Source organism: Halorientalis regularis, assembly GCF_023698535.1.
In the GTDB taxonomy this organism is placed as follows: Archaea; Halobacteriota; Halobacteria; order Halobacteriales; family Haloarculaceae; genus Halorientalis; species Halorientalis regularis.
Map to the genome: position 1 here is coordinate 165,834 of NZ_JALJCL010000003.1, position 54,231 is coordinate 220,064.

At 66.1% G+C, this 54,231-nt stretch carries 61 protein-coding genes (2 of these 61 running past the window's edge); 34 read left to right on the forward strand and 27 right to left on the reverse strand.

Annotated elements, in window-relative coordinates; genetic code table 11:
• From MU521_RS04880 to MU521_RS04895, 4 genes are all read left to right on the forward strand, one after another.
• On the forward strand, window positions 1–152 hold the 3' portion of the coding sequence (locus MU521_RS04880) for an SDR family NAD(P)-dependent oxidoreductase (RefSeq protein ID WP_092687968.1). It extends 622 nt beyond the left edge of the window; only the last 152 of its 774 coding nucleotides appear in the window; the start codon falls outside the window, past its left edge; it ends in the stop codon at window positions 150–152.
• Between the two features lie 56 nt (window positions 153–208).
• On the forward strand, window positions 209–478 hold the full coding sequence (locus MU521_RS04885; protein WP_092687965.1) for a type II toxin-antitoxin system HicB family antitoxin: 270 nt from the start codon (window positions 209–211) through the stop codon (window positions 476–478).
• Entirely contained in the window at window positions 478–729 is a 252-nt protein-coding gene (locus MU521_RS04890) for a type II toxin-antitoxin system HicA family toxin (RefSeq protein ID WP_092687962.1), read from the forward strand. Before MU521_RS04885 ends, MU521_RS04890 begins: the two co-directional genes overlap by 1 nt.
• 274 nt (window positions 730–1,003) lie before the next feature.
• Complete coding sequence (locus MU521_RS04895) at window positions 1,004–1,459, forward strand: DUF5814 domain-containing protein (RefSeq protein WP_092687955.1); 456 nt, start codon at window positions 1,004–1,006, stop codon at window positions 1,457–1,459.
• On the opposite strand, the gene MU521_RS04900 is transcribed toward MU521_RS04895, so the two are convergent.
• From MU521_RS04900 to MU521_RS04915, 4 genes are read right to left on the reverse strand one after another with little or no spacing between them, the layout of a single operon-like run.
• The gene (locus MU521_RS04900; protein WP_092687952.1) at window positions 1,460–1,666 is read right to left on the reverse strand and encodes a DUF8149 family protein; all 207 of its coding nucleotides are present in this window, start codon (window positions 1,664–1,666) and stop codon (window positions 1,460–1,462) included.
• A gap of 43 nt (window positions 1,667–1,709) precedes the next feature.
• Window positions 1,710–2,510, reverse strand: a complete 801-nt coding sequence (locus MU521_RS04905) for a PAS domain-containing protein (RefSeq protein ID WP_092687949.1) — start codon at window positions 2,508–2,510, stop codon at window positions 1,710–1,712.
• Complete coding sequence (locus MU521_RS04910) at window positions 2,507–2,647, reverse strand: hypothetical protein (RefSeq protein ID WP_175452764.1); 141 nt, start codon at window positions 2,645–2,647, stop codon at window positions 2,507–2,509. Before MU521_RS04910 ends, MU521_RS04905 begins: the two co-directional genes overlap by 4 nt.
• A gap of 4 nt (window positions 2,648–2,651) precedes the next feature.
• Window positions 2,652–2,906 (reverse strand): HalOD1 output domain-containing protein, encoded by a 255-nt coding sequence (locus MU521_RS04915; protein WP_092688396.1) that lies wholly within the window; start codon window positions 2,904–2,906, stop codon window positions 2,652–2,654.
• A 267-nt stretch (window positions 2,907–3,173) separates the two neighbouring features.
• On the opposite strand from MU521_RS04915, the gene MU521_RS04920 reads away from it, so the two are divergent.
• On the forward strand, window positions 3,174–7,139 hold the full coding sequence (locus tag MU521_RS04920) for a PAS domain-containing protein (RefSeq protein WP_175452763.1): 3,966 nt from the start codon (window positions 3,174–3,176) through the stop codon (window positions 7,137–7,139).
• Window positions 7,140–7,155: 16 nt separating this feature from the next.
• Here the strand turns inward: MU521_RS04920 and MU521_RS04925 are convergent, their stop codons facing one another.
• The 3 genes from MU521_RS04925 to MU521_RS04935 form a co-directional block, all read right to left on the reverse strand.
• A complete protein-coding gene (locus MU521_RS04925) occupies window positions 7,156–7,599 on the reverse strand; it encodes a DUF8146 domain-containing protein (protein ID WP_092687942.1) in 444 nt (147 codons plus the stop codon).
• Window positions 7,600–7,707: 108 nt separating this feature from the next.
• Window positions 7,708–8,325: an RPA family protein gene (locus MU521_RS04930; protein ID WP_092687939.1), complete on the reverse strand. Its 618-nt coding sequence runs from the start codon at window positions 8,323–8,325 to the stop codon at window positions 7,708–7,710.
• A 1-nt stretch (window position 8,326) separates the two neighbouring features.
• Entirely contained in the window at window positions 8,327–9,259 is a 933-nt protein-coding gene (locus MU521_RS04935) for a replication factor A (protein WP_092687936.1), read from the reverse strand.
• 197 nt (window positions 9,260–9,456) lie between these two features.
• Here MU521_RS04935 and MU521_RS04940 point away from each other — a divergent pair, with 197 nt between their 5' ends.
• The 6 genes from MU521_RS04940 (at window position 9,457) to MU521_RS04965 (ending at window position 13,773) form a co-directional block, all read left to right on the forward strand.
• A complete protein-coding gene (locus MU521_RS04940) occupies window positions 9,457–9,849 on the forward strand; it encodes an ArsR/SmtB family transcription factor (protein WP_092687933.1) in 393 nt (130 codons plus the stop codon).
• Entirely contained in the window at window positions 9,846–10,295 is a 450-nt protein-coding gene (locus MU521_RS04945; RefSeq protein WP_092687930.1) for an arsenate-mycothiol transferase ArsC, read from the forward strand. The genes MU521_RS04940 and MU521_RS04945 overlap by 4 nt, the downstream gene beginning before the upstream one ends.
• Window positions 10,288–11,451 (forward strand): ACR3 family arsenite efflux transporter, encoded by a 1,164-nt coding sequence (arsB, locus tag MU521_RS04950; protein ID WP_092687926.1) that lies wholly within the window; start codon window positions 10,288–10,290, stop codon window positions 11,449–11,451. Before MU521_RS04945 ends, arsB begins: the two co-directional genes overlap by 8 nt.
• 145 nt (window positions 11,452–11,596) lie before the next feature.
• Window positions 11,597–12,355 (forward strand): CPBP family intramembrane glutamic endopeptidase, encoded by a 759-nt coding sequence (locus MU521_RS04955; RefSeq protein ID WP_092687923.1) that lies wholly within the window; start codon window positions 11,597–11,599, stop codon window positions 12,353–12,355.
• A gap of 46 nt (window positions 12,356–12,401) precedes the next feature.
• Window positions 12,402–12,683 carry a DUF7091 family protein gene (locus tag MU521_RS04960; protein WP_092687920.1) on the forward strand — a complete coding sequence of 94 codons (282 nt, stop codon included), beginning with the start codon at window positions 12,402–12,404 and terminating at the stop codon, window positions 12,681–12,683.
• Between the two features lie 31 nt (window positions 12,684–12,714).
• Complete coding sequence (locus MU521_RS04965) at window positions 12,715–13,773, forward strand: mannose-1-phosphate guanylyltransferase (RefSeq protein WP_092687917.1); 1,059 nt, start codon at window positions 12,715–12,717, stop codon at window positions 13,771–13,773.
• On the opposite strand, the gene MU521_RS04970 is transcribed toward MU521_RS04965, so the two are convergent.
• The 4 genes from MU521_RS04970 to MU521_RS04985 form a co-directional block, all read right to left on the reverse strand.
• Window positions 13,770–14,555, reverse strand: coding sequence for an SDR family oxidoreductase (locus tag MU521_RS04970; protein WP_092687914.1), 786 nt, complete (start codon window positions 14,553–14,555; stop codon window positions 13,770–13,772). The two genes, MU521_RS04965 and MU521_RS04970, sit on opposite strands and share 4 nt — an antisense overlap.
• A 32-nt stretch (window positions 14,556–14,587) precedes the next feature.
• The gene (locus tag MU521_RS04975; protein WP_092687910.1) at window positions 14,588–15,061 is read right to left on the reverse strand and encodes a Tfx family DNA-binding protein; all 474 of its coding nucleotides are present in this window, start codon (window positions 15,059–15,061) and stop codon (window positions 14,588–14,590) included.
• A gap of 145 nt (window positions 15,062–15,206) precedes the next feature.
• On the reverse strand, window positions 15,207–15,701 hold the full coding sequence (locus MU521_RS04980) for a TRAM domain-containing protein (protein WP_092687907.1): 495 nt from the start codon (window positions 15,699–15,701) through the stop codon (window positions 15,207–15,209).
• A 200-nt stretch (window positions 15,702–15,901) separates the two neighbouring features.
• Window positions 15,902–16,747, reverse strand: coding sequence for an alpha/beta fold hydrolase (locus MU521_RS04985; protein WP_092687904.1), 846 nt, complete (start codon window positions 16,745–16,747; stop codon window positions 15,902–15,904).
• Between the two features lie 113 nt (window positions 16,748–16,860).
• Here MU521_RS04985 and MU521_RS04990 point away from each other — a divergent pair, with 113 nt between their 5' ends.
• Window positions 16,861–17,031: a DUF5786 family protein gene (locus MU521_RS04990; protein WP_092687901.1), complete on the forward strand. Its 171-nt coding sequence runs from the start codon at window positions 16,861–16,863 to the stop codon at window positions 17,029–17,031.
• A gap of 55 nt (window positions 17,032–17,086) precedes the next feature.
• Here the strand turns inward: MU521_RS04990 and MU521_RS04995 are convergent, their stop codons facing one another.
• A complete protein-coding gene (locus tag MU521_RS04995) occupies window positions 17,087–19,030 on the reverse strand; it encodes a methyl-accepting chemotaxis protein (RefSeq protein WP_092687898.1) in 1,944 nt (647 codons plus the stop codon).
• Window positions 19,031–19,150: 120 nt separating this feature from the next.
• Window positions 19,151–20,143: a radical SAM protein gene (locus MU521_RS05000; protein WP_092687895.1), complete on the reverse strand. Its 993-nt coding sequence runs from the start codon at window positions 20,141–20,143 to the stop codon at window positions 19,151–19,153.
• 103 nt (window positions 20,144–20,246) lie between these two features.
• On the opposite strand from MU521_RS05000, the gene MU521_RS05005 reads away from it, so the two are divergent.
• The 3 genes from MU521_RS05005 to MU521_RS05015 all read left to right on the forward strand — a co-directional run bounded on the left by MU521_RS05005 (window position 20,247) and on the right by MU521_RS05015 (window position 22,319).
• Window positions 20,247–20,801, forward strand: coding sequence for a phosphate-starvation-inducible PsiE family protein (locus MU521_RS05005; protein ID WP_092687892.1), 555 nt, complete (start codon window positions 20,247–20,249; stop codon window positions 20,799–20,801).
• Window positions 20,802–20,904: 103 nt separating this feature from the next.
• Window positions 20,905–21,987, forward strand: a complete 1,083-nt coding sequence (locus MU521_RS05010; protein WP_092687889.1) for a DUF373 family protein — start codon at window positions 20,905–20,907, stop codon at window positions 21,985–21,987.
• 83 nt (window positions 21,988–22,070) lie between these two features.
• Window positions 22,071–22,319: a type II toxin-antitoxin system HicB family antitoxin gene (locus MU521_RS05015; protein WP_092687886.1), complete on the forward strand. Its 249-nt coding sequence runs from the start codon at window positions 22,071–22,073 to the stop codon at window positions 22,317–22,319.
• Window positions 22,320–22,480: 161 nt separating this feature from the next.
• Here the strand turns inward: MU521_RS05015 and MU521_RS05020 are convergent, their stop codons facing one another.
• The 5 genes from MU521_RS05020 to MU521_RS05040 all read right to left on the reverse strand — a co-directional run bounded on the left by MU521_RS05020 (window position 22,481) and on the right by MU521_RS05040 (window position 27,926).
• The gene (locus tag MU521_RS05020; protein WP_092687883.1) at window positions 22,481–23,323 is read right to left on the reverse strand and encodes a polyprenyl synthetase family protein; all 843 of its coding nucleotides are present in this window, start codon (window positions 23,321–23,323) and stop codon (window positions 22,481–22,483) included.
• Window positions 23,324–23,420: 97 nt separating this feature from the next.
• The gene (locus MU521_RS05025) at window positions 23,421–24,482 is read right to left on the reverse strand and encodes a zinc-dependent alcohol dehydrogenase family protein (RefSeq protein ID WP_092687880.1); all 1,062 of its coding nucleotides are present in this window, start codon (window positions 24,480–24,482) and stop codon (window positions 23,421–23,423) included.
• A gap of 310 nt (window positions 24,483–24,792) precedes the next feature.
• The gene (locus MU521_RS05030; protein ID WP_092687877.1) at window positions 24,793–25,764 is read right to left on the reverse strand and encodes an electron transfer flavoprotein subunit alpha/FixB family protein; all 972 of its coding nucleotides are present in this window, start codon (window positions 25,762–25,764) and stop codon (window positions 24,793–24,795) included.
• Between the two features lie 58 nt (window positions 25,765–25,822).
• A complete protein-coding gene (locus MU521_RS05035) occupies window positions 25,823–26,617 on the reverse strand; it encodes an electron transfer flavoprotein subunit beta/FixA family protein (RefSeq protein ID WP_092687874.1) in 795 nt (264 codons plus the stop codon).
• A gap of 109 nt (window positions 26,618–26,726) precedes the next feature.
• Entirely contained in the window at window positions 26,727–27,926 is a 1,200-nt protein-coding gene (locus MU521_RS05040) for a helix-turn-helix transcriptional regulator (RefSeq protein ID WP_092687872.1), read from the reverse strand.
• A 191-nt stretch (window positions 27,927–28,117) separates the two neighbouring features.
• On the opposite strand from MU521_RS05040, the gene MU521_RS05045 reads away from it, so the two are divergent.
• Complete coding sequence (locus MU521_RS05045) at window positions 28,118–29,380, forward strand: DUF7096 domain-containing protein (RefSeq protein WP_092687869.1); 1,263 nt, start codon at window positions 28,118–28,120, stop codon at window positions 29,378–29,380.
• A gap of 27 nt (window positions 29,381–29,407) precedes the next feature.
• Window positions 29,408–29,872 carry a type IV pilin domain-containing protein gene (locus MU521_RS05050; protein WP_092687866.1) on the forward strand — a complete coding sequence of 155 codons (465 nt, stop codon included), beginning with the start codon at window positions 29,408–29,410 and terminating at the stop codon, window positions 29,870–29,872.
• 134 nt (window positions 29,873–30,006) lie between these two features.
• Here MU521_RS05050 and MU521_RS05055 read toward each other — a convergent pair whose 3' ends face one another.
• Complete coding sequence (locus MU521_RS05055; RefSeq protein WP_092687863.1) at window positions 30,007–30,630, reverse strand: methyltransferase domain-containing protein; 624 nt, start codon at window positions 30,628–30,630, stop codon at window positions 30,007–30,009.
• Window positions 30,631–30,801: 171 nt separating this feature from the next.
• Here MU521_RS05055 and ahaH point away from each other — a divergent pair, with 171 nt between their 5' ends.
• The 8 genes from ahaH (at window position 30,802) to MU521_RS05095 (ending at window position 39,110) form a co-directional block, all read left to right on the forward strand.
• Window positions 30,802–31,134, forward strand: coding sequence for an ATP synthase archaeal subunit H (gene ahaH, locus MU521_RS05060; RefSeq protein WP_092687860.1), 333 nt, complete (start codon window positions 30,802–30,804; stop codon window positions 31,132–31,134).
• The gene (locus MU521_RS05065) at window positions 31,121–33,472 is read left to right on the forward strand and encodes a V-type ATP synthase subunit I (RefSeq protein ID WP_092687857.1); all 2,352 of its coding nucleotides are present in this window, start codon (window positions 31,121–31,123) and stop codon (window positions 33,470–33,472) included. The genes ahaH and MU521_RS05065 overlap by 14 nt, the downstream gene beginning before the upstream one ends.
• A 183-nt stretch (window positions 33,473–33,655) precedes the next feature.
• The gene (locus tag MU521_RS05070) at window positions 33,656–33,937 is read left to right on the forward strand and encodes a F0F1 ATP synthase subunit C (RefSeq protein WP_092687854.1); all 282 of its coding nucleotides are present in this window, start codon (window positions 33,656–33,658) and stop codon (window positions 33,935–33,937) included.
• Between the two features lie 22 nt (window positions 33,938–33,959).
• Window positions 33,960–34,544, forward strand: a complete 585-nt coding sequence (locus MU521_RS05075; protein ID WP_092687851.1) for a V-type ATP synthase subunit E — start codon at window positions 33,960–33,962, stop codon at window positions 34,542–34,544.
• Window positions 34,541–35,602 (forward strand): V-type ATP synthase subunit C, encoded by a 1,062-nt coding sequence (locus MU521_RS05080; protein WP_092687848.1) that lies wholly within the window; start codon window positions 34,541–34,543, stop codon window positions 35,600–35,602. Before MU521_RS05075 ends, MU521_RS05080 begins: the two co-directional genes overlap by 4 nt.
• Window positions 35,599–35,925 carry a V-type ATP synthase subunit F gene (locus MU521_RS05085; protein ID WP_092687845.1) on the forward strand — a complete coding sequence of 109 codons (327 nt, stop codon included), beginning with the start codon at window positions 35,599–35,601 and terminating at the stop codon, window positions 35,923–35,925. Before MU521_RS05080 ends, MU521_RS05085 begins: the two co-directional genes overlap by 4 nt.
• A gap of 6 nt (window positions 35,926–35,931) precedes the next feature.
• Complete coding sequence (locus MU521_RS05090; protein WP_092687842.1) at window positions 35,932–37,692, forward strand: ATP synthase subunit A; 1,761 nt, start codon at window positions 35,932–35,934, stop codon at window positions 37,690–37,692.
• Window positions 37,692–39,110: an ATP synthase subunit B gene (locus MU521_RS05095; protein ID WP_092687839.1), complete on the forward strand. Its 1,419-nt coding sequence runs from the start codon at window positions 37,692–37,694 to the stop codon at window positions 39,108–39,110. Before MU521_RS05090 ends, MU521_RS05095 begins: the two co-directional genes overlap by 1 nt.
• A 38-nt stretch (window positions 39,111–39,148) precedes the next feature.
• Here MU521_RS05095 and MU521_RS05100 read toward each other — a convergent pair whose 3' ends face one another.
• Window positions 39,149–39,454, reverse strand: a complete 306-nt coding sequence (locus MU521_RS05100) for a hypothetical protein (RefSeq protein WP_092687836.1) — start codon at window positions 39,452–39,454, stop codon at window positions 39,149–39,151.
• A gap of 147 nt (window positions 39,455–39,601) precedes the next feature.
• On the opposite strand from MU521_RS05100, the gene MU521_RS05105 reads away from it, so the two are divergent.
• Together MU521_RS05105 and MU521_RS05110 are read left to right on the forward strand one after the other, a co-directional pair.
• On the forward strand, window positions 39,602–40,297 hold the full coding sequence (locus tag MU521_RS05105; protein ID WP_092687833.1) for a V-type ATP synthase subunit D: 696 nt from the start codon (window positions 39,602–39,604) through the stop codon (window positions 40,295–40,297).
• 65 nt (window positions 40,298–40,362) lie between these two features.
• Window positions 40,363–40,755, forward strand: coding sequence for a DUF6276 family protein (locus MU521_RS05110; RefSeq protein ID WP_092687829.1), 393 nt, complete (start codon window positions 40,363–40,365; stop codon window positions 40,753–40,755).
• Between the two features lie 42 nt (window positions 40,756–40,797).
• On the opposite strand, the gene MU521_RS05115 is transcribed toward MU521_RS05110, so the two are convergent.
• Together MU521_RS05115 and prf1 are read right to left on the reverse strand one after the other, a co-directional pair.
• Complete coding sequence (locus MU521_RS05115) at window positions 40,798–42,516, reverse strand: ATP-binding protein (protein ID WP_092687826.1); 1,719 nt, start codon at window positions 42,514–42,516, stop codon at window positions 40,798–40,800.
• A gap of 192 nt (window positions 42,517–42,708) precedes the next feature.
• Window positions 42,709–43,962, reverse strand: coding sequence for a peptide chain release factor aRF-1 (gene prf1, locus MU521_RS05120; protein WP_092687823.1), 1,254 nt, complete (start codon window positions 43,960–43,962; stop codon window positions 42,709–42,711).
• 268 nt (window positions 43,963–44,230) lie between these two features.
• Between prf1 and MU521_RS05125 the strand changes: the two genes are divergently transcribed.
• Both MU521_RS05125 and MU521_RS21420 read left to right on the forward strand, forming a co-directional pair.
• Complete coding sequence (locus MU521_RS05125; RefSeq protein WP_092687820.1) at window positions 44,231–45,073, forward strand: MinD/ParA family ATP-binding protein; 843 nt, start codon at window positions 44,231–44,233, stop codon at window positions 45,071–45,073.
• 87 nt (window positions 45,074–45,160) lie between these two features.
• Window positions 45,161–45,283, forward strand: coding sequence for a hypothetical protein (locus MU521_RS21420; protein WP_281186987.1), 123 nt, complete (start codon window positions 45,161–45,163; stop codon window positions 45,281–45,283).
• Here MU521_RS21420 and argS read toward each other — a convergent pair whose 3' ends face one another.
• The 4 genes from argS to MU521_RS05145 all read right to left on the reverse strand — a co-directional run bounded on the left by argS (window position 45,284) and on the right by MU521_RS05145 (window position 49,326).
• Window positions 45,284–47,041, reverse strand: a complete 1,758-nt coding sequence (gene argS, locus MU521_RS05130; RefSeq protein WP_092687817.1) for an arginine--tRNA ligase — start codon at window positions 47,039–47,041, stop codon at window positions 45,284–45,286.
• Between the two features lie 105 nt (window positions 47,042–47,146).
• Window positions 47,147–48,055 (reverse strand): hypothetical protein, encoded by a 909-nt coding sequence (locus MU521_RS05135; protein ID WP_092687813.1) that lies wholly within the window; start codon window positions 48,053–48,055, stop codon window positions 47,147–47,149.
• Window positions 48,056–48,184: 129 nt separating this feature from the next.
• Window positions 48,185–48,736 (reverse strand): HTH domain-containing protein, encoded by a 552-nt coding sequence (locus tag MU521_RS05140; protein ID WP_139171049.1) that lies wholly within the window; start codon window positions 48,734–48,736, stop codon window positions 48,185–48,187.
• Between the two features lie 47 nt (window positions 48,737–48,783).
• Window positions 48,784–49,326, reverse strand: a complete 543-nt coding sequence (locus MU521_RS05145) for an HTH domain-containing protein (protein WP_092687807.1) — start codon at window positions 49,324–49,326, stop codon at window positions 48,784–48,786.
• Window positions 49,327–49,513: 187 nt separating this feature from the next.
• Between MU521_RS05145 and twy1 the strand changes: the two genes are divergently transcribed.
• The 4 genes from twy1 to ribB all read left to right on the forward strand — a co-directional run bounded on the left by twy1 (window position 49,514) and on the right by ribB (window position 52,706).
• Complete coding sequence (gene twy1, locus MU521_RS05150) at window positions 49,514–50,479, forward strand: 4-demethylwyosine synthase TYW1 (protein WP_175452762.1); 966 nt, start codon at window positions 49,514–49,516, stop codon at window positions 50,477–50,479.
• Between the two features lie 120 nt (window positions 50,480–50,599).
• On the forward strand, window positions 50,600–51,199 hold the full coding sequence (locus MU521_RS05155) for a DJ-1/PfpI family protein (protein ID WP_092687801.1): 600 nt from the start codon (window positions 50,600–50,602) through the stop codon (window positions 51,197–51,199).
• 144 nt (window positions 51,200–51,343) lie between these two features.
• Window positions 51,344–52,045: a DUF120 domain-containing protein gene (locus tag MU521_RS05160; protein ID WP_092687798.1), complete on the forward strand. Its 702-nt coding sequence runs from the start codon at window positions 51,344–51,346 to the stop codon at window positions 52,043–52,045.
• Window positions 52,029–52,706, forward strand: coding sequence for a 3,4-dihydroxy-2-butanone-4-phosphate synthase (gene ribB / locus MU521_RS05165; protein ID WP_092687795.1), 678 nt, complete (start codon window positions 52,029–52,031; stop codon window positions 52,704–52,706). Before MU521_RS05160 ends, ribB begins: the two co-directional genes overlap by 17 nt.
• A 484-nt stretch (window positions 52,707–53,190) precedes the next feature.
• Here ribB and MU521_RS05170 read toward each other — a convergent pair whose 3' ends face one another.
• Window positions 53,191–53,478 (reverse strand): amphi-Trp domain-containing protein, encoded by a 288-nt coding sequence (locus MU521_RS05170; RefSeq protein WP_092687789.1) that lies wholly within the window; start codon window positions 53,476–53,478, stop codon window positions 53,191–53,193.
• Between the two features lie 173 nt (window positions 53,479–53,651).
• Between MU521_RS05170 and MU521_RS05175 the strand changes: the two genes are divergently transcribed.
• Window positions 53,652–54,231 carry the 5' portion of an ATP-grasp domain-containing protein gene (locus tag MU521_RS05175; RefSeq protein ID WP_245681135.1) on the forward strand. The gene runs 152 nt beyond the window's last position, so the window shows 580 of its 732 coding nt (coding positions 1–580); its start codon is at window positions 53,652–53,654; its stop codon lies beyond the right edge, outside the window.

A 54,231-nucleotide genomic window follows, 5' to 3' on the forward strand; every position in this document is an offset into this window, starting at 1 on the left:
ACCTTCACGAGCGGATGGAAGCGGAGACGATCATGGGGCGGCTGGGCGAGCCCGAGGACATCAAGGGCGTCGCGCTCTTTCTGGCCAGCGAGGCCTCCGCGTACTGTACGGGGAGCGTGCTGACCGTCGACGGCGGCTGGACGACGACCTGAGAGACCGACACGACCCGGACAAACCCCTTTCGCGGATTCCGGACCTACCACTGTGTATGGCGAGTTCGACCCGGGACGGGGACGCTCACGAGGGAGCGATCCGACTCTGGCGCGAGGACGACGGGTGGATCGCGAAGGACGTGGAAACCGGCGTCACGACGCAGGGGCCATCTCGGGAGGCGGCACTGGAGCGCCTGGACGACGCGGTCGCACTGCACGAGGGAGAACGCGGACGCGAGCCGACCGACGAGGAACTCCGCGAGCTTGGGATCGACCCAGCCGGCAACACCACCGGAGAGCAGGAACCACCGGACGTTCTCGATTGATGGGACGGCGGACCGTCTCCGGCATGGAGGTAGCCACGGTGCTCGTCAAGGTCGGCGTGTTCGAGTGGCGACGGACCACTGGCGACCACGCACAACCGTCCTACGAACATCCGACGAACGAGGACGACCAGCGGCGGGTGACGGTCCCCCTTCACGACGAGCGCCGAACCGGCACACTCCGGGAAATCGCCGAGAGTGCCGGTGTCTGGGGCTTCGAGGCGTGCTGTGACTGGATCGACGAGAACGCGTGACGGTAACCGTACTGACCGTCGGCGGCGGCTGGACGACGGCGTACTTAGGCGTCGAGCGATTCACCACAGGCTGGACACGACGACTGCCGACCGTCGAGGTCGGTCGGCTGTCCGGTCCACCCACACACTGGACACTGGATCGGAGCGTCGGGCATGCGCTTGGTCCCGACGACGCCGCGCGGAAAAGCCTGGTGTCGAGCGGCCGTGACGGTCCACACCGTGGCCCCCAGTTCCGAGACACTTTTGCGCATCAACCGTCTACGAACACCCACGCGTGGCCATCACGGACAAGATCTACGTGAAGAACCACCGGCAGATCGCCTCCCAGCTAGAGACCTCCATCCCGAAGGGGGCGTTCTCCGGGGCGACACTGGACATCCTCTACCAGGGCGACGGGCTGGCCAAGCTCGACGACGCCACCCGCGACCGGGTGCTGGAGTTCGCCGAGGACTTCCTGGACTGTGACTGTGAGGCCAATCCCCACTGTGGCCACCCCGAAGAGAAGTTCGTCGACTACCTGCTGGAGTTGCGCGCCCAGGGGCTGGGCCCCGACGCCATCGTCGACGTGATGGGCGACGACTACATGCTCTACGCCTATCCGGGCGACATCCTCTCCTTTCTCGACGACTCGGTGCGGACGCTGGAGGCAGTCGAAGCGCTGGCCGACGTGGACGAGAACGGAGCGATGGCCGACCGGGCGCGACGGCTCCGGCAGGACCTGGTGCGGTAGCTACTCCTCGTCGAGGAGTCCGAGATCGTCGACCACCAGGTCGGCGAGGTGGTCGGCGATCTCGGGGTCGACCTGTGCGATCTCCTCGCCGTCGTGGAGCTGGTCGTTGTGGCGCTCGATGGCCTCGTCAACGTCGTCCAGCGCCACTCGGGTCGTGGTCCCGCAGTCGTCACAGAAAACCGGAACGGACGGCTCGTCGTCTGACATCGGTACGTAGTACTCGCCAAGCCGAGGGTATAACGGGGTCGGTTCAGGCCTGTTCCGCGTCGCCGTCGTGGACGATCACCAGGCTCTCGTCTTCGAGGCGGACGATGCGGGCCTGCAGGGCGACCGTATCGCCGTCTTTCCGGCGGGCGACACACTCGCCGGTCCAGCGCCAGTCGTCGGCGACGGTCGGGAGGACCGACGAGGCGATCCGGTCGGCCTCGGCGTCGGTGTAGCAGTCCTGCCACGGCCGCCCCTCGATCTCGTCGGGTTCGTAGCCCAGCCGCGTCGCGTAGACGGTGTTGGCGAACTCGATAGTCCCGTCCGGATCGACGATAGCGATGCCTTCCTGTGCAGCCTGGGCCGCTGCCAGCCCCCGCTGGGCCGTGGTCGTGGCAGCCTGGTGAGCCACGAGTCGCCGGACGCGCTGGCCGAGCAGTTCCAGTGACCGGAGGCCGTTCTTCTCGAGATAGTCGGTCCAGAGCCCGTCGAACGTGGTCGCGGGAACGTCACGAAGCGATTTGACGGTAAAGAGGATGAACGGGAGCGTCTCGTCCCGGTCTCGAACGGCCGCGAGCAGGTCGTCACCGTCCGGCGTCGAGCCGTCGAGGTTGCTGACGACGCAGTCGACGCCGTCGAGCTGTTCGAGCGCCGCCTCGACCGAGCCGACCGTGACGACGTGAATCCCCTCCTCGGTCCCGAATGTCGCCTCGACCAGCGAGGCGAACTCCGCGTTGTCGTCGGCGTAGAGGACCCTGATCGGCGCGGACGAAGCGGGGAGATCCGGGGCCGGAAGCTGGTCCGGTGCCGGCCCCGTCGCCGTCGCTTCGTGCCAGTGCCTGCTCATGGTTCGACGGGGCAGGTGCGGTCCGATTGGATCCAGGCGTGTTCGTTCTCGCTGTCCGAGATCATGGCGACCGTGACCGATCCGAGTTCGTACTCCTCGTAGGTGTCGCCCATCCGCTGTCGGAAGTCGTCGTACATGGTATCAGGCCTCGTAGACCGCGCTCCCGACCTCGATACGGCCGTCGCCTCGAACGGTCACCGTCGTTCCGTCGTACGTGAACGTGACTTCGAGGGCAGCCGTGTCGCTCTCGCAGAGTCGGTCCAGTGCTTCGAGGTCGATCTCCCAGTATAGCGGCACGTCGAGGTCGGTCGGATCGACATCGCGTGCGTCCGCTATCGACTCGATCACTCGCGTGCTGATCCGTTCGACCGCCGCCTGTCGTGAGTGCGCTCCCATACACACCCGAAGGACTGTCGTCGCCATCCCTTGCGCCGACATATGCCGAACCATCGACCCGATCCGGACGCTATGTGTATAGCCCCGACGGGCCGATCGCCGTGCCGTCGGCCGGTCCACCGGGGAGTGCCGATCGTGGCCGGTTCGGCAGGCTCGGTCGCCACCTGCACGAGGCTCGCGCTCTCGGTTGCCACTTTTGAGCTACTTCGTGTCGACTCAGTTCAACAATCGTGTAGATTTTTCAACCTGCTGTGCATAGCAAGGGGAATGCGCGTTCGCGTCCCCCGTCGCTCGGTCGGTCGGGACCGGTCGGGCCGAGGATGGCACTGGCCCCTGGCGGTCACGCTCGTGGCTGTCGGAAGTGTGCTGCTGGCGGGCACCGGCGGCGCGTTGCTCCGGGCGCTCGCCGGGATAGCCGGTGGTGACGGCGTCGTCCCGGTTCTCGTCGTCGGGCTCGCAGTCGATCGCGACGCCGGCGGTGTCATCGACCGCCTGATCGAACAGGTGCGACGGCTCGAGGACGGCGACTACGACATCGACGTGCCGACAGACCGGGACGACCGCGTCGGTCAACTCGCGACTGAACTCGACGAACTGGCGGCGACGCTGGCGGCCGCCGACGATACGAACGGATCCACCGAGGGCGAGACACCAGCGCCACCGCGGGGCGAGAGTCGATTCGAGGCCGTCTTCGAGGACCCGAGGATGCTCGTCGGGCTGTTGGACCCCGACGGGACACACCGGCGGAGCAACGAGACGGCGATGTCCTACATCGACGCGGATCAGGAGGCAGTCGCTGGCGTTCCCTTCTGGGAGACGCCGTGGTGGGCCGGCCACGAGGACGCACAGGCGATGATCCGGGAGAAAGTCGAACGGGCAGCGACCGGCGAGTACGTCAGTTACGAGGCGGATCTCACCGACGCGGCCGGCGAGCGGTTCAGCAGAGAGGGGACGATTCGTCCCGTCACCGAGGACGGTGCGGTGGTGTCACTGGTCGTCTCGGCCCGGGACGTGACCGAGCGCAAAGAGCGCGAGCGAGAGCTCGAACGGTACCGTGGGCTGGTGAACGCGATGCGTGACTCCGCCTCCATCTACGACGCGGACGGCCGGTTCGAGGTCGTCAACCAGGCGCTCGCGAACTTCTATCGAACGACGCCCGAGGACCTCGAAGGCACGCAGAGCCACCTCGTCGAACACGTCCGGGAGTCGGGCGACGGCGAGACCGACCCCTACCGGGAACTGGTCGACGGCCACCGGGACGAGATTCGCGGGGAGTACGAGTCGACGTATCCCGAGGCCAGCCACGCGGTCGTCGAGTACCGGATGACGCGCCTGACCGTCGACGGCGAGTTCGGTGGCATCGTCGGAGTCGCACGCGACGTAACCCAGCGCAGAGAGCAAGAACGCCGGCTCAGAGCGATCGTCGAGAACACGAGCAACCCCATCTACATCAAAGACCGCGAGGGGAACTACCAGTTCGCCAACGAGGCCAGCGCGGCGTTCTTCGGGCTCGACCGGGACGAACTCGTGGGCAAGACCGACCGCGATCTGTTCGACGAGGAGAGCGCGGCCTCGATCCGCGAGGACGACCGCGAGATCCTCGAAACCGGCGAGTCCATCGTCATCGATCGGACCCGGCGTATCGACGGCGAGAAGGCCGTCTTTCTCGAAAACAAGTACCCGTTCCGCGACGAGAACGGCGAAATCGTCGGTATCATCGGCATCAGCCGGGACGTCACCGAGCGCACGGAGAAGGAGCGGGAGCTCGAACGCTACAGAGAGTTCACGGACGACATCCTCGACGCCATCGACGACGTGTTCTACGCGCTCGACCGGGACGGCAACCTGACGCGGTGGAACGAGAGCCTCCCGGCCGTGACCGGCTACGACGACGCGGCGATCGCCTCGATGCACGCCACCGACTTCTTCACCGAGGCGGATCGGCCCGACATCGAGGCGGCCATCGACGAGGTGCGTGAAACCGGCCGGGCTCGCGAGGAGGTGGATTTCCTGACCAAGGACGGCGAGTCGATCCCCCACGAGTTCGTGGCGACACGGGTCCAGACCCCGGACGGCGACCCGGCCATCGCCGGCATCGGCCGGAACGTCACCGAGCGCAAGGAACGGGAAGAGCAACTCCGGGAACGCGAGCGTGTACTCTCGACGCTGATCGACAACATCCCCGGCATGGTCTATCGCTGTGCGAACGAACCGGACTGGCCCTTCGAGTTCGTCAGCGAAGGGTGTCGCGACGTGACCGGCTACGACCCCGAGACTATCGAGGACGGCGACCTAATCTGGGGCGAAGAGGTCGTCGACGACGACACCGACGAGATCTGGACGACGGTGCAGGACGCCGTCGAGAACCGCGAGCCCTTCCAGCTCACCTACCGGATCGAGGACGCCGACGGCGAGCGACGTTGGCTCTGGGAACAGGGCCGCGGGGTGTTCGACGACGACGGTGACCTCCGGGTGCTGGAGGGCGTCATCATGGACGTCACCGACCGGAAGGAGCGGGAACTGGCCCTGCAGTCGCTCCACGACGCGGCCCGCGATCTTATAGGAACCGAAACCGAGAACGACGTGGCCGACCTGGTCCTCGACGTGGCGACCGAAGTCGTCGATACTCCCGGGGTCGGCATCTACCTGCTCGACAGCGAGACGAATACACTCGAACCGACCGCGTTCACCGACACCTTCGCCGACCTCTACGACGGACCGCCAGCGGTCACCGTCGGCGACGCCGACTCGCTGGTGTGGAACACCTTCGTCACCGAAACCCGGACCATCGTCGAAGACGGCGAGGCGACCGACGGCACCGGGCTGTTCGACGACGGCGTCCGGAACGGCGTCCTCGTGCCCATCGGCGACCACGGCGTCTTCGTCGCCCTCTCGTGTGACGGGCGACTCGACGCCACCACCCGTCAACTCGTCGAGACGCTCGTGGCGACGACCGAGGCCGCGCTGGACCGACTCGAAAGCGAGGCGGCGCTCCGGGAACGCGACGCGGAACTCAAAGCCCAGAACGAGCGGCTCCGCCGACAGGTCAAGATCACCGAGATCATCCGCTCGGTCGACCAGTCGCTGATCGGCGCGAACGCCCGCGAAGAGATCGAACGCGCCGTCTGTGAGCGACTGGTCACCGACGACACCATCAGCTTCGCCTGGATCGGGGCGCTCGACCCCGACGAGGAGTCCGTCACCGCCCGCCAGTGGGCCGGCGAGGGTGAGAGCTACCTCGACGCCATCGCCGCCGACGGCACCGCGGCCACCCCGGAACCGGCCTGGCAGGCCGCCCGGACCGACTCCCCCGTCATCGTCGAGAACGTCGTCGACGACCTCCAGCGGAAAGGGTGGCGCAAGCCCGCACTGGCGAACGACTTCCACTCGGCCGTGGCCGTCCCCCTCGTCTTCGACGAATACTCCTACGGCGTCCTCGCCGTCTACGCCACCGAACCCGGCGCGTTCGGCGACCTCGAACGGTCCGTGTTCGCCGAACTCGGCGAGTCCGTCGCCAACTCGATCACGGCCGCCAAGACCCGCCAGGCGCTCCACGCCGAGACCCTGCTGGAACTCGAACTCCGGTTCGAGGACGCCGACGACCTGCTGGCCCGCATCGCCCGCGAGGCCGACAGCCGCGTCGAGTACGAGGGACTGGCCACCGGCTCCGACGACGACGACCGTATCTTCTTCGTCGCGCACGATGCCGACCCCGACGCCGTCCGGGACGTGCTGGACGGCCTCGTCTCCGTGAGCGATAGCCGGCTGATCAGCGACGCCGACGGCGCCCTGTTCGAGGTGACGACTACCGCCCCGCTCGTCGCCGCGAAACTCGTCAGCCACGGCGGCCGTCCCCAGTCCATCACCGCCGACCACACCGGCATGGACGTGGTCGTCGACCTCTCGACCGGCACCGACGTGCGCGAGTTCGTCGAGATGCTCCAGGAGGACCACCCCAGCGTCGAACTCGTCGCCCGACGCCAGGTCGAGCGCAGTACTCACACCAGACGGGAACTCGTCACGACGCTGTTCGAGACCCTCACCGACCGCCAGCGCGAAGTGCTGGAGACCGCCTACCTCGCGGGCTTTTTCGAACAGCCCCGCGAGACGACCGGCGAGGAACTCGCCGCGATGCTGGGCGTCTCACAGCCCACCGTCAACCGCCACCTCAGACTCGCCCAGCAACGGCTCATGGAACAGCTGTTCGCGACCGACTCGGAAGACAGTCGATAGGTTCGAGACGGCCGGATCAGATCGACTCGTCGAAGCTACTGCCGATCCGATAGGACGGTTCGTCGTCCTCGTCCTCGTCGCCGTCCAGGTCTTCGAGCTGGATGACCTCCTCGCCCTCCTCGTGGGCGTCGAGTTCCTGCCGGAGCTTCGTCACGTAGCGTTTGTGTTCCTCCAGCTGTTCGCGGAGGTGTTCGGCTTCCAGTTCAAGCCGCTCGTGTTCGCGCACGAAGCTCTTTGGCACCTCGACCTTCGGTGGGAAGCTCGTCCCGCTCGTCTCGGTACTGTCGGTCAACTCGTGTTCCGGGACGACCTCGACCTGGCCGTCGTGGGCAACGAGCAGGTCCACGTAGTCGCGGAAGACGGCCGAGAGCGAGAGATCCCGCTCCTCGGCGATCTCGCGGAGCGTCTCGAATTTCTCCTGGCTCACGCGAAAGGAGATCGTCTTGTTCTTGTTGCCCATCGTACGCCCAACTCGTCACTACTCCTACTTGAAGGTTTGTCAGACGCTCGCACGTTCGTCGCGGCGGGTGAAAGAAAGTCGAGCGCGTGACGGCGACCCGACGGCCCGTCAGGGCGAGGCTTCGACCTGCTCGTCGTCCGCTTCGAGGCTTTCCAGAGCCTCGGTGACGGCCCGGCGGTAGTTCTCGACCGGCAGGTCGTACTCCTCGCGAGCCATCCGGACGTACTCGTCGACGGCCGCGCCGTCTTCCTCGTCGGCCGCGTCGAAGCGCTGGATGCGGTCGATGGTCCGCTCGGCGGTCTCGACGACCCAGCGGTCGCGGGTGGCCTCGCCGACCGTCGTGATCGACTCCGGCCGGACCGAGACGTTCACCTCGCCGTCGTCGGTCTCGTAGGTCCGGGGCTTGCCCACGATGGACACGTAGGCCGGCGGCTCCAGCTCCCGGAGCATCGAGGCGGCGTCGGGCTGGTACTGTCCGGCGTACATGAAGAACGTGTCGCCGTTCGGGTCGACGACCCGTCCCTGCCAGTACTCGCTGTCCTCGCCCACGTCTTCGGTCTCGGTGAGCGTCCCGACGAGGAAAATCCGGTTGACCCGCTCGCCCGTCGGGAGCAACAGGTAGACCGGCGCGCGTTCGTCGTCCGATTCCTTGAACGTGTAGCTCGCGTCGTTGAACTCGCGGGCGAACACGCGCCGCGCGACCTCTCGGGATGGGACTGCTGCCATGTTAGATCGACCTCGCTTTGATGAGCGTCTCTTCGGCATCCACCGGCCCGTCCAGTTCCTCGACCTCGTCGGCCAGGACGTACCGGCTGAAGGTCGGCCCCGTCACGCGGTAGTACCGACCCAGCGTCTCCTTGCGCATCTTGTCGGCCACGACCGTCGTGTCCAGCGCGTCCATGGCCATCTCCTTTGCCTCTTCGAGCGTGATCCCCGTGAAGTCCTCCGTGGCCTCCTTGTCGAAGATCACCTCGTGCACGTCCTCGCCGTCGTCGAGGACCCCCTTGATCCGGAGGTCGAACTCGCCGTCGGCCTCGCCGTGTTCGGAACACCGGCCGTTCTGGAGGACGCGCGTACAGTCCTCCTCGGGACAGCGCTTGATGAGTCCGGAGCCACTCTGGATGTCCACCAGCGCGCCCTCGACGGTCGTGTCGTCGTCGCCCACCTCGATGTCCTCGTCGGCCGCCTCGATGACCGTCGTCCGGTTGAGCTTGACCGAGAATCGCCCCTGGTACTCGTCGGTCACGACGTTTCGCAGGTGGTAGACCTCGCCGTCTTCCAGTTCAGGCAGGTCCGATTTCGACCACTTCGTGAACTTGATCGTGCCCGTCTCGTCGCCGAGCAGGCCGACCTGCGCGACCGCGTCGCTGTTTGGCTCCCACAACTCGACGACCTTCGCGGTCAGGTCGACCCACTCCTCGGCCGCGTCCACGTCGCTGACCTGGACCTGCTCGTTGCCGCCACCGCCCGACAGTTCCTCGCGGTCCATGCCCGCCTCGTCGAGGTACGTGCTGGTGACGCTCCGGCGCGCCTCGTCGAGTGGCACCTTGTACTCCTCGACGAGCGTCTCCAGTCGCTCGTGGACGTCGTCGACCGAAATCTCTAGCTGATCGGAAAACTGCTCGTGTATCTCTTCCGCCTGGGTACGCAAATCTGTCATTGCTCTCACTGCCTCCGCGTCGTTTTCAATGGGAGGCAAGTGAGCGTTGGTCGGCTTCGGTCATAAAGGCTCGCCCCGGCCGGAGTGAAAGTGAAACCAGCAGACTGCGGCGGGACAGACTGGACTCTCTGCGGCGGTCACAGCCGCCGACACGGGTTCCGAAACCCATATATGAACAGTTGCTCAGATATGCAGGTATGAGCGAGACCGAGCGGATCGAGCGGCTCATCACCGAGGAGTCGGGGGAGTGCTGTGCCGCCGACGTGGAAGAGCGACTGGACACGCTCCGGGAGTATCGGTCGTGGGCCGACGACGACTACGCGACCGACCTGAACGCGCTGAAGACGCTGGGCAACGACACGCGCTACGAGATCGTGCGGTTGCTGACGGCGGCCGGGCGGGAACTGTGTGTCTGTGAGGTCGAACCCGTCATCGACGTGAGCGACAGCGCGATCAGCCACGCGCTCTCGGACCTCCGGGACGCGGGCCTCGTGACCCGGCGGAAGGACGGTACCTGGCGGTACTACGAGGCGACCGAGCGGGCCGAGGCACTGCTCGCCGCGCTGGACGACACGCGGGGTGGCCAATGACGGTTCGCGTCGCGTTCGTCTGCGTCCAGAACGCCGGCCGCTCCCAGCTGTCGGCGGCCTTCGCCGAGCGGGAACGCGAGGAGCGCGGACTCGAAGACGACGTGACGATCCTGACCGGCGGCACCCACCCCGCCGACGCGGTCCACGAGGAAGTCGTGGCGGTCATGGCCGAGGTCGGGTTCGACCTCTCGGGCCGAGAGCCCCGCGAGATCGGCACCGGGGAACTGAACGCCTGTGATTACGTCGCGACGATGGGCTGTTCGACGCTGGAACTGGATGCGGACGGGCCGGACGTCCGCGACTGGGCACTCGACGATCCGGACGGACAGGACCCCGAGGAAGTGCGAGCGATCCGCGACGAGATCGAGGGTCGCGTGGGCGACCTCTTCGACGAGATCGAGCGAGCGGTCGAGGAGGAACGCACGGCGGAGGTGACGGATGAGTAACGCCGCTCACGACCACGGCCCGGACTGTGAGTGTGAGAGCTGTGGCGACCCGCGGTCGATGGACTTCCTCGACAAGTACCTCACCGTCTGGATCTTCGGCGCGATGGCCGTCGGCGTCGGCCTCGGGTTCGTCGCGCCCAAAGTAACGAGTCCGATCCAGGAGTTCCACCTCGTGGAGATCGGACTCGTCGCGATGATGTACCCGCCGCTGGCCAAGGCCGACTACTCGCAGTTGCGCGCGGTGTTCAGCAACTGGCGCGTGCTGAGTCTGAGCCTCGTCCAGAACTGGCTCATCGGGCCGACGCTGATGTTCGGGCTCGCGGTCGTGTTCTTCAGCGGCCTCGTCCCCGGCCTGCCCGCGCGGCCGGAGTACTTCCTCGGGCTGGTGTTCATCGGGATGGCCCGCTGTATCGCGATGGTACTGGTCTGGAACGAACTGGCCGAGGGCTCGACCGAGTACGTCACCGGTCTCGTCGCGTTCAACAGCCTCTTCCAGATCCTCACGTACGGCGTCTACGTCTGGTTTTTCGGCCTCGTCCTGCCCCCACTGTTGGGCATGGACGCGCTCGTCGCCGGCATCCAGACCTTCGACGTGACACCGATGCAGGTGTTCGAGGCTATCGTCATCTTCCTCGGCATCCCGTTCGCCGGCGGCTTCCTCACCCGCTACGTCGGGACCCGGTGGAAGAGCGAGCGGTGGTACGACGAGCAGTTCGTTCCGAAGATCGATCCCCTGACGCTGGTCGCGCTCCTCTTTACCGTGATCGTGATGTTCGCGACCCAGGGCGAGAACATCGTCGCCGCGCCCGGTGACGTGTTGCTCATCGCCGTGCCGCTGACGATCTACTTCGTCGTGATGTTCCTCGTCAGCTTCGGCATGGGGAAAGGGATCGGCGCGGACTACTCGACGACGACGGCCATCGGCTTCACGGCCGCCTCGAACAACTTCGAGCTCGCCATCGCCGTCGCGGTCGCGGTGTTCGGCGTCGGCTCCGGCGTCGCCTTCACGACCGTCGTCGGGCCGCTGATCGAAGTCCCCGTCCTGCTCGCGCTGGTCAACGTCGCGCTGTACTTCCAGCGGCGGTTCGACTGGAGCGGGACCGCGCCCGATGGTCGTGACCCGTCGCCCGCCGAAGTAACCACCGAGGACGATTGACGAGGGACGCGAGCGGAGCGAACGTCCCGAACGGGTGAGCGGGGAGGAACGACCCGCGAGCCGGGCGGTTCGCTCCCCCGAGCAGAACCGTCGGGCGGGCGATGAGAACTCGCCGGTATTTTGGTCGGCCACACGAACACTCGGTATGGACGTATCGACGGCGCTACCCTGGCGACGCGTCGGGTTGCTCGCGGCGGGACTTGGCCTCACCATCGGCGGCATCATCCTCGGCGTGGGCGTGCTGTTCGCCCTCATGGCCGTTCTCATCCTGGGTCTCGGACTCGACCTGTCGAGTCAGAGCCTCCTGATCTTGAACCTGATCGCCGTCCAGGGCGTGGGCTTCCCCGTCGTCGGCTACGCGTACCTCCGATATCGAGGCCGACACGTGTGGGAATTCGTCCCGACCGCGATCCCGAGTCTCCGCCAGATCGGCGTGATCGTCGGCGGCTGGCTCGGAGCGCTCGTTCTCGTCAGCATCGCCGGCGTCGTGATCCAGCTCACCGGGACGACGGCCGCGGAGAACCAGGCCGGGCAGGTCGTCGCCGAGAACCCCGAATTCGTCCCGTTCCTGCTCCCCTTCGTCTTCCTCCTCAACGGCCCCGGCGAGGAGTTCCTCTTTCGGGGTGTCATCCAGGGCCGGTTCCGCGAGGAGTTCGGCCCTGCGGCCGCCATCGTCCTCGCCACGCTGATGTTCGCACCGATCCACGTCTTCTCCTTCGTCGGTGCCACTGCACAGGCGGCGCTCGTGACGATCAGCATCCTCACCGTCCCGAGTCTGGTCTTCGGCGCGGTCTACGAGATCACGGACAACTTCACCGTCCCGGCGCTGGTTCACGGCCTCTACAACGCGACGCTGTTCGGCAGTATCTATCTGGCCGACACCGTGGCACTGGCAGGCATATGACCGGATCGAGCGCCGTCTCTTAGTAGCCGGCCCTCCAACTGCGGGTATGGACGACGACGGGCGACTCCGACGGTTCGTCGAGAACCTCCGGTCGGCCGGCGACCAGTTCGCCGAGGCGAAGCGCGCCTACAGCGACGCCAAACGGGCCGCGCTGGCCGACCTCCCGCAGGACGACCGGGGCCGCGCGAAGCTCGTCTGTCGCCGCTACGCCGAGCGACGCGCCGTCGCGCTCGACGATGCCGGTCGCCCCGCCTGTTTCGACCCCGACCACCGCGACTGTCAGGGCTGTGTCGAGGACGTGCGCGAGGGCGTCGTCGAGACCTGGTAGGCTTTTTGCCCCGAGCGGCCGTCGGGTCGGTATGGACCGTCCGCTCGTCGCCGTCGTCCTCGCCGGCGGCACCGGCACCCGGCTCTACCCCGCCAGCCGGAGCCACCGGCCAAAGCAACTCCAGTCGTTCGACGGCAAGCAGTCACTACTCTCGGCCACCGTCGACCGCGCCGGCTTCGCCGACGACGTGTACGTCCTCACCCGCCCGGAGTTCGCCGAGTCCGTCCGCGAACACGCGCCACAGGCCGCCGTCCTCACCGAACCCGCACCGAAAGACACCGGTCCTGCCATGGTGTACGCGGCCCATCGCATCCGCGACCAACTGAGCGAGGCCGTCATGGTCACCCTGCCCAGCGACCACCGCATCGACGGCGACTTCGCCGGCACCGCCCGCGCGGCCGCGCAGGTCGCCGACAGCACCGGCGGCCTCGTCACCGTCGGCGTGGAACCGACCCGCGCCGCGACGGGGTACGGATACATCCAGCCCGGAGAACGGCGGGAGGTCGACCATCGGGAGCCCTCCGAACGGGCGAGCGGGGAGCAACGACCCGCGACCCGCGACGGCTACCACACCGTCGCCTCCTTCACTGAAAAGCCCGACCGCGACACCGCCGACCGATACGTCGAGCAGGGGTACTACTGGAACGCCGGCATCTTCGCGTGGACGCCCAACGCCTTCCTCGGCGAGGCCCGGCAGTCCTCGCTGGGCCCGCTCGTCGAGGCCATGGACGACGGCGACCCCGACCGCGGCTTCGCGGCCGTCGACCCCGTCAGCGTCGACTACGCCGTCCTCGAACGCACCGACAAGGCCTACGTCGTCCCCGCGAGTTTCGAGTGGGACGACCTGGGCTCGTGGGACGCCGTCGAACGCCTCTTCGAGGCCGACGAGGCGGGCAACGTGGTGCTGGGCGACGCCCTGCTCGAGGACGCCACGAACGCTGTCGTCGCCACCGACGGCCACGTCAGTGCCGTCGGCGTCTCGGATCTGGTGATCGCCAGCTACGGCGACCGGACGCTGGTGATCCCGAAGGATCGCGCGCAGGAGGTCCGCGACATCGTCGCGCAGTTGCGCGATGAAGACCGATATTAACTCCGCAGACTCCCGCCGTCGACCGGCACCGCCGCGCCGGTGACGTAACTCGCCGCCTCGCTGGAGAGCCAGGCGACGGTCTCGCCCAGTTCCTCGGGATCGCCAATCCGTTCCAGCGGGATGCCGTCCGACCAGTCGTCCAGCCCCTCGTCGTAGCTCTCGTACTCGCCGCGGTCGATGTTCTGCTCGATCAGGTCCTCGATGCGGCTGGTCTCGTGTGCCCCCGGCAGGACCGCGTTGACCCGCACGTCGGGCGCGAACTCCCGCGCCTGGGTCTTCATCAGCCCGATGACCGCCCGGCGGACCGAATTCGAGAGGACCAGCCCGTCGATGACCTCCTGCACCGACCGGGAGGTGATGTTGACGACGGTCCCCGCGTCGCTCTCTTGCAGGTGTGGATAGGCTTCCCGGGTCGTCCGCACGACGCTCATCACCAGCAGGTCGTAGGCCGAGTAGAAGTCCGCGTCGTCCATGTCGAGGAAGGGTCCGCTCGGCGGGCCGCCCGCGCTCGTGACGACGTGATCCAGCCCGCCGAAGGCATCGACGGTCTCGTCGACGAACCGCTCGATGTCGTCGGCGTCGGTGATGTCGGCTTCGACGGCCAGCACGCCGCCGTCACCGAGTTCCTGCAGGGATCGCTCGGCCTCGTCGAGGCGCTCCGCCGACCGGCCACAGATCGCAACGTCCGCGCCCTCGCGGGCGAACGCCTCGGCGCTGGCCAGACCGAGGCCGCTGCTGGCTGCCGTACACAGTACCGCGTTCCCGTCGAGTTCGAGATCCATGTCCGGGCCGACGGCGGCCGCCACCTAAAGGCTCACTCCTCGGGCCGCTGGCGCACCCGCACCGCGCCGTCGCTGGTGACGCCGACGAACAGCCGCCGATCGACGTTGCGCCCGACCACCGCGTCGCCCGCCTCGTCGCTGATCCGCTTCATGAGTTCCGGGGCCGTGTGGTTCACCTTGACCCCGACCTCGTCACACTCCGCGAACACCCGCGCCGGTACGTCGTAGAGGTCCGTCCCCGCATCGAGGGTGATCTGGACCGGCGCGCGCAGCGTCTCCGCGAACGCGATAGTCTCCCGGGCCTTCGAGACGTTGTCGCGGGCGCTGGACTCGACACTGGAGACGTTCGCTCGCGACGTGCCCAGCAACTCGGCGATCTCGGCCTGCGCCAGCCCCCGCTCGCGCAGTGCCAGCACCTCCGCCTGTCGCCGCGTCAGGACGTTCTCCGCGGGGTCGAATCCCGCCCGCTCCAGAATCCCGTCGACGTCGATCTCGTCGTCAGTCATTCGTGTCTCCCACGTATCCGTTGCACAGCGGTAACACCGCCCGCGCGAAAAACCCACCGTCCGAAGGCCCGCGACACCCGCCAGGTTTTGGCCGCCGAGGATCCGGATTGTCCACAGTCCTGCCGGTCACGACCCCCGAGCCGCTTCAACTGCCCCAGAAGTTGTCCCGGCTCCCGAGGTGTGGCTTGTCCTCGTCCTCGTCGTCGGCCTCGGCCTCGTCGGCATCGGCCTCGTCGTCTATCTCGGCCTCCACGTCCTCGTCCTCGTCCGCTTCCTCGTCCTCGTCCGCTTTCTCGTCCTCGTCTTCGAGCGGGAGGCGCTCGACCTCCTCGGCCTTGGCGTGGTTCGAGTGGACGCGCGTGATCTGGACGCGTGCCCGAGCCTCCGGCAGGACACCGTCGACCATCACGATGAAGCCGTCCTCCGTGCGGCCGACGCCGGCCCCGCTCTCGTGGATGTCCTCGACCGTCACGACGACTTCCTCGCCCGGCTGGACCGGCTGTTCTTTCAGGTCGCGGATCGGCTGGTTGTAGTGGCTGCACCACTCCGCGCCGCCGCGGTCCCCGTAGTGCTGGCACCCCATACCTTCGATTCGTTCGCTAAAACTGGGGCAGTCGTCCGCCAGTGGACAATCCGGCATACAGAAGCGTACTCACAGCGGCAATTAAACGCTTACGACCCACCTTTTTACTTCGGGGGGTGCGCGGAGCGCACCCCCGCTCGCAAAAAGCTGGATCAAAAACTACGGACTTCGCGCCGGCGGCGCGAAGTCCGGTGCTGTGCTGGTGCTACCACCCCGCTACCGCACCGCTACCGTCCAAACCTGTCGAAATATCGCGGCTATCCCGCGAACAGCTCCCGGATCGGGTCGATCTGTTCGGGCGTGTTCAGCGCCGGTGCGTGTCCGCAGTCGACCTCGACCGTCTCGGCGTCGGGCTGGACCTCCAGCATCCGCTCGAACGGTTCCGCGGGCAAGATGTCCGAGTCCGTTCCCCGAAGGACCAGAATCGGCACGTCGATGGCCGCCCACACGTCCCACGGATCGGGGCCCTCGTCGTCGTCCTCGCCCGCGAGGATGCGCGGATCGTAGTGTGTCGTGACACGACCGTCGTCGGTCCGCCGCGCCGAGGTCACGGTCAACCGCCGGTACTCGTCGTCGGTCATCTCGCTGAACCGCCCCTCGTACAGGTCTCTGAAGTACGCTTCCAGTTCGGTCATCGTCTCGACGGTCGGTGGATTCGGCACGTACTCCATGATCCGCCCGAGCGCCTCGGGCGCGGAATCGGCCTCCGGATTCGGCGGCATGTCGTTGATCACCAGCCGCTCGATCCGGTCGGCCAGCGGTCCCCCGGCCAGCGCCATGCCAAGCCCGCCGCCCATCGACGTGCCGACGTACCGGAGCGAGCCCAGGTCGAGCGCGTCACAGAACCCGACCAGTGTCTCGACCATGGCCGCGTTGCTGTAGCGCGCCGCGGGGTCGTCGGCCCACTCGCTCCAGCCCCGTCCCGGCATGTCCGGACAGACCACGTGGTAGTCACCCTGCAGTTCGCGCGCCAGCGGGTCGAAGTCCCGCCCGTTCCGGGAGAGGCCGTGGACGCACAGCACTGTGGGGTCGGCCGGGTCGCCCCATGCCGAGTAGTGAATCTCGATCCCGTCGACGGTGACGAACTGGTCGCGTCGTGCCATGCCCCCGCTTGGTCGGGCCCGCTCAAAAGTCCCGGTGGCGTGGTGGGCAATCACATCCACGCCACGAACAGACCGGGGGGATTTTACTCCGGGAGTCTCTGGGGTGGTACACAATGGGCTTTGGAAGCTACGACGAATCCGAGCAGAAAGATCAGAGCGTCGAGGCAGACGAGGACGAAGCGGTCAACGTCCACGAAGACCACGACACCGGTGACGTCGAGTTCCAGTCCGACAAGGACACCGACGAACTGGTGGACCAGCTGCAGCACATGAAAGAAGACTGATTTTTTGTCGGATTGCCCGCCACTGGCGCGCGATCAGACTAAATAGATCGACGGTTCAGTTCCCACCGTCACCGACCGCGGGGTTCGAGCCCGTCGCGTCTCGACTCCCCGGCTGGACCGTGAACTCCGACAGCAGCGACTGCAGGTCCTCGGCGCGGGTCCGCAGCGTCGAGACGGCGGCCTCGGCCTCCGAGATCGACGCCGACTGTTCCTGTGCGACCCTCGACACCGTGTCCGTCTCCTCGGCGGTCTCGCGGCTGAGATCCGTCACCTCGTCGATCATCGCGACGGCTTCCTCCGTGGACGCGGCCTGCTCGTCGACCGTGTCGCTGATCTCCTGGACGCCGTTGTCGGTTTCGGCGGCGTTCTCCGAGACGTCTTCGAACGCTTCCACGGCGTCGTCGATCGCCTCGATCCCCTCGACGACGCTCGACTCGGCTTCCTGAGCCTTCGCGACTGCTTCCCGACTCTCCGCGCGGGTGCCCTCGATGAGCTGTTCGATGTCGCCCGCGGCCGACCGTGTCTCTTCGGCGAGGTTCTTGACTTCGTTCGCGACGACGGCGAAGCCATCGCCGGCGTCCCCGCCGCCGTCCCCGGCGCGGGCCGCCTCGATGTTGGCGTTCAACGCGAGCATGTTCGTCTGCTCGGCGATGTCGCCGATCAACTCGACGATCTCGCCGATCTCGTCCATCTGCTCGTCCAGCGACTCGACGCGTTCGACGGTCGACTCGATGGCCGTCCGAACGTCCTGGGCCTGCTCGCGGGCGCGGTGAGCGGTCTCTTCACCGCGGTCCGCCACGTCGGCCGTCGCCTGTGAACTCTCGGCGACGGTCTCGGCCGAGGCGGCCACCTCCTCGATGGTCGCCGACAGGTCGGTCATCTCGTCGGCCGTGGCTTCGAGTTTCTCGCGCTGCTGGTCGGTCGCAGTCGTGATCCGCTCGACGGACTCGGTGAGCGACTCGGAGGCCGTCCGTGCCTCGGCGGCCTCGGTCGAGACCTGGTCGCTCTCCGTCGCGACCTCGTCGGCGAACGTCTGGATCTCGTCGACCGTCGACTCCAGTTCGGCGAGCATGCCGTTGAACGCCGTCCCGATCTCACCCATCGCGTCGTTCTCGTCGTCGATCTCGACGCGGACGCTCAGGTCGCCGTCCGCCGCCCGATCCATCTGAGCCCGGTAGCGGTCGGCGACCCGTTCGAGGTGCTCGTTGCGTTCGCGGACCTCGGCCATCTTGCGTTCCGCCTCCGCCTTCGCCTCCTCGGCCTCCTCCCGTTGCCGTTCGATCTCGGTCTGTTTGGCCTCCAGATCGTCGATCTGCTGGGCGCGGTCCCGGGCCTGTGCCAACTGTTCGCGAGCCTCCTCGCGGGAGCGTTCGGTCGACACCCAGTTCGACAGCAACGCGAGCGCCAGAAAGAGGACGAAGATTCCGTGGATGAGGCCCCAGACCCACGGGTTGTTGATCGCGGCCGTGTGATTGTACACGCGGCTGGCCTCGATGGTGCCGAACACGCCGTGGGTGAAGACGACGTAGCCCAGTCCGAGCGCGAACGGGAGCCAGTCCTCGTAGGTCGCGACGACCGCCATCGCGACGAAGAAGTGGAAGTGCGCCTCGATGTATCCGCCGGAGAACTGCACGAGGACGACCGACGAGGCCAGCAGTGCGGTGATCGATAGCGCCGTCCGGACGCGCCGCGAGAACGGGCCGAACCAGGCCGCCGCCGCGAACGCGAACACGATCCCGATCTCCAGAAAGATCAGCGGGAGCGGCGTCGCCGGAATGCGCGCCGCCGCGATAGGCGTCGTGCCGCTGTAGATACCCAGCAGGAACCACAGCGGCAGTTGCAACAGCGTCGCGACGATCACGTTCCGGTGGCGCGCCCGCCACGTCGCTTCCGGAATCGTCGTCCCGTCCGGAATATAGGATACGAAGGTCGCGAGCGCGTCCCGGAGACTGTCGTCACCCGACGCACCCGTCCCGGCTGTACCAGAGACCCCTGACATAGCCGTACAATCGGCACCGCAAATAAGAAACTTCGGTCAACGTACTCAGCGTTGATAATGTGGTCGGCCAGCGGGAGTGAGAGGGTTCACGCGGAGCGCGAATCTCCATGCAGTACGGATTTAGACCGGCGTCCGCTCCACGACCTGCCCGTCGTAACTCGGATACTGCTCGACGATCTCACCCTCGTCGAGGTCGCCGTCGGCGATCATCTCTTCCAGCAACCACCACGCCACCTCGACGTGGTCGGATTTCACGGTATAGAACTCTTCGGGCACGCCCAGGGCCTCGAAGCGCTCGGGGTCGGCCCAGGTCTTCCCGTAGACGAGGGTCCCGTCGTCGGTCACCTCGTCGAAGGGGCGGCGAACGGTGCGAGCCATCCGCTTGAGCCGGCGGCGATGCTGGGCGGCGTCCTTGAATACGGAGGTACAGAAGTACACTTTCTCGTGGTCGCCCATCACTTCCAGAATCTCTTCCCTGGAGTCCTCGACGGCGCTCATGTGGCCCTCTTTCAGTTCGTACCCTTTCTCCTGCATCCGCCGGTAGTTGCCGTCGGACATCTCGAACTCGTTGATGTTACAGAAGTCGGCCGCGCCCTCGTCCAGAAAGTCGAGAAACTCCGTCTCCGGGCGGATGCCCGGGATCTCGAACGCGGGCGTCAGCCCCTCCTCGCGGGCGGTATAGAGGATGTCCTCCCACTCGGTGCCGTGGAGGTCGCCCCACTGCTCGAACGGCGGGTGGAAGCGGATCTCGTCGAGACCGGCCTCGCTCAGGCGGCGCATGTTCTCGCGGCCGCCCGTGATGCCGGTGTAGAGGTGGGTGTGGAAGTCCTCGCCGTACTCGTCTTTCAGCATGGAGAGATAACGAGTGGTTCGCTCCATCGCTTCCTGGGGTTCGCCGCCGGTGATCGAGGCCCCGAGGGCGTCCATGCGCTCGGCTTCCTCGATCACGTCCTGGTCGTCCTCGACCTTTCGCTCGTTGGCGTACACGTCGGTGACGTTCTTGCGGTTCTCCCCCAGCGGGCAGTAGAAACAGTCGCGCTGGTCGCAGTAGCCGTAGACGAAGAGGACGAGCTTGCCACCCTCTGCGCACTGTTCACAGCCCTTCGAGATCATCGGTTACCCCTTCTTTCCCGTCGAGCGGCAAAAGCCGTGCGAAACGGAACTGGTGGTTCCCGGTCGACACCGGTCTTTTCGGTGTTCGGGCCATGGTACCGGTATGGATGGCGAGGGCTCGGGCCAAGACGGCGGCTCCACCGACGAGTCCAACAGTGAGGCAACTGCCGTGGGAGAGTCGGAAACCGCACTCTCGGGAACGAGAATCGACCCGTTCGTCAGCTTCTCCGAACGCGTCATGCAAGTCGTGGAACTGATCGCAGGGTTCGTCCTCGTCGTGCTGTTCGCAATCGGTGTGTTCGACCTCGGTCTCCAGATCGTCGAGGAGATACGGAGTGGCGATATCAGCGAACCGCTCGTCGTCATCGGATTCATCGACACCGCACTCCTGCTTTTCATCATCGTCGAGGTGTACAATACTGTCATCGCCTACGCGCGGTCGGACGAGACGGCGCGTATCCTTCGGCTGGTGATCTTTACTGGGGTCATCGCGCTGGTCCGGAAGGCGATCGTCTTCCGCACGGGTGAGTTCGAGACGAAGACGGACGCGCTGATGGTTGCGGCCTCCTACGCCCTGCTCACGCTGACGCTCGGGGTACTGTTGTACGTCAGTTACCAGTACGTCGGCAGCGAGGGCGACGAACCGGCTGGCCTCTAGGTCAGTGGACGCCAGACGAGGGCGGTACTCTGGTCCACCTACCGGGCCGATCCACGACTATTCGCCCAAAAGCAGATAAGCGACAGCGGCGAAGTGGTGAGTGATGCTGCTGGTCCTGTGTGTGGACCTCGACGACGACCTCGGACGCAAGACCGGGATGGACACCCCGGTAATCGGCCGCGACGCCGTCGAAGAGGCTGCCGTGGCGCTCGCGACCGCGGACCCCGAGGACTCCGACGTGAACGTCCTCTTCGAGGGACTCCACATCCAGAAGTCGATCGAGGACGAGGCGGTTGAGGTCGCCGCAGTGACCGGCGTCGACGGCAAGGACGTGGCCGCGAATCGCGAGGTCGGCGAGGAAGTCGACACGGTGCTGGCGAGCATCTCCGCCAGCGACGACGTGCGCGCCATCGTCGTCACCGACGGCGCACAGGACGAGAGCGTCGTCCCCGTCATCCGCTCGCGGGTCTACGTCGACGGCGTCCAGCGCGTCGTCGTCCGCCAGGCACAGGACCTCGAATCGATGTACTACACCATCAAGCAGGTGCTGGACGACCCGGAGACCCGCGGGACCATCCTCGTCCCCCTCGGAATCCTGCTGTTGATCTATCCGCTGGCGATCGTCGCCGACTACTTCGGGATGCCCGGCGCGGTCTTCGGGATGACCTCCGGCCTGCTCGGCCTCTACATCCTGGGCCGCGGCCTCGGCGTCGAACGGGCGCTGGACTCGGCCATCGACCGCCTCCGGTCGGTGTTCTACGCCGGTCGCGTGACGCTGATCACCTCCGTCGTGGCCGCCGCCCTCCTGCTGATCGGCGGCGTCGAGGGCGTCCAGTCCCTGGAAACCGCACAGACCAGTCGCGGGGCGCTGGGCGCACTCGAAGTGCTGGCGGCGCTCGTGATCGGGGCCGTCCGCTGGTTCGCCGCCGCCGGTATCACCTCCAGCCTCGGCCGCGTCACCGACGAGTACCTTGCTGGCGAGTTCGAGTGGCACTATCTCAACGCCCCCTTCTACGTCGTCGCCATCTCCGCGGTCCTCTACGGGATGAGCGCGTACTTCCTCGACCTCGTGACCCTCTCGTTCCTCGCGGCGACGCTCACCGGCGGCACCATCCTCGGGCTCGTCAGCACGCTCGCCTTCGCCGTCGTCGAATCCCGCGTCCGGAGGGACCGACCCCCTGCCTGAGCCCGCGCCCGAAACCGCCCGGCGGCGTGACCACAGTCGAGTTCGACAGAACGCTTATTCCACCCACGGTCGTAGGCTGTGGTATGTCTAGCCGGGAGATTCGTCTCATCGAAGAAGCCGACGACCAGTGGTCCGCGGTCGACGTCGAAACCAGCGTCGTCACGCAGGGCGAAACCCGCCAGGAAGCCCTGGAAGTCCTCGACGAAGCCGTCGCCCTCTACACCGACGACGACGGTACGGCCATCGGCGACGAGGTCGCCTACCTCGAAGACCACGGGATCGATCCGGCCGAAGTCACCGACCCCAGGGACCTCCCCGACTTCATGCAGTAAGGAGGACGACCGTCGAGTCCTCCGAAAATGCGAGCGGTGCAACCGCGAGACAGAGCCCTCGTTACCGTTCTCTCACTGCGTTCGCGGCACGCTCGTTCGCGGTCTCACTTCGCTCGACCGCACGCCCACCGCTCACGAACTGCGTTCGCGGTTCCCTCCGGTCACCGCTCCCGTACAACCACGAACTCCGCCAGATCCTCCAGATACGCCAGCGCCTCGGAGTCCTCTGCGTCGACCGTCGACAGCGACGCCAACGCCTCGTCGGACATCTCGCGTGCGCGCTCGTTTGCCTCCTCCGGCGTGAGGTCGGTGACCTGCACCAGCGAGGGCCGGTCCATCGCCGCGTCGTGGCCCGTCGGCTTCCCGAGGTCGTCGGCCTCGGCGGTCGCGTCCAGCACGTCGTCGCGCATCTGGAAGGCGATCCCGACGCGCTCGGCGTACTGCCCGAACGCCTCGACCGTGTAGGCGTCGGCGTCGGCCGCGATAGCACCCAGCTCGGCGGCGGCGCGGAACAGCGCCCCCGTCTTCCGGCGGGCCAGTTCCATGTACTCGCTCTCGTTTTCCGGCTGGGCGACCAGTTCCGTCGCCTCCCCCTCGCCGAGTTCGACCATCGACTCCGAGACGGCCTGCATCGCTCGCTCGTTGCTGGAGAACAGGGCGAACGCTTCACCGAGCAGACCGTCCGAGGCGATGATCGCCGGGCCGAAGCCGAATTCGGCCCACGCACTCGGGACGCCCCGCCGGACCTCCGAATCGTCGATGATGTCGTCGATCACCAGCGAGGCGTTGTGGACGAGTTCGATGCCCACGGCGAAATCGACCGCATCCGCCGGGTCACCGCCCAGCGTCTCACAGACCAGCACCGTCACCGTCGGGCGGACGCGCTTCCCGCCCGAGAGCGTGACGTGGCCCAGCTCGTCGGCCAGCTCCGCCGGCTCGACCCCGCCGAGGACCGCCTCCAGCCGCTCCTCGACGCGCGCCCGTCGGCGCTCCAGATACTCCATTACCAGGCAGTTAGGACCAGGGACCAATGAGGGTGACGAAGCGACGCGTCGGCGTCACCCACCGGTCGCCCCGCCACCGACCCCGCCGCGACGACCCTCAGAACGAGTCGACGACCGGAATCCCGTCCGTCTCGAAGTCCGTCATCGCCGCCAGCTTGTCCGACACGTCTTCGAGGTCGACAGTCTCGGACACCACCGCGCTCGGGTCGATCTTGCCCGTCGACACCATCCGGAAGATCTCGTCGTACCGCGACACCGGCATCCCGTAAGACCCGAGGAACTCGATCTCCTGCATCACCATCGCGTCGGTCGGCTGTGGGATCGACCCTTTCTCCGCCTCCGTCGTCAGGCCGATCTGGAGGTGCTGGCCACGGTTCCCGAGACTCAACACGGAGTTGCGGCTCGTCTCTGCCACGCCGAGGGCGTCGACGCTGACCGCCGCCCCGCCGTCGGTCAGCCCCTTGACCGCCTTGGGGACGCGCTCGGTCTCGGCCGCGTTGATCGTCTCGACCGCGCCGAGATTCTCCGCCTGCGTGAGCTTGTCGTCCTTCAGGTCGACCGCGACCACGTTCGCGCCCAGCGCGTCCGCGATGTGGACCGCCGAGAGCCCCACGCCACCGCAGCCGTGGACGGCCACCCAGTCGCCCGCACCCACGTCCGCGCGGTGAGCCAGCCCGTGGAACGAGGTCATGAACCGACAGCCCAGGCCCGCCATGTCGACCGACGTGACCCCGTCGGGCAACTGGACCGCGTTGAAGTCGGCGAAGGGGACGTGGACCTGCTCGGCGAACGCCCCCTGGGCCTGCTCGACGAACCCCAGCGGGATGCCGTTGTCGCAGGTGTTCGAGTGGCCCGACTGGCACTCCGGGCAGGTGCCGTCGCCCAGGCTGAACGGGATCGCGATGTGATCGCCCGCCCGGACCTGTTCGACCTCGTCGCCGACCGCCATCACGCGGCCGGCCGGCTCGTGGCCGAGGATCTGTCCCGCACCGGCGTCGATCCCCAGCCAGTCCCAGTCGCCCTGCCAGACGTGCCAGTCACTCCGGCAGATCCCGCAGGCTTCGGTCTCGACGACGACTCCGTGGGGGTCCGGTTCCGGTTCGTCCACGTCTTCGATAGCCAGTGGCTCCCCGTGTTCCTCGATGACTGCTGCGCGCATATCGTCTCGACCGTGGAGTGCTCCGGTGATAAGTGTTGACGCGGGCGTGTGAACCGCACTAAGTAGCCGATCAAAGCGGGTGACGGAGCCGGGACGACACCAGCGACGAAGCGCCGCCGCTGATGGAGTTCGCGACCGTAAAAAAGACGAACCGAATTTCCCGATTTACACGTCCGGCACGTCGCCACCCCACCTTTTTACACCTCGGGTGGCTCACGCTGCTCGCCACCACTCGGCGCAAAAACGTGGGCGAAAAAGCGGTCGCTCACGCCGTTCGCGGCCGTAAAAAAGACGAACCGAATTTCCCGATTTACACGTCCGGCACGTCGCCGCCGAACTCTTCGATGAGGGCCGGCACGACCTCGAAGAGGTCGTCTTCGATGCCGTAGTCGGCGAGGTCCCAGATGGGTGCGTTGGGGTCGGTGTTGATCGCGACGATGGTGTCGGCGCCCTTCATCCCGGCGACGTGCTGGACGGCCCCGGAGATGCCGATGGCGATGTACACGTCGGGCGTGACGACTTTCCCGGACTGGCCAACCTGCCGGTTGGCAGGGAGCCAGCCGTTGTCGACGATGGGACGGGACGACGACAGCGTGGCGTCGGTCGCCTCGACCAGCGCCTCGATCAGCGTGATGTTCTCCTCCTCATCGATCCCGCGGCCGATGGAGATCAGGAAGTCCGCCTCGCTGATGTCCACGTCGCCCCCGGCGACTTCCTCGAATCCCGTCACTGTGGACTGGATCTCGCTCTCGTCGATGTCGGCGTCGAACGCCTCGATGTCGGCGTCGCCGTCACCCTCGGCCTGGGCCCACTCGGCCGGCCGGATCGTCACGGCGGCGTGGTCCTCTTCCACGTCGATGGTCGTCTCGACCTTGCCACCGTACTGCTCGCGAGTGACGGTGAGTCCGCCGTCTTCCTCCAGGTCGACCGCATCGGTCACGAGCGGCAGGGAGAGGCCCTCGGCGACGGCCGGGGCGTAGTCCATCCCGTTGACCGAGTTGGGGGCCAGGAGGTACTGCGGGTCGAGGTCGGCGTAGAGCTGTTCGATGGCCTGGGTGTACACGTCGTGGTTGAACTCCTCACCGTACTCGACGGTGTGGATGGCGTCGACGCCCTCACGGTTGACCTGGGTCGCGTAGTCGTCCACATCGCCGCTGATGACTGCCAGGTGCAGGTCGCCGCCGGTCTGGTCGGCCAGGTCGCGGCCGGCCGTGACCATCTCCAGGCTTACGTCGCGCAGTTCGCCACGGCGATGCTCGGCGATGGCGAGAACGTCGCTCATGCGCCCTCACCTCCGGTGAGGCGCATGAGGTCGTCACGCGTCGTCCGTGCGACGGAACTCATCCCTCGACCACCCCCTTGTCGCGGAGGAATTCGGCCAGCTGTCCGGCCGTCTCCTCCGCGTCGCCGCTCCAGACCGTCGCGTCGCCCTCGGACTCGGGCTCGTACATGTCGGTCTGGGCCAGCGAGCTCTCGAGATCGTCGGCGGAGAGGCCGACATCGTCGAGGCTCTTCACGTCGAGCGGCTTGCTCTGGGCCTGGCGGATGCCGCGCAGGCTCGCGTAGCGGGGCTCGTTGATCCCGGACTGGATCGTCAGCACGGCGGGACTCTCGACTTCGGTGAGCTCCTCGACGCCGCCCTCCAGTTCGCGGTGGACGTTCGCGACGCCACCCTCGATGTCGAGGTCGAGCTGGTTGACGACGGCGGCCCACTCGAAGCCGATCTTTTCGGCCAGTGTGACGCCCGTCGCGCCGTTGGACTCGTCACCGGCCTGGACGCCGGTCAGGACGAGGTCGGGGTCTTCCTCCTCGACGACACCCGCGAGCAGTTCGGCCTTGGTTTCGACGTCGAGCTTGCCCGCACTCTCGATGTCGTCGTCCCACACGCGGACCGCGCGGTCGGCACCCTTGGCCAGGGCCATCCGGATGGTCTCCTCGGCGCGCTCCGGACCGATGGTCGCGGTGACGACCTCCACGTCGTCCTCGGCCTCGCTGATCTGGACGGCTTCCTCGACGGCGTAGTCGTCCCATTCGTTGAGGTCGTATTCGAGATACTGCTCGGCGATATCGCCGCCGGAGATCTCGAACTCGTCCTCGACTTCCGCCACCTCCTTTACCGTTACGAGAATCTTCATACTCACCCGAACCTGGGGATTACTCCCCGTTAAACGTTTCCGAACGGCGGAACCGCAGACAACTGTTCATCCCTCGACCGGACGGTAAAAGCCGAGGGTTTCGCCCCCTCTATCCACCGTTTTCCGGCTCCTCGCCGTTCGTGTCCGTGATGTCCTCGTCGGGGAACGAGATGAGGTTCTCCCGGCCGATCCGGAGTTTGTCGATGCGCCCCTCGTCGTCCATCGAGGAGAGCAACTGGGACACCTTCGCGTTCGACCAGTCGGTCTCTTTGACGATGTTCGCCTGTTTCATGCGCCCGCCGTTCCGTTCGAGCAGGCGCTCGATCCGTTCCTCGTCGCTCAGCAGTTCCTCGTCGATCTCGTCGTCGCCAGCCTCGGCGGCCGCGGCCGCCGTCCCGCCGTCGGTCGTCGACGCGGCCGTCTCGGCCGCTGCGGGCGGGCCGTCACCGTCGCCGCCACCGTCACCATCGTCGGTCGGCGCGGCCGGCGACGGCACGTCGAAGTCGCGTGTCGCGAGCAGATACGCGATCACGACGGCGACGAACAACGCCGCGATGCCGACGAGCAACAGCGGCGGGATACCGCCGGACTGCGGCCCGGGTGTGCTGTCGTTGGACGGCGTGGCGTTCCCGCTTCGCCGGTAGACGACCGACGGCTGGCTGACCTCGAAAGTCCCCTCCTGGTCACCTTCCCAGCGGAGCGACGCGTTCGTCACCGAGTATCCCGGTGGAGAGGCACTGTACAGGTCGTACGCCCGCGGTGGAACGATGGTCAGCGTCTGGTTCGCACCCAGCGTCGGGAACCACGTCCCGTCGAGCGAGAGGAACACGTCGTCGACGTAGAGGTAGGTTCCGGACTTACGAGCGAACCCGGTCCAGGTGAACTCGAGCACGAGTTGCCCGGTATCACCCGTGAGGGAACTCCGTCGGGCCACATCGGTGATGTCCATCGGCCGACCGGTCGCGACGCTGGCGCGCTCGCTCGCCGTCCGTGCCGTCCTGATCGTGTCGAGCCCCGCGCCGCTCTCGAACTCCCGTGCGACCGATCCGAAAGCCGCCCGCTTTGCCTCGGTGTCGACCGTGTAGTTCCGTCTGATCGTCCACACCGCGTCACCGTCTGACCTGATCCCGACGTGGAACGTCGTGTCGGTCCGGTTGATTTCCGTGTCCTGTGTCTGGAGGGAGACGCCGCTGGAGACGGCTGGCTGGTGAGCCTCGGCCCCGTCGGCGAGCGCCGGGGCAGCCACCGGACCTGCGGTCAGGAGGAGGGCGAGTGAGGCGAGCAGGGCGGCATGTGCCCGCGTCAACATTAATCGTCTCTGGTCGCGCCTCGGGCAAAACACTTTCCATCAGATGAAAAAACGTCAGAAGCGGCTGTGAAAGGTCTAAGCGGCGCTCACACGGCGATAGAAAATTAGTCTGAGAGACATGAGTGCAGGGAACGACGGCGAGAGTCGGTCGGGTTTTTTGTAGTCCCACCTCCATGTGGCAGGTACCCGCCATGCGATACCTACTCCCCGCGCTCGTGGCCGTGTTCGTCGTCACCGCGACGGTGGCCGTCGGCACGCCGGCCCTCTCTCCCGGACCACAGTCGGGCACGGCGACACAGGCCGCGCCCGGTTCCATCGCCGCTCCCGTCACGACGGCCAGGAATACGACGAACTACCTGGAACTACCCACCGAAGACACGCGGAGCCGAATAGGCAACGCGTCGCTCGACCTCGGCGCTGCGGTGGCCACCGACAGCGCGCAACTACAGGAGACGTTCACTAGCGAGACGGACGTGGAACAGTTTCGTATGGCACCCAACTCGTCGGCCAAGACCGCCGTCCTTCGAGAGACTGCGACCGACCTCAGGGACAGGACGAGCGCGCTGCGCCAGTTCCAGCGGCGCACTATCCAGCAGTTCGACGACGGGCAGATCTCGGCCAGGGTCGTGTTCAGACGGTTCGCAGTGATCGATTCACGCGCCCGAGCGATCGAAGAGAGCGCAGTCCGCATCCAGGGACTCGCCCAGTTCACGCCTCAGTACACCGTCCCGTTCGAGATCGAGAATCGGTTCAGCAACGCCAGACAGCGGGCCGGGCTGTTCTACACCGACCCGCGGCAGAATATCCGGTCGTCACTCGTCGGCACGCGCAACACGAAGCAGTTCCTGGTTCAGACCGGCAGTAGCGGCATCGTCCTGTCGAGTGCCGACAGCCGCCGCCAGGCGTACCTGCGTGAATCGTTCATCGACAACCGATTCCAGGAGGGCGGGAACGACCGATTCAACGGCGACATCACCGCCGCCATCGACTTCGTGTACGACCTGTACCCGTGGGCCGCCAGGGACAGCAATCAGCGAAACGACGACATCGACTCGATGCTCAACGGCGTGTACCAGGCCAGCTTCGACCACAAACACGGTGAGTTACTGACCTACCTCGACGGGTCGAACGGCGAGATCTTCTTCGAGACCCAGGAAAAGCGGCTGTCGACGCTCCCGGTCGGCGAGACCGTCACCGCACGGAACGCCACCGCCGACCTCACCGCGCAGGTGAACCTGTCACACCCGACCGGACCGATAGAGCTGACCGTCCGGGACACGGCGAGCGGGGACGCCGTCGATGCCCGAATCCTGATCGACGGCCAGTTCGTCGGCACGACCGGTGCCGACGGTCGCCTCTGGACGGTCCAGCCACGGACGAGTACACGGATCAAGGTGATCGCCGGTGACGACCACCTCACGTTCACCACCGCCCACGCCGTCACCGGAGGTTGAAGTACGAAAGCGTCGCCACCGACCGGCGTGTCGACTCGCGCACTCAGCTCCGTCGTCGGCGTCGTCCTGTTGCTCGCGGTCGTCGTGCTCACGGCCGCCGCCGTCGGTGTGACCGCACTCGGCGCGGCACCGCCCGACGACGGCCCGACCCGGGCCGCCTTCGAGCTCCAGGCCGACGCCAGCGCGGACCGGCTGACCCTCTTGCACCGCGGCGGCGACACCGTCGCCGTCTCCGCGCTCCAGGTCCGCGTCCGGATCGACGGCCGCCCGCTCGCGCACCAGCCACCGGTCCCCTTCTTCGCCGCCACCGGCTTCGAGTCCGGTCCGACCGGGCCGTTCAACACCGCCGCCGACGGCGACTGGCAGGCCGGTGAGCGCGCGAGCGTGCGGCTGGCGGGCACGAACGACCCCGAGATAGCGCCGGGGTCGCAGGTGACGGTCGACCTCTATCTCGACGGGCACAAGCTGGCGGAACTGGCGGCGACAGCCTAACTCTCACTCAGGAACCTGCGCCACCGTCGCAATCCCACCTGTTTCCGCTCGGGGTCGCGGGACGACCCACTCGCGCAAAAACGTGGGCGAAAAGGCCGAGCGGTCCCTGCGATCACGCCCGGTACAATTCCTCGTTACTCCGGCACCGTCGCGACCGTCGTGATCGCGATCTCGGGGTTGTACTCCGGCCCCATAGTGTGGTGATCGAAGTCGACGAAGCCGGCTTCCCGGAACATCCGGTCGGCCTCGCGCTCGTCGTAAAAGAGCATGATCGCGTCGGCGAGTTTCTGGAACACCGACGAGTTGGGGTAGTTGGGGCCGACGATCAGCACCTGGCCGCCGGGTTTGGCGACGCGGCGGCACTCCTCGAGGGCGTCGACGGGGTTGGGCCAGTACTCGATGGAGCCAGAGGACCACACCACGTCGAAGGTGTTCTCACGGAAGGGGAGCCGTTCGGCGTCGCCGAGGTGGAAGTTCACGGGGCCGTCGCGTTTGCCGAACTTCTCGTAGGCTTTCTCCAGCTGGTGGGGACTCTGATCGAGGCCGTAGACGGTGTCCACGCGGTCGAGGAGACCCTCGGTCGCGAAGCCGGTGCCACACCCGATGTCGAGGACCCGATCGTCGCGCTCGACGTCGAGGAGGTCGATGGCCGCCGTGCGCATCTCCTCGTTCCAGATGAAGGGGTTGATCTGGTCGTACACCTTCGAGAGGTACTTGTAGAAGAGCCGGGCCCGGGACTTGTTCTCGAGGACTCCCATTGGCTCAGCATAGGGCGCTGGAAGTGATAATTCCCCGGATTTCCGGCCGCCGACGGGCCGGGGAAAGGGGGCGATCGGCCGTGAACGTGTCACACAGCTACGAACGAGTGGGTGTGGCGGCAAACTTCGCAACTACCATATAGCCGCTTCTGTAATCTCCGGATGATTCAAATGCCAAGGCCAGAGGTTCTCGATCGGATCAAAGAGACCGAACAGGAGGCCGACGAGATCGTCGCCGAGGCCCAGGAGGAGGCCGAAGCGACGATCTCCGAGGCTCGGGAGGAGGCCGAGGAGATTCGCCAGCAGGCCCGCGAGGAGGCCGAGGAGCGGGCTCAGCAACGCCTCGAGGACGCCCGCGACGAGATCGAGGCCGAGCGCGAGAAGATCCTCGCGGAGGGTGACGAACGACGCGAGGAGCTGGAAAAACAGGCCGAGACGCAGCGCGACGAGGTGATCGAACACGTAACCGATCTGTTCGAGGAGGCGGTGCATGCTCAGACCTGAACAAATGAGTCGGGTCTCGGTGACCGGCTCCAAACAGGTCATGGAGTCGGTCGTCGAGACCGTGCACGATCTGCGTCTGGTCGACCTCAGCGACTACGACGGCGCGTGGGAGGGCTTCGAGCCCGGCACGCCCGCCGAAGGCGGCGACGCGGCCTCCGAGAAGCTCGTCACCGTCCGCTCGCTGAAGTCCATCCTCGACGTCGACGAGGCCAACGCTGGCCCGACGCGGCTGGTGACCGAGGACGCCCTCGACGAGGAACTCGAAGACATCCGCGAGGAGGTCAACGAACTCGACGACCGCCGCGAGGAGTTGCGGGACGAACTCCGGACGGTCGAAGAGCGCATCGACAGCGTCGAACCGTTCGCGGCGCTGGGCATCGACCTGGATCTCCTGACGGGGTACGACTCGCTGGCCGTCGGCGTCGGCGAAGGCGACCCCGAGACCATCGAGGCCGAACTCGCCGGTGACGATAGCGTCGCCGCCTTCGAGGTGTTCTCGGAGGACGACGCGGTCGCCGTCTTCGTCTACCCCGAGGCGACCGACCCCGTGGAAGAAGGCGTCGACGCCTCGGTCCAGGACCTGCTCGTCGGAGCCGACTTCCAGGCATACGACGTGCCCGACGCCGAGGGCAGTCCCGAGGAGTATATCTCCGAGCTGCACCACCGCAAACAGCAACTCGAGTCCAAACTCGACACGGTCGAGGACGAACTCGAAGACCTCAAACTCGACGTGGCCGGCTTCCTGCTGGCCGCCGAGGAGACGCTGGCCATCGAGGCACAGAAGTCCGAAGCACCCCTCTCCTTCGCGACGACCGAGAACGCCTTCGTCGCGGAGGGCTGGCTCCCGACCGACGAGTACGAGCGCCTCGAACGCGCGCTCGCCGACGCCGTCGGGGACCACGTCGAGGTCGAGGAACTCGAACGCGCCGACTACGACGAGGACGGCCACGCCCGCCACGCCGAAGACGTGACCGAAGGACCGCCCGCGGCCGGCGGCGCGACCGAGACGGACCTCGGCGCGAGCGTCGGCGGTGACGTGACCGACGGCGCGGAGTCACCCGCCGAAGCGGAGGCCGAGCAGGAGCAGGAGAAAGAGACGGTTGCGGACGGTGGTCACGCGAGCGCAGCGAGTGTGACTTCGTCAGAGCCTCGCTCTGACGGTGGGAGTGTTACGATGGGCAGCGACTCCCCGCCGGTCATCCAGGACAACCCCGGCGCGGCCAAGCCGTTCGAGGCACTGGTCGAGGTCATCAACCGACCCAAGTACACCGAGTTCGACCCCACAGTGCTCGTCTTCCTGACGTTCCCGGCCTTCTTCGGGTTCATGATCGGTGACCTGGGCTACGGGATCCTCTACATGGGACTGGGCTACTGGCTCTACAGCAGTTTCGACAGCGACGTGATCCGGAGTCTCGGTGGCGTCGGCATGTGGGCCGGCGGCTTCACCGCGATATTCGGCATCCTCTACGGTGAGATATTCGGCCTCCACCTGATCTCGTCGTATCTGTGGGAGGGCGCGCTCGGTATGGGCGGGTCACCCCTGCACAAGGGCCTCCAGCCCAAGTACGGGGACTACGCACTCGGCTGGCTCGTGTTGAGCCTGCTGGCCGGCGTCCTCCACCTGACCATCGGCTGGGTCCTCGACTTCATCGAGAACCTCGAACACGGCTTCATGGACGCGCTCGGAGAGAGCGGCTCCTGGCTGATGATGATGTTCGGCCTGTGGGCCTGGATCTTCGCGGGCGCGTTCGGGAGCGCACCGTCGATCCTCTACGGCTCCGAGAGCGTCTTCGCCGGGAACCCGATCCCGCTCGGCTTCACCGGCTTCTCGCCGACGATGGGGCTCGCGGGGCTGGCCGTATTCTTCGTCGGCCTGGCGCTCCTGACCTACACCGAACCCATCGAGTTCGTCGAGTTCCTGAACGTGCTGGTCAACGTCCTCTCGTACACGCGGCTGGCGGCGGTCCTGCTGGCCAAGGCGGGAATGGCCTTCGTGGTCAACCTGCTTTTCTTCGGCGTGTTCGTCACCGGCGACGGCGCGTGGCACTTCGGCATCGGTCACTCACCGAGTCACGTGCTCGAACAGGGAACCTACCACGGCCACGAGGTCACGAGCGTGATGTTCGAAGGGCTGGCCCACTCTGGCATCGCCGGCCTGGTCGGCGGTCTGCTCGTCCTCGTCGTGGGCCACCTGCTCGTGCTGGCGCTCGGTGTGACGAGTGCCGGTCTGCAGGCGGTGCGTCTCGAGTACGTCGAGTTCTTCGGGAAGTTCTACGAGGGCGGCGGTCGTGCGTACTCGCCCTTCGGCTACGACCGCGAGTACACGACCGAGGACTGACGGTTCAGGCAGTTTTTGCACGGCGTTCGCGTGGCGCGGGTCGCTGCGTCCGGTTAGTTTCCCGAGCCGTGAGACTGTCTCTCATCGGGTTTTCACGCGCTGACGACGGCATTTGGGAAGTTTTATGAAGCCCGTAGAGACATATCCGGATGTTCGGAGCGAGCGAATCCCGGAATCCAAATCATGATCGACACATTCACCGCGGTACTGACCGCACTCGGACCGGTTCTGCAGGAAGGTGGCGCACAGACGATCGAACAGGCACCCGCTATTCCGCCCGCAGCCGCAGCAGCGCTGGCGGTCGGGCTGGCGGCCTTCGGCGCGGGCTTCGCGGAGCGCGGTATCGGTGCGGCCGCGGTCGGCGCGATCGCCGAGGACGACGACATGTTCGGTCGTGGGCTGATCCTCACGGTCCTTCCCGAGACGCTGGTGATCCTGGCGCTGGTCGTCGTCTTCGTCGTCTAAACGCCCTCAACTTTCTCTAACTATGAGCCTTGATACGGTCGTAGAGGACATCCGAGACGAAGCCCGCGCGCGTGCGGAGGAAATCATGTCCGAGGCGGAGGCCGAAGCCGAGGAGATCGTCGCCGAGGCCGAACGCGACGCCGAGGAGATCCGCAGCGAGCGCGAGGCAGAGGTAGCATCGACCATCGAACAGGAGCGTGAACAGCGCCTCTCCAGTGCCAAGCTCGAGGCCAAACAGAAGCGTCTCGAAGCGCGCCGGAACGTCCTCGGCGAGGTTCGCGAGGCCGTCGAATCGGAGATCGCCGACATCGAAGGCGACGACCGCGAAGAGCTGACCCACGAACTGCTCGTCGCGGCCACCGAGGAGTTCGACACCGACGACGAACTCGCGGTTCACGGACACGCCGACGACGAGGCGCTGATCGAGTCACTGCTCGACGAGGAAGGGCTGGACGGGTACTTCGCCGGCGAGTCCGACTGCCTCGGCGGCGTCGTCGTCGAGAGCGAGGGCTCGCGGATCCGCGTGAACAACACCTTCGACTCGATCGTCGACGAGGTCTGGGAGGACAACCTCGGCGAGATCAGCGACAGACTGTTCGAGCAATGAGTACGGAACGGACCGCGGGCGGCAGCAACTACGAGTACGTGATCGCGCGAGTCCGCTCGCGCCGCGCCGCGCTGTTCGACGACGACGATTACCGGAAGCTGATCCGGATGGGGCCGGGCGAGATCGCCCGGTTCATGGAGGAAAGCGAGTACGAGAGCGAGATGAACGCCCTGGGTGCGCGCCACTCGGGCGTCGACCTCATCGAGTACGCGCTGAACCGCAACGTCGCCAAACACTTCGACGATCTGTTGCAGTGGGCCAACGGCCAGCTGTACGACTACGTGGCTCGCTACCTCCGGAAGTTCGACGTCTGGAACGTCAAGACGATCATCCGGGGACTGTACGCCGGCACCAACCCCAGCGACGTGGAGACGGACCTCATCCGGGCGGGCGAGTTCGACGACGCCTTCCTGGACCAGTTGCTCAACGCCGGGTCCATCGAGGAACTCGTGGAACTGCTCGAACCGACTCGCTTCGGCGACCCCCTCGCCGAGGCCTACGCGGTCTACGAGGACGAGGGCGTCCTCGTGCCGCTGGAGAACGCCCTCGACCGGGCCTTCTACGAGGACCTGTTGACGGGCCTGTCGGGCGAGCAGTCCCGGGCGATGGAGCTGTACGTCGAGTTCCTCAGCGCGGAAGTCGACTTCCGGAACCTCCGGAACGCCTTCCGGCTGGCCCGCAGTGGTGCGGACCTGGAGCCCTCGGAGTACTACATCGAGGGCGGCAAGCTGTTCGACGCCGACGAGATCCGCCAGCTGGCGCGCAACCGCGACCAGCTCGTCGAGTTCGTCCGGTCGAGCAAGTACGGCGACGACCTCGAGGCGGGGCTGGACACCCTGGAGGCGGCCGACAGCCTCATCGAGTTCGAGCGCGCCCTGGACGCGGCGCTTCTGGAGTACTCGGGGCGGCTGTCCAACCGGTATCCGCTGTCGATCTGCCCGGTCCTGGCGTACGTGCTGGCCAAGGAGCGTGAGGTCGACAACATCCGTGCCATCGCACGCGGCCGGGAGGGCGGCCTCTCCACCGACGAGATCGAGAACGAGCTGGTGATACTATGAGCCAGGAGATCGCTGTCATCGGGAGTCCGGACTTCACGACCGGCTTCCGGCTGGCCGGCGTCCGCAAGTTCGCGGACGTGCCCGAGGACGACAAGGCGGCCGAGCTGGACGACGCAGTGGCGGGGATGCTCACCGACGACGACGTCGGCATCCTGGTGATGCACGAGGACGATCTGGAGCATCTCTCACGAGGCGTCCGTAACGACGTCGAGACCAGCGTCGAACCGGTGCTCGTCACCCTCGGTGGCGAGGGTGCCGGCAGCGGCGGCCTGCGCGAGCAGATCAAACGAGCTATCGGTATCGACCTCATGGAGGAAGACTAACAACGAATGAGTCAAGCGACAGAATCCGACGTCCGCGAAGACGGACAGATCGAGAGCGTAAGCGGTCCCGTCGTGACGGCGACAGACCTCGACGCGAAGATGAACGACGTGGTCTACGTCGGTCACGAGGGACTGATGGGCGAAGTCATCGAGATCGAGGGCAACATCACGACCATCCAGGTCTACGAGGAGACCTCCGCGGTCTCCCCGGGCGAACCCGTCGAGTCGACGGGTGCGCCCCTCAGCGTCGACCTCGGACCGGGCATGCTCGACGCCATCTACGACGGCGTCCAGCGCCCGCTCGACGTGCTCGAAGAGAAGATGGGCAGTGCCTTTCTCGACCGCGGTGTCGACGCCCCCGGGATCGACCTGGAGAAGACCTGGGAGTTCAACCCCGAGGTCTCCGAGGGTGACGAAGTCGGCCCCAACGACGTGGTCGGCATCGTCCCCGAGACGCCCAGCATCGACCACAAGGTGATGGTGCCGCCCGACTACGAGGGCGGCGACGTCGTCGACGTGAAGTCGGGTAACTACACCGTCGAGGACACCATCGTCGAACTCGACAACGGCGAGGAGATCAAGATGCGCCAGGAGTGGCCCGTCCGCTCCCAGCGCCCCGCCGACGAGAAGCAGACGCCGGACACGCCGCTGGTCAGTGGCCAGCGGATCCTCGACGGCCTCTTCCCGCTCGCGAAGGGCGGGACGGCGGCGATTCCCGGCCCCTTCGGCTCGGGCAAGACCGTCACCCAGCACCAGCTCGCCAAGTGGGCCGACGCGGACATCGTCGTCTACGTCGGCTGTGGCGAGCGTGGCAACGAGATGACGGAAGTGATCGAGGACTTCCCGGAACTGGAGGACCCGACGACCGGGAACGCGCTGATGGACCGGACCTGCCTCATCGCGAACACCTCGAACATGCCCGTCGCCGCCCGCGAGTCCTGCGTGTACACGGGGATCACCATCGCGGAGTACTTCCGCGACATGGGCTACGACGTGGCGCTGATGGCCGACTCCACCTCGCGGTGGGCGGAAGCCATGCGGGAGATTTCCTCGCGGTTGGAGGAGATGCCCGGTGAGGAGGGCTACCCGGCCTACCTCGCCGCGCGCCTCAGCGAATTCTACGAGCGGGCCGGTTACTTCCAGAACATCAACGGCACCGAGGGCTCCGTGAGCGTCATCGGAGCCGTCTCGCCGCCGGGCGGGGACTTCTCGGAGCCGGTGACCCAGAACACGCTGCGTATCGTCAAGACGTTCTGGGCGCTGGACGCCGACCTCGCCGAGCGCCGGCACTTCCCGGCGATCAACTGGAACGAGTCCTACTCGCTGTATCGCGACCAGCTCGACCCGTGGTTCGAGGACAACGTCGCGGCCGACTGGGCCGACCAGCGCCAGTGGGCCATCGACACGCTGGACGAGGAGGACGAACTCCAGGAGATCGTCCAACTCGTCGGGAAGGACGCCCTGCCGGAAGACCAGCAGCTCACGCTGGAAGTCGCACGCTACCTGCGTGAAGCCTGGCTCCAGCAGGATGCCTTCCACGACGTCGACACCTACTGCGAACCAGAGAAGACCTACGCCATCCTCGGTGCCATCAAGACCTTCAACGACGAGGCCTTCGAGGCACTGGAGGCGGGCGTGCCGGTCGAGGAGATCACGGCCGTCGACGCCATCTCCCAGCTCAACCGTATCGGCGTGCAAGAGGAGTGGGAGGAGTACGTCGCGGAACTGGAAGACGACATTGCCGAGCAGATCAGGGGGCTCTACTAATGCAGAAAGAATACCAGACCATCACGGAGATCAGCGGTCCGCTGGTGTACGCCGAAGTAGACGAGCCCGTCGGCTACGACGAGATCGTCGAGATCGAGACCCCGGACGGCGACACCCGCCGCGGCCAGGTGCTCGAATCGACGAGCGACTTCGTCGCCATCCAGGTGTTCGAGGGAACCGAAGGAATCGACCGGAACTCTTCGGTGCGGTTCCTCGGTGAGACCCTGCAGATGAAGCTGACGGAGGACCTGCTCGGACGGGTCCTCTCGGGCTCGGGCGAACCCATCGACGGCGGACCCGAAATCGAACCGGACGAGGAACGACCGATCGTCGGCGAGGCGATCAACCCCTACTCCCGGGAGTACCCCGAGGAGTTCATCCAGACCGGCGTCTCCGCCATCGACGGCATGAACACGCTGGTCCGGGGCCAGAAGCTGCCGATCTTCTCGGGATCGGGGCTACCCCACAACGACCTCGCACTCCAGATCGCCCGGCAGGCGACCGTCCCGGAGGAAGAGGAGGGCGAGGACGACGAGGGCTCGGAGTTCGCAGTGATCTTCGGCGCGATGGGGATCACCCAGGAGGAGGCCAACGAGTTCATGGACGACTTCGAGCGCACCGGGGCGCTGGAACGCTCGGTCGTCTTCATGAACCTCGCGGACGACCCCGCAGTCGAGCGGACGGTCACGCCGCGACTCGCGCTCACCACCGCCGAGTACCTGGCCTTCGAGAAGGACTACCACGTCCTGGTCATCCTGACGGACATGACCAACTACTGTGAGGCACTGCGCGAGATCGGTGCCGCACGGGAGGAGGTCCCGGGTCGCCGTGGCTACCCCGGGTACATGTACACGGACCTGGCCCAGCTCTACGAGCGGGCCGGTCGTATCGAGGGCAAGGAGGGGTCGGTGACCCAGATCCCGATCCTCACGATGCCCGGCGACGACGACACCCACCCGATCCCGGACCTGACGGGCTACATCACGGAGGGCCAGATCTACGTCGACCGTGACCTGAACAGTCAGGGGATCGAACCGCCGATCTACGTCCTGCCCAGCCTCTCGCGGCTGATGGACGACGGGATCGGCGAGGGCCTGACTCGGAAGGACCACGCCGACGTGTCCGACCAGATGTACGCCGCGTACGCGGAAGGTGAGGACCTCCGTGACCTCGTGAACATCGTCGGTCGCGAGGCCCTCTCGGAACGTGACAACAAGTATCTCGACTTCGCGGACGACTTCGAGACGGAGTTCGTCCAGCAGGGCTTCCGGACCAACCGCTCCATCGACGAGACCCTCGACCTGGGCTGGGAACTGCTCTCCCAGCTCCCCAAGGAGGAGCTCAACCGTATCGACGAGGAGCTCATCGAGGAGAAGTACGTCGAAGACGAGGGCGAGACGGTCGAAGCCGAGGAGTAACGCCGCCTTTTCCTTTCGCTGTCGGTCCCGAGTCGCAGCTACAGCTCCGACGAGCCGGCGTCGTCCCCGAGCGAACGGGCGCGGTACTGCGTGACGGCGTAGAACCCGGCGGCGTAGATGCCGACCGAGAACACGCCGGCGGCGAAGATGCCGACCGAGAAGATGCCGGTCGAGAGGACGCCGCCGCTGAAGTTCCCCGCCGCGAGGTAGCCGATTGCGCTGTCGCCGGCCGCGAGAACCTCGAAGCCGGCGAGCGTTTCGACGCCGGCCACGGTCAGTCCCAGTGCGATCACCAGGAGGCCGACGGCGACGAGTCCGGTCACGTCTCCCCAGTCGATGTCCATACGCCCACTTTTCGCTGCCGGATCTTGTAATCTGGTAGGAATTCTCACTCGGTGAGAAGGTCCGGCCGTGTGGTCGGGACCGAAGTGAGAGGACGGTACGGATGGTTCTGTAAAGAGTTAACCGCCTGGGCCGGTAACCGTCGCCCAATGGCTAAGGACGTCAAACCGACCCGGAAGAACCTCATGGCGATCGAGGACCGGATCGAGCTCTCCGAGCGGGGCCACGACACGCTGGAGAAAAAGCGCGACGGCCTCATCATGGAGTTCATGGACATCCTGGATCAGGCCCAGGACGTGCGGTCGGACCTCAACGAGAACTACGACGATGCGCAGCGCAAGATCAACATGGCCCGTGCGATGGAGGGTGACGTGGCCGTGCGGGGCGCGGCCGCCGCGCTGAAGGAACACCCGGAACTGACCACCGAATCGAAGAACATCATGGGCGTGGTCGTCCCCCAGATCGAATCCTCGAAAGTCAAGAAGAGCCTCGACGAGCGGGGCTACGGCGTGCTGGGCACCAGCGCGCGCATCGACGAGGCCGCCGAGGCCTACGAGGAACTGCTGGAGACGATCATCCTCGCGGCGGAGGTCGAGACGGCGATGAAGAAGATGCTCGACGAGATCGAGACCACCAAGCGCCGCGTCAACGCCCTGGAGTTCAAGCTCCTGCCCGAGCTCAAGGAAAACCAGGAGTACATCGAGCAGAAACTCGAAGAACAGGAGCGTGAGGAGATCTTCCGGATGAAGAAGATCAAGGCCAAAAAGGAAGAGGAGGAGAAAGCCGAGCGGGAAGCCGCCGAGCAGGAAGCCGAGGACGCCGAGGCCGTCACGGCGGACGACTAGACACCGGCTCGGAGCCGACGGCCGTCGCGGGATAGCCTTTTCCGGTGGCCGCTCGTTTTGTGTGTATGAACTGTCCACACTGTCAGACGCCGCTGTTGCGGTTCCCGGTGGCCGACGAGTGGCGGCCACACCTCCCGGAGGACTCGCCGGGGGCGGCGATCTGTCCGACCTGTCTCACGCTGGAACCGGACCCCGATCCGCCGTCGACGACGCCGGATTTCGGGGAGATCGGCGAGCCGTTCCCGGAGGGCGAGGCCGCAGTCCCGATGGCCGTGGCAATCGGCCTGCTGGATTCGCTGGCGCTCAACCGTGCCGAGATCTCCGAGCTGTTCGCCGCGGTCGAGGAAGCCGGGACCGATCCACTGCTGGTGCTGGACCGACTCGCGACGACGGGGGGCGTCGACAGCCGCGTCGACCTCCAGGGGCGGCGACAGCAACTGGAGCAGTTGCTGGAGTAGCCGATCAGTTCGAGTTCCCCGGGGGTCCGATCGGTTTCCACGTCAGGATAGTCCTGCCGTACTCACGGTCGAGTCGGTCACTGCGTCGGTGCTCACGTTGCCGAAGACGAAGCGGGCACCCGGCGCGGACTCGTCGAGTTCGACGGTCCAGCCGTGTGACTCGGCCATCGTCTCGACGATGCTGAGTCCGAGTCCGGTCCCGTCGTCGGTGGTCGTGTATCCGTACTCGAAGAGGTTGCCGACGTGTTCCTCGGGGATGCCCGGGCCGTCGTCCGCGACGTAGAACCCGTCGTCGGTCACGCCGACCGTGACCGTCACCGAACTGGACTCGGGGTCGGCCAAACCGTGTTCGACACTGTTGCGGAGCAGGTTCTCGAAGGTCGTCAGGAGCTTGCTCCGGTCGGCCTGGAGCCGGCGAGTGTCGGCGACGGCGAGGGTCGCGTCGTCGGTATCGACGTTGGCCCAGGCGTCGCGTGCGACGGCGTCGAGCGCGACCGGTTCGGTCTCCTCGACGGTCTTGCCCTCGCGAGCGATGGTCAGAATATCCGAGATGATGTCGGTCATCCGGTCGTGGGTGCCGTGGATCTTGTCGGTGTACTCCGTGGCCCGCTGGGCGGCCTCGGGGTCGGTGATCTCCGCCTCGGCGATGTCTTGCAGGCGCTCCGCGTACCCGTCGGCGACGTTGATCGGGTTCCGGAGGTCGTGGGAGATGGTCGAGGCGACCTTGTCGAGTTGCTCCTTCTGCTTGCGGAGTTGCCAGCGGGATCGTTCCAGTTGCGTCACGTCCCGGAGGAGCAGCGAGAGCCAGTCGCGGCCGTCCCCGGCGTCGCCGACGCGGGAGATGGTGACGGAGTAGTGTCGCTCCTGCCCGTCGACGGCGAGGGTGAGGCGCTCGGGCGAGTCCAGGTCCGGGTCGTCGACATCGACCGCGGCGGCCAGGTCGGGACAGGCCGTCCCGAGGGGCTGACCGACGGCTGAGTCGATATCGGGCCAGAGAGTCTCACTGGCAGTATTGTAGTCGACGACGCGCCGCTGGTCGTCGAGGACGACGACCGGGTCCCGGAGGTTCTCGACGACGGCGGTCCGAGCGACCGGCTTGACGTCGAGCAGGTCGAACCGGAACAGCGCGACGGTCGTACAGACCGAGAACGCGAGCATCCCCCACATCTCGTGTCGGTACCCCGGCGCCGACGGGAGCAGGCCGACCGACGCGGCGACGTACAGGAGGACCGACGGGACGAGGCCGAGGACGAGGAGGAGGAGCTGGGTCCCCGATCCCGCCCCGGTCGAGAGCAGGTGCTTCGAGAGCACGTACACGCTGTACCACCAGAGGATGGCCAGTGGCGTCCCGAGGAGTGGCTCCGCGAGACCGTTCTGGACCCCGAGGTACCGGACCGGCTCGGTGTACAGCGTCGCCTCCACGACGACGAGGTCGTGTAACGGGGACGTCAGGATGAGTGCGATGTAGGCGACGACGGTCACGACCAGAACCGCCCGCCAGTGGCGACGGCGGTGGAAGTCGGTGCCAGTGTACCGTGCGACGAACACGGCAAAAGCCGGGATACTGAAGACCACCTCAGCCGACGCGATGTGATAGAACACGCTCGCGACCGCCTTCCCGGGCGCGACCGACTGCAGGAGCGTGAACAGCGACTGGCCCCCGATGAGCAGCAGCATCGCCGCGAACCACTTCGCACCCCGCTGGTCCCAGTGGGTCCGGTAGATCCACGCCGAAATGGCGCTATTGAATATGAAAATCATGGCAGGAATACCGATATAGAGAAGGGGAGCCACAGATCGGAAGGCTGCCACAGAATACAGATGAGGCCCGAGTTTCTTTTACCCTTCCCCTGTATTTCAGTTGATGATTCTGTCGGGGTCGTGACGGGTGGTCTCGGTGGCCGGTCGACCGGGGCCACCAGGAGAACGGTCTCGTAGCCCGGAGTCGTTCGCTCAGATCCCGGTGTCGTACCGGAGGATGCCGGCGACGCCACCGAAGGCGTTCAGGAGCTGTTCGCCCTTCTCGAAGTCGGTGGAGATGAACTTCGTCTCGGTGCCCCGCTGGTCGGCGATCTGCATGAGGTGGTCGATGAGGTCCTCGCGCTCGGCGTCGTCGGCGGCGACGGTCTCGCCACAGCGCGAACAGTCGTGGTCGGGGGTGTCCTCGCGACGGTCGACGATCTCGCGTTCCTCGTGGTCGTTGGGGCACTCATAAGAGACCACGTCCCGGCGCATGTCCTCGGAGATGAGCAGGCGGTCGACCGCGCCCATGACGAGGTTCTCGCGGGTAGCCTCGAACCCGTAGGTGGCGAGGTCGCCGTCGTGGAGTTCCTTGAAGAACTCCTCCATCTCCGATTTGTCCTGCATCACCTCGTACTCGTCCAGGATATCCTGGGCGGCGTCGACCAGATCGTAGAGGCCGGACTCGTCGGTGTAGGACACGTCGAACTTCCCCAGGACCAGGTCCCCGAGTTCGTGGTGGAGGTAGTCGCCGTCGAGGAACTCGTCTTTGGTCGGGGAGGGACCGCCCACGAGGATGCCGTCCATCTCGTGACGCTGGTCGACGAACAGGTCGTCGGCCATACCGGCGACCTCCTGGTAGAAGTTGTCGATGGCTTCCAGGCGCAGGCGGGCGAACCGCTGTGCCGACTGGCCACCTTTGCGCTGTTTGCCCGGCACGAGCGAGGTGGCCGACTTGACGGGCTCGACGCGTTTGCCCTTCAGCCAGCCGACGTTCGCCTCCCGTCGGTCCAGCACGATCAGGCCGAACAGCCCCTTGTCGCCGAGCATCTCCTCCAGTGGCTCGGTGAGAAAGTCCGAATCGCAGTGATAGCGGAACGACTCGATGGGCTGGGGCGGCGACTCCAGGACCTTGGTGATCATCTCGGTGCGGCCGCCGCCGGAGTCGATGGCACCGGAGAAGATTACCATGCCGTTCTCTGGCGGATAGGTGTCGTAGTAGCGCAGGCGGTCCTTGATCGAGGTCAGCGCGTCCTGGACGGCGGTCCGGGTCTGTTTCGACTTGATGTTCGAGGCTTCGCTGTGTTCCTGGGTGACGTGTTCGACGACGGAACTGATCCGGCGATCCTCGGGGATGTAGATCGTCACGAGCTGGGTCCCCGACCCCTCGTACTCCTTGAGGTCCTCGATGACTTTCTGGAACTCGTATTTTTGTTTGTCCGTCTGATCCTGCTCGGAGCTACTCATTACCTCCGTATAGCCGAATGGGCGGTAAGTAACTGTTGACCGGGCGGCCAGTCGCGGGAGTTCGTCACATACCTTCACATGATCACGTATTGAAATGGACCGTGGCGCTTTTCAACCATTGCGGGCGTGTGTTCATCTAGCAATCGTCCGGGTGTCGGTGGCGGCGGTTCCGTTGTCCCGGGCGGGGCGCAGTCGGAGACGAGGGAGAAAGCCCGTCAGACGCACGGGTTTATATGTTTCCCTTGTCTGTACCAAGTTAACAGGAAGTATGACGGGATACGTCTACACAATCGCAGGCGGGAAGGGCGGCGTCGGGAAGACCACGACGGCGATCAACGTCGCCGTGTCGCTCCAGGACGCCGGCCACGATGTCGTCGTGGTCGACGCCGATCTGGGGATGGCCAACCTCGGGGCGATGCTCGACGTGGACCACGAGCCGAGCCTTCACCAGGTGCTCGCCGGCAAGGCGGCCGTCAGCGACGCGATCATCGAGGGCCCCGGTGGGATCACCGTGGTCCCCGGTGAGCGCAATCTGGAGGCGTTCGCCGACGCCGACCCCGCGAAACTCCGGAAAGTCGTGAAAGCACTTTCGACGGCCTACGAGATCGTCCTCATCGACACCGGGGCCGGGTTGAGCCACGAGACGACCGTCCCGCTGGGACTGGCCGACGGTGTCTTGCTCGTCACCACCGCCGACGAGGTCGCCATCGGCGACACGATCAAGACCGCACAGCTGGCCGAACGGATCGACGGCGACGTGGTCGGTGCGGTGCTGACCCGGGCCGACGACGACACCAACGTCTCGGAGGTCGCCGACAAACTCGACATGGAGATGCTCGCGGTCGTCCCCGAGGATCAGGACGCGACCCGGGACGAGCCGCTGATCATCAACGGTCCGGACAGCTACGCCGCCGAGGCCTACCGCCGACTCGCCTCCACGCTCGAAGAGATCTACGAGGCAAACACCGAGGGCGGCGTCACGCCCGAACAGGAGTTCGAGCCGAGCGCGACGACCGACACCGACGAGGAGTCACCCGAGGAGAGCGAGAGCAGCGACGGCGAGGACGACGACGAAGACGACGAAGAAGGCGTGTTCGGCCTGTTCAACTGACCAGTCGCGTCCGTCCTCCCCGTCAGGACCGCGCGCCCGTTCTTTCGAAACGGTACATCTAAACCGTCCCTCCTGCCACGTCTCGGTATGGCAGACGACTCGATCCGACTGAGCTGGGTGCTGATCTTCCTGCTGTTGGCTCTCGGTCTCGGTCTCGCGGCGATCCAGTTCGCCGGGGGATCCATCCTTCCGACCCTGCTCCCGGTGTAGTCACATCGACTCGGGCGCAGCGACACCGAGCACACCCAGGGCGTTCCCCACAGTGTGGCGTGCAGCGGCCACCAGCGCGAGCCGTGCGTCCTGTGTCTCGGCGTCGGCATCGAGCACCGGGCACTCCCGGTAGAAGGCGTTGAACGCCTCGGCGAACTCCCGGGTGTACGTCGCGACGACGTGTGGATGGTGGTCGTCGGCGGCCGCCTCGATCACCGCCGGGAACCGTGCGATGGTCGCGAGCAACTGGCGTGCCTCCGGCGTGTCCAGCGCGTCGGCGTCCAGGTCGGTCGGGTCGGGGACCTCGTGGCCCGCCTCGCCGGCTTCCCCGAGGATGCCGCAGGCGCGCGCGTGAACGTACTGGACGTACGGCGCGGACTGGGCCTCGAAGTCCAGCGCCCGGTCCCACTCGAAGGTGATGGCCTTGGCGGGCTGTTTCGAGACGATGTCGTACCGGACCGCGCCGATGCCGACCTGGTGGGCGATCCGTTCCACGTCCTCGTGATCGAGGTCGTCGTTGCGGAGGCGATCCTCCAGACGATCCTCGACTTCCTCGCGGGCGCGGTCGATGGCCTCGTCGAGCAGGTCGTCCAGGTCGATCCCCGTCCCCTCGCGGGTACTCATCTTCCCCTCCGGGAGGTTGACGTACGAATAGAGGACCTGATCGAGCTGGTCGGTCTCGTGGCCGAGCAGGTCGAGGGTGGTCCGGACCTGCTGGGCCTGGAGCTTGTGGTCCTCGCCCAGCACGGTCACGGCGCGGTCGTAGTTGTCGAACTTCCACTCGTGGTGGGCCAGGTCCCGCGTGGCGTAGAGGCTGGTCCCGTCCGAGCGCAGGAAGACAAGGTTCTTCTCGATGTCGGGGAGGTCGAGTTGCCAGGCCTCGTCCTCGTAGACCGCCTCGTCGAGATCCTGAAGCCGGTCGACCAGGTCGTCGGTCGCGCCGCTGCGCATGAACCGCGTCTCCTTGATGAACTCGTCGAACTCGGCGGGGAGGCGGGCCAGACACTCCTGCATCCCGCTCAGGACTGTGTCGACGACCTCGCTGACGCGCTCGTAGGTCGCCTCGTCGCCGGCCTCCAGCCCCTGCATGATCGACTGGATCTCGGCTTCGGCCGCCTCGACCTCGGCCTCGGGGGCCTCGTCGAGGAAGGCGTTGCCCCGGCGGTAGTACCGGACCATGTCGTACTCGGCGCGGTCGCGTTCCGGTTCGGGGAGCTCCGACTCGTCGAACGTCTCGTAAGCCCAGGTGAACACGGCCATCTGGCGGCCGGCGTCGTTGACGTAGTAGTGCCGGTCCACGTCGTACCCGGCGAAATCGAGGACGTTCGCCAGCGCATCGCCGATGATTGGGTTGCGCGCCCGGCCGACGTGGACCGGCCCGGTCGGGTTGGCGCTGGTGTGTTCGACGGCTACCGAGGTCCCCTTCGGGTCGAGCCGGCCGTACTCGTCGTCCTGGGCGGCTTCGAGCGTCGCCGCGAAGTAGGCGTCGCTGGGCAGGAAGTTGCAGTAGGGGCCCTGGGTGGTCACGTCGCCGACGTACTCGTAGTCAGCGGGGTCGATCTCCGCGGCGATGTCGGTGGCCACCTCGGGCGGGGCGGCACCGACCTCGCCGGCCAGTCGGAAGGCGACGCTGGATGCGAGGATCGCGTCCACGTCGTCCGGTGGCTCCTCGATCCCGAGGTCGTCGGTGGGGAGGTCGAGGGCGTCGAGTGCGCCCTCGATGGCGGCTTCGACCTCCCGGCGCGCGGCAAGGAACATACCCACCCGTTTTCGAGCGCCGGGTATAGGCGTAACGAGTCGGAGTCGACCGTGGTGGAGCGCCGCGGACGGAACCGAACGGCCCCGGGTCGCGGGGTCGCCGCGTCAGCCGGTCGACTGGATGTCGGCGGCGATTCGCTCGCCCACACCGACGTCGGGGACCTGGTAGTTGCAGTGGCTGTCGATCTCGTCGGTCACGTCCACGTCGACCCAGTTCTCCGGCGGGGAGCCCGTCGAGAACCACCCGCCACAGTCGATACCGCTACAGCCGATCCCGTCACGGAAGGTCTGGAGGTCGTAGAACACGCAAATGGTGTTGTCCTCCTCGGAGTGGTAGTTGTAGACGTTCTCGGCGGTCGCCTCGACGGCGTCGGCGTCGAAGGCCGCGTCGTCGTCGGCGCAGATCTGATCGTTGTCGACCGACGCGCCGAACAGCGACACCGACGCCACGGGCACGTCGCCGTCGAGGTCGTCGAGCGTCGCTAGCGGCGGCCGGCCGCCCAGCGACAGCCCCGCCAGCCTGATCGTCGTGTCGGGGTTGCGCTCGTGATACTCTCGAAGAAACTCGGCGAAGCGCCGGCCATCGCGGTCGGCGTTGTCCTCGCCGGTCGAGAACAGCGTCGTCTCCGCTTCCCACTGCACGGTGACCACCGGCCGGTCGTAGCCGTTCGACCGAAGCGTCTGCTGGAGTGTATACCCCTGATCGTCCCCGATCTGGCCCTCGCTGGTCCAGCCGATGAAGTAGAACACGACCTCGTCGGGACGCTCCGGCAGGTTCCGGGTCGTCGGCTCGGACTGCCGCACGTCCACCCGCGGGAAGGCCGCGGGCGCGCTCTCCCAGACGGTCGCGCAGTTCGAGAGTTCGAGCGGCGTCGGGTCGGCAGCGGCCGGCTGGGTGGCACCGACCCCCAGCGCGCCCGCGCCAGCCAGCGTCCCGGTCGCACGAAGTATCGACCGCCGACGCAGGTCTGTTAGTTCGTCGTCACTACTGCCCGTCGTTCGTTCATCCCCCATAGCGATTTTATTTACGGAATTAGCAGGCTTGTATTCATATCTTCATACGTTAAGTTATTTATTAGGGGCGAGTCCTCTCGGTTCGGAACGACTCACGCCACGAGTGAAACGAGCGGGGCTCAAAACCGTTCACCAGAGGTTCTCGGCGTCGCCCGGGACCGCCGGGGTCTGTGGTCGACGGCTGTCCGTCGCGGCTTCGAGGCGGGCGAGGCCGTCCTCCACGCTGTGGTGATCGCCATCGAGCCAGCAGGGATAGACGCCCGTGAGACGGCCGCTCCGTCTGATCGTGAGACAGACCACCGGGAACACGATATCGCGTTCGTCGCCGTCCCGGGAACCGTCGGTCGGACCGGCCGCCTCGATGGAGTCGAGCGTCTCGTGTTCCTGGAAGAACGGGTGGAGGCGGCCGCCCGCCTCGTCGACGGCGGCCTGTAACTCCTCGTAGATGGCGACCGCTTCGACCGCCGTGGTCCCCTCGGCGGCGGGCACCCGGACGCGGTCGCTCCAGTGACCGGTCCGGAGAGTCGTCTCGTCGGCCCCGTCGACGGCCGTCTCCAGTCGTTCGGTGAGACGTTGCTGTCGGCGTCGTGCGACCGACGACGGGTCCGAGCGGCGTCGTAGCGTCACCGTCATCGGCCCGTCCGGAATCCGTGAGGCGACTTCGGATTTGCGTGCAGTCATGGTCTCCGGCCCTCCGTCACGGTAGCTCCGACGATCCAGTCACCCACTCAGAGATTCTCCGGGTCACCCGGCTCCGTCGCGAGCGCTTCGAGCCCGTCCTCTACGCTGTGGTGGTCACCGTCTTTCCAGCAGGGGTAGAGCCCTGTGAGGTCGCCGTCCCGGCGGACGGTCAGACAGACCACCGGGAACACGATGACCCGATCCGTGGGCGGCCCCGCCGAGAGCAGGCCGCCGACGGCCTCCCGGGTCTCGAAGAACGGTTCCAGACGCGCGTTCGCGCGCTCGGCGGCGGTCTCGAACTCCGCGTACAGCTCGACCGGTCCCTGTCCGCTCTCGTCACCCTCGGAGGGGACGGTCACCTTCGAACTCCAGCGCTCGACCCGAAGCTCGGGGACGACGCCGTCCGAGGCGAGCGACCGCAACCGGTCCAGTACGGTCCGTTGCCGCCGCGTGGCGGCCGCCGGTGCCGAGGCCCGCAGGTGCAGCGTCACCGTATAGTCGGCCTCGACCGCCGTCTCCGGTTCTGACTCGGTGGTGCGGTCGGTCTCTGCCTGCTCGCCGCCGCGTTCGTTCACGACGTTAGTAGCCATACACAGTCTTTGGGAAATAACACTAATAGTCTTTACCCACAACAGTCGTAGATTTCCGTAGACTTTTCTGCCGTGTTTGTATTACTAGTCAGAGTTTTTGGAGACGGATGCGGATCGTGGATTGGGGGCGTCGAACCGACGTGACACCCGGATGCTTTTGCCCGCGCACCCGAAACGTGGGGGCAACATGAGCGACTCAGAGTCCGGGAGCGGGGGCCCAAAGCAGGTGTCGAATCCAGATTACCACAGCGAGAACCACACCGCGGCTCAGACCTGCGGGTGGACCAAGAACGCGCTCCGTGGGGAGGGGAAATGTTACAAAAACATATTTTACGGGATAGAATCCCACAGATGTATCCAGATGACTCCGGTCGTGAAGTGCAACGAGCGGTGTGTCTTCTGCTGGCGGGACCACCAGGGTCACGCCTACGAGATGGACGAGGTCGAGTGGGACGACCCCGAGGCCGTCGTCGACGCCAGCATCGAACTCCAGACGAAACTCCTCAGCGGCTTCGGCGGGAACGATGAGGTGCCCCGCGAGATGTTCGAGGAGGCGATGGAGCCCCGCCACGTGGCGATTTCCCTCGACGGCGAACCGACGCTCTACCCCTATCTGCCGGAACTCATCGAGGCCTTCCACGATCGGGACATCACGACCTTCCTCGTCTCGAACGGCACTCGCCCGGAAGTGCTGGCCGAGTGTGACCCGACCCAGTTGTACGTCAGCGTCGACGCCGCCGACCGGGCGACCTTCGATGAAACTGTGAAGGCCGTCGAGGACGACGCCTGGAAGCGGTTGATCGACACGCTGGACGTGCTGGCCGGGAAAGATGAGACCCGGACGGTCCTGCGGACGACGTGCATCCAGGGGCTGAACATGCACCATCCCGAGTGGTACGCCTCGATGTTCCAGCGGGCCGACCCGGACTTCGTGGAGTTGAAAGCGTACATGCACGTCGGCCACTCCCGTGGCCGGCTGGACCGGGACTCGATGCCCGACCACGAGCGCGTCGTCGAGTTCGCCGAAGACGTGATGGAACACATGCCCCACGACGTGCTCAAGCAGGTGCCGGCCTCCCGGGTCGCCCTGCTCGCCGAGGACCGGAACACCCTCGTCCCGAAACTGCAGAAGGACAGCGACTTCTGGGAGTAGGGGGACGCGAGTGCAACGAGCGTCCCGGACTGGCGAGCGGGGAGGCACGACCCGCGAGCCGCGGGAATCGACGATCTCCCCGAGAGGAGCGCTTTTGCATCGACACCCCGAGGTCAGGGCATGGAAATCGCCATCCTGCTATTCGAGGGCTTCGACGGACTGGACGCCATCGGCCCGTTCGAGGTGTTCGAGAACGCCGCGAACGCCGGGGCCGACTGCAGGACGACGCTTCCTTCCCTCGAAGGCAGAAGTCCGATAACGGCGAGTCACGGGCTCGAGGTCGGGGTGGACGGGCCACTGGCCGAGACGGGCCCGGACCTGCTCGTGGTTCCCGGCGGTGGCTGGACCGACCGGGAGGGTCCGGGTGCGTACCGGGAGGCCGAACGGGGGTCGATTCCCGAGGCCATCGCCGCCCACCGCGAACGCGGGGGCTCGGTCGCCGGAGTCTGTACCGGTGGGATGTTGCTCGCCCGGGCGGGCGTCCTCGACGGTCGGCCGGCGGTCACGCACGCGAGCGCGCTGGCGGACCTCCGAGCGACCGAGGCCGCGGTGGTCGACGCCCGGGTAGGCGACGACGGCGACGTGCTGACCGCGGGTGGCGTCACCTCGGGACTGGATCTGGCCGTCCACCTCGTCGAGCGCGAGTTCGGAGCCGAGGTCGCGGCGGCCGTCCGGACCGAGATGGAGTACGGGCCACGGGCTGCGGTCCACACGGCCTGACCCGAACGCCTTCGGAACGACGGCTTTAGGTTGGTGGTCCCAAACACCGAGTCAGGAAACACTGTTTCCGTTTCTCTGCGTTCCAAAGTCGTTACGCATCCCACATTCGTTACGCTTATCCCCGAGACTGCCCAACGATGAGACATGGCACAGGCGAGCGAGGGGACGGTCGGATACGACGAGCTGGCGACGCTGAAGCTGCTGGCGCTCGAGGGCGCACTGGAGGGCCAGGAGAAGGTGTCGTGTTCGGCGCTGGCCGACGACCTCGACGCGTCGAACCAGACGGCCTCCCGCCGACTCCAGCGCCTCGACGACGCCGGGTACGTCGAGCGGGAGATTGTCAGCGATGGGCAGTGGATCGAGATCACCGGCGAGGGCGAGTCGGCCCTCCGTCGCGAGTACGCCGACTACCGACGGATCTTCGAGCGCGACGCGGCCATCGAACTCCAGGGCTTCGTCACCAGCGGAATGGGCGAGGGTCGCCACTACATCTCGCTGCCGGGCTACATGGAGCAGTTCATCGAGAAGCTGGGCTACGAACCCTTCGCGGGGACGCTGAACGTCGACCTCACCGACGAGAGCGTCCGCGCCCGCGCCGGGATGGCGTCGCTGGAACCGGTCACCATCGAGGGCTGGGAGGACGACGAACGCACCTACGGCCCCGCGTTCTGTTACCCCGCGAGCGTCGAGGTGGGCGACTCGATCTACGAACCGGCCCACGTCATCGCACCCGAGCGGACACACCACGACGAGGACCAGCTGGAAGTGATCGCCCCGGAGAAACTCCGCGAAGCGATCGGACTCGAAGACGACGACAAGGTCACGATCAATGTCACGGAGCGATAAGATGCACACCGAATCCCGGACCGGCGTCGAGGCGGCCCTGGCGGCCTTCCGTGAGGGCGACCCCATCCTGATCCACGACGCCGCCGACCGCGAAGGCGAGACCGATCTGGTGTATCCCGCGGCCGCCGTCACGCCCGAGGCCGTCGCCCGCATGCGCAACGACGCGGGCGGGCTGGTCTGCACGGCGTTGAGCGACGAGGTCGCCGAGGCCTTCGATCTCCCCTTCCTGCAAGAGGTCATCGACCACCCCGTCGCGGCCGACCACGACCTCGACTACGACGAGCGCTCGTCGTTCTCGCTGACGGTGAATCACCGGGACACGTTCACCGGAATCACCGACGAAGACCGGGCGCTGACCATCACGGAACTCGCCCGGGCCGCCAGCGACCCCGAGACGGCCCAGTTCGCCGAGGAGTTCCGCGCCCCGGGCCACGTCCACCTGTTGCGCGCCGCGCCGGACCTGCTGGCGGATCGTCTCGGCCACACCGAGCTGGGCGTCGCACTGGCGGCGGCCACCGACCAGTCGCCCGCCGTCGTCGTCTGTGAGATGCTCGACGACGAGAGCGGCGAAGCGCTCCCGCCCGCGGCCGCCCGCGCCTACGGCGAGCGCAACGACATCCCCTACGTCGAAGGCAGCGAGATCGTCGACCGCCTTCGCTGACCGCTGTTTTCCGGTACGTTCCCCGCGCGTCCCGGTTTTCGATGTCCCCGGTGTGGTTCATCCCGATAAACCAGTAATCGCGATATAGAACTTGCCGTCGTGGAAGTTGAGACTACAGCGGGTATAGCAGGTCTGTAATGCGTGGTATCGGCCAAATCGAAAAGGAGAGTTCGACGGCCTCGTGATCGTCGTGCTGGAACCGTGTTTCCGCGACGAGGCGAACATCCGGTTCTGCTCCGGGCAGCGACGTGCGATCGAACAACGGGCTCGACTCGTCGGTGGGCCAGTCGGCGGGGGACAGCTGGGCGATCTGCCGGAAGACAGTACGACGAGATTTACGTGTCGGGGCCACGGCGGGATGGTGGCGGTGACACGCTCAAGTAGTCGTCTGACTGCTCAGTGCAGAGACTATAGTCAGCACAGCGGCTTCAGTTGTACCAGACCAGTTCTCTTGAATCAACTGCTCACCGTGGGTCCGGAGTGGCTACTCGATCTCTAACTGACTACTTCCGCCACTCTCATCACCGCCGTTCTCGTCCCATTCGAGTTCGAACTCGATACTTCGTTCAGTCATGTTGCCAGCTGGCCCTTCGCGTTCAGCTTTGACTTCGAAGGTCGGTCGGGCAGGCGGAGTCAGCGTTACAGACTCGGTGCCTGCTTCCAGGGTGATAGCGTTGCTGTTGTCGAGATTGTCCGCGACTTTCCGGAGGTACGATGCAATCTCTTCTCGACTCTGGTCGCTCTCTGATTTGAACAGGACTTCCTCAGGCATACAGAAGATGGTACACAGCCTGCACGAATAAATGCGCCCACCGTATGGAGTAGAGAGGACCGGCCAGTGTGTTCGCATCTGTTGGGCCATCCTCCTTTCATGCTGCCTGTTACTGTAATCGCGACACACCCGAATGCTATTCAGATTCGCGTCTGAACACCACTGTAACCCGTATGGAAGACGATCTCAACATCGGCATCCTGTGTCAAAAGAGCAAGCCGGTATTCAGGGACGTGGCCGAGCGTCTTCGGAATAGTGGCTTTCAGGTTCGATTCTTTCATCCCGAATCACCTCTTTCACCGGAACAGGTCAATGACTTCTCATTGGTTGTTAACAAGAAGACACTCCCGAGTGCATTCCCCGCTCTCAGGCATGCTCGACGGACAGGGACAATGCTGTGGAACAACTTTCAGGCGGTGGTTTTGTTCAGTTCACGGCTCGTCGGCCTGCGAGCGCTGTCGGAGGTGGGATTTCTCACACCCAAAGTCACCTTCGAGAAACCCGGTGGCGAGTACGTCGCTAAGGGCTACTACATCTGGAACGACGAACCCGAACTCAACGGTGAGGGAGATTTCTACCAGGAACTGATTCCGACGGAACCGGTCGATTACAAGTATTATGCCGTCAACGACGGGTCACAAATACACGTTACAGGGCGTCGCGTCACCTCGAAGCTCTATGGGGAGAAGCAGTTCATCGGCCAGATAGAGATCAAGCCAGCACTTGCAGCGTCGCTCCGAGAGCTCGTTGAAC

Coding starts and splice junctions, on each gene's coding strand:
- MU521_RS05105 (WP_092687833.1), top strand. CDS start 39,602: ATGGCTAAGGACGTCAAACCGACCCGGAAGAACCTCATGGCGATCGAG.
- MU521_RS05085 (WP_092687845.1), top strand. CDS start 35,599: ATGAGCCAGGAGATCGCTGTCATCGGGAGTCCGGACTTCACGACCGGC.
- MU521_RS21420 (WP_281186987.1), top strand. CDS start 45,161: ATGGCAGACGACTCGATCCGACTGAGCTGGGTGCTGATCTTCCTGCTG.
- MU521_RS04890 (WP_092687962.1), top strand. CDS start 478: ATGGGACGGCGGACCGTCTCCGGCATGGAGGTAGCCACGGTGCTCGTC.
- MU521_RS04990 (WP_092687901.1), top strand. CDS start 16,861: ATGGGCTTTGGAAGCTACGACGAATCCGAGCAGAAAGATCAGAGCGTC.
- MU521_RS05020 (WP_092687883.1), bottom strand. CDS start 23,323: ATGGAGTATCTGGAGCGCCGACGGGCGCGCGTCGAGGAGCGGCTGGAG.
- MU521_RS04960 (WP_092687920.1), top strand. CDS start 12,402: ATGGACGACGACGGGCGACTCCGACGGTTCGTCGAGAACCTCCGGTCG.
- MU521_RS04995 (WP_092687898.1), bottom strand. CDS start 19,030: ATGTCAGGGGTCTCTGGTACAGCCGGGACGGGTGCGTCGGGTGACGAC.
- MU521_RS05115 (WP_092687826.1), bottom strand. CDS start 42,516: ATGATTTTCATATTCAATAGCGCCATTTCGGCGTGGATCTACCGGACC.
- ahaH (WP_092687860.1), top strand. CDS start 30,802: ATGCCAAGGCCAGAGGTTCTCGATCGGATCAAAGAGACCGAACAGGAG.
- MU521_RS05100 (WP_092687836.1), bottom strand. CDS start 39,454: ATGGACATCGACTGGGGAGACGTGACCGGACTCGTCGCCGTCGGCCTC.
- MU521_RS04965 (WP_092687917.1), top strand. CDS start 12,715: ATGGACCGTCCGCTCGTCGCCGTCGTCCTCGCCGGCGGCACCGGCACC.
- MU521_RS04980 (WP_092687907.1), bottom strand. CDS start 15,701: ATGCCGGATTGTCCACTGGCGGACGACTGCCCCAGTTTTAGCGAACGA.
- MU521_RS04910 (WP_175452764.1), bottom strand. CDS start 2,647: ATGTACGACGACTTCCGACAGCGGATGGGCGACACCTACGAGGAGTAC.
- MU521_RS05145 (WP_092687807.1), bottom strand. CDS start 49,326: ATGGCTACTAACGTCGTGAACGAACGCGGCGGCGAGCAGGCAGAGACC.
- MU521_RS04925 (WP_092687942.1), bottom strand. CDS start 7,599: ATGGGCAACAAGAACAAGACGATCTCCTTTCGCGTGAGCCAGGAGAAA.
- MU521_RS04945 (WP_092687930.1), top strand. CDS start 9,846: ATGACGGTTCGCGTCGCGTTCGTCTGCGTCCAGAACGCCGGCCGCTCC.
- MU521_RS05010 (WP_092687889.1), top strand. CDS start 20,905: ATGCTGCTGGTCCTGTGTGTGGACCTCGACGACGACCTCGGACGCAAG.
- MU521_RS05065 (WP_092687857.1), top strand. CDS start 31,121: ATGCTCAGACCTGAACAAATGAGTCGGGTCTCGGTGACCGGCTCCAAA.
- MU521_RS05070 (WP_092687854.1), top strand. CDS start 33,656: ATGATCGACACATTCACCGCGGTACTGACCGCACTCGGACCGGTTCTG.
- MU521_RS04920 (WP_175452763.1), top strand. CDS start 3,174: ATGCGCGTTCGCGTCCCCCGTCGCTCGGTCGGTCGGGACCGGTCGGGC.
- MU521_RS05035 (WP_092687874.1), bottom strand. CDS start 26,617: ATGAAGATTCTCGTAACGGTAAAGGAGGTGGCGGAAGTCGAGGACGAG.
- argS (WP_092687817.1), bottom strand. CDS start 47,041: ATGTTCCTTGCCGCGCGCCGGGAGGTCGAAGCCGCCATCGAGGGCGCA.
- MU521_RS05160 (WP_092687798.1), top strand. CDS start 51,344: ATGGCACAGGCGAGCGAGGGGACGGTCGGATACGACGAGCTGGCGACG.
- MU521_RS05170 (WP_092687789.1), bottom strand. CDS start 53,478: ATGCCTGAGGAAGTCCTGTTCAAATCAGAGAGCGACCAGAGTCGAGAA.
- MU521_RS05095 (WP_092687839.1), top strand. CDS start 37,692: ATGCAGAAAGAATACCAGACCATCACGGAGATCAGCGGTCCGCTGGTG.
- MU521_RS05075 (WP_092687851.1), top strand. CDS start 33,960: ATGAGCCTTGATACGGTCGTAGAGGACATCCGAGACGAAGCCCGCGCG.
- MU521_RS04935 (WP_092687936.1), bottom strand. CDS start 9,259: ATGACAGATTTGCGTACCCAGGCGGAAGAGATACACGAGCAGTTTTCC.
- MU521_RS04900 (WP_092687952.1), bottom strand. CDS start 1,666: ATGTCAGACGACGAGCCGTCCGTTCCGGTTTTCTGTGACGACTGCGGG.
- MU521_RS05080 (WP_092687848.1), top strand. CDS start 34,541: ATGAGTACGGAACGGACCGCGGGCGGCAGCAACTACGAGTACGTGATC.
- MU521_RS04970 (WP_092687914.1), bottom strand. CDS start 14,555: ATGGATCTCGAACTCGACGGGAACGCGGTACTGTGTACGGCAGCCAGC.
- MU521_RS05090 (WP_092687842.1), top strand. CDS start 35,932: ATGAGTCAAGCGACAGAATCCGACGTCCGCGAAGACGGACAGATCGAG.
- MU521_RS04955 (WP_092687923.1), top strand. CDS start 11,597: ATGGACGTATCGACGGCGCTACCCTGGCGACGCGTCGGGTTGCTCGCG.
- arsB (WP_092687926.1), top strand. CDS start 10,288: ATGAGTAACGCCGCTCACGACCACGGCCCGGACTGTGAGTGTGAGAGC.
- MU521_RS05155 (WP_092687801.1), top strand. CDS start 50,600: ATGGAAATCGCCATCCTGCTATTCGAGGGCTTCGACGGACTGGACGCC.
- MU521_RS05005 (WP_092687892.1), top strand. CDS start 20,247: ATGGATGGCGAGGGCTCGGGCCAAGACGGCGGCTCCACCGACGAGTCC.
- MU521_RS04985 (WP_092687904.1), bottom strand. CDS start 16,747: ATGGCACGACGCGACCAGTTCGTCACCGTCGACGGGATCGAGATTCAC.
- MU521_RS05025 (WP_092687880.1), bottom strand. CDS start 24,482: ATGCGCGCAGCAGTCATCGAGGAACACGGGGAGCCACTGGCTATCGAA.
- MU521_RS05030 (WP_092687877.1), bottom strand. CDS start 25,764: ATGAGCGACGTTCTCGCCATCGCCGAGCATCGCCGTGGCGAACTGCGC.
- ribB (WP_092687795.1), top strand. CDS start 52,029: ATGTCACGGAGCGATAAGATGCACACCGAATCCCGGACCGGCGTCGAG.
- MU521_RS05000 (WP_092687895.1), bottom strand. CDS start 20,143: ATGATCTCGAAGGGCTGTGAACAGTGCGCAGAGGGTGGCAAGCTCGTC.
- MU521_RS05125 (WP_092687820.1), top strand. CDS start 44,231: ATGACGGGATACGTCTACACAATCGCAGGCGGGAAGGGCGGCGTCGGG.
- MU521_RS04915 (WP_092688396.1), bottom strand. CDS start 2,906: ATGGGAGCGCACTCACGACAGGCGGCGGTCGAACGGATCAGCACGCGA.
- MU521_RS04975 (WP_092687910.1), bottom strand. CDS start 15,061: ATGACTGACGACGAGATCGACGTCGACGGGATTCTGGAGCGGGCGGGA.
- MU521_RS05055 (WP_092687863.1), bottom strand. CDS start 30,630: ATGGGAGTCCTCGAGAACAAGTCCCGGGCCCGGCTCTTCTACAAGTAC.
- MU521_RS05110 (WP_092687829.1), top strand. CDS start 40,363: ATGAACTGTCCACACTGTCAGACGCCGCTGTTGCGGTTCCCGGTGGCC.
- MU521_RS05140 (WP_139171049.1), bottom strand. CDS start 48,736: ATGACTGCACGCAAATCCGAAGTCGCCTCACGGATTCCGGACGGGCCG.
- prf1 (WP_092687823.1), bottom strand. CDS start 43,962: ATGAGTAGCTCCGAGCAGGATCAGACGGACAAACAAAAATACGAGTTC.
- MU521_RS04905 (WP_092687949.1), bottom strand. CDS start 2,510: ATGAGCAGGCACTGGCACGAAGCGACGGCGACGGGGCCGGCACCGGAC.
- MU521_RS05015 (WP_092687886.1), top strand. CDS start 22,071: ATGTCTAGCCGGGAGATTCGTCTCATCGAAGAAGCCGACGACCAGTGG.
- MU521_RS04940 (WP_092687933.1), top strand. CDS start 9,457: ATGAGCGAGACCGAGCGGATCGAGCGGCTCATCACCGAGGAGTCGGGG.
- MU521_RS05135 (WP_092687813.1), bottom strand. CDS start 48,055: ATGGGGGATGAACGAACGACGGGCAGTAGTGACGACGAACTAACAGAC.
- MU521_RS04930 (WP_092687939.1), bottom strand. CDS start 8,325: ATGGCAGCAGTCCCATCCCGAGAGGTCGCGCGGCGCGTGTTCGCCCGC.
- MU521_RS05040 (WP_092687872.1), bottom strand. CDS start 27,926: ATGTTGACGCGGGCACATGCCGCCCTGCTCGCCTCACTCGCCCTCCTC.
- MU521_RS04885 (WP_092687965.1), top strand. CDS start 209: ATGGCGAGTTCGACCCGGGACGGGGACGCTCACGAGGGAGCGATCCGA.
- MU521_RS05045 (WP_092687869.1), top strand. CDS start 28,118: ATGCGATACCTACTCCCCGCGCTCGTGGCCGTGTTCGTCGTCACCGCG.
- twy1 (WP_175452762.1), top strand. CDS start 49,514: ATGAGCGACTCAGAGTCCGGGAGCGGGGGCCCAAAGCAGGTGTCGAAT.